The organism is Xanthobacter versatilis, assembly GCF_043193975.1.
In the GTDB taxonomy this organism is placed as follows: domain Bacteria; phylum Pseudomonadota; class Alphaproteobacteria; order Rhizobiales; family Xanthobacteraceae; genus Xanthobacter; species Xanthobacter autotrophicus_E.
Genome location: NZ_JBAFVB010000013.1, coordinates 1 through 57671, shown reverse-complemented (window position 1 = coordinate 57671; position 57671 = coordinate 1). Strand labels below are relative to the sequence as shown.

Genomic DNA, 57671 nt, shown 5'->3' with positions numbered 1-57671 from the left:
CGGCCGCTTCGATGACGATGCGGCGGTGCCGATGGTGGGGAAGGCGTTGGCCGGCACCTCCTGCACATGGGTTTGCGGGGGCGTCAGGCCCGGCAGGCCCTCGCTTCCGGCGCAGGCGGCGAGGGCGCAGGCCAGCGCCCCGGCCAGGGTGGTGCGCAGCAGGGCGCGGCCGCCGGCGAAGACGGTCGTGCGCGGGCGGTTGGGCGGCGTCAGGCGAGGGCCGGCCGGTGGGGTCGAAACCTGGATCATCTGTCCCTTATAGCGCTGCAGTGCACACTTGCCACGGGGAGGTTTCGCATTGAAGGACTTTGCATAAACGGGCCCGGCATGATCCTGTGGTTGCGCATCGGCTGCGCTCGCCTGAGGCTCGATCCCGTCATCCGGACGGAGTATGAAGGACAGGCGCGTAGCGATAAAGATGGACCGAGCTTTCCGTAACGGCCCGCTAAAAGGGAATGACCTATGTCCCGTGCAGAGGAAACGTCGAACATGGCAGGGAACGGCAAAGGCATGGCTCCGCCCGTGGAGATGCCTGCTCCGCACCTGACCGTGGTGCCTCCGGCACCGGCCGAGGCGCCCAAGCCGGCTGCCGGCAAGGCGTCGGAGACGAAGGTCGCGTCCGCAGAGGGCGCGTCCGCTGCCACCTCCAGGGCCCGTGCCCCGTCGCCCGCAGCCTCGCCCGCTGGCGGCGACGGCGCGCGCAGCGGCATGGACGTGGAGGTTCTCGCCCGCAACCTCGCCCAGATGATGGAGGAGGGCGGCAAGGCCATGGCGGCCTACCTGGCCCCGCGCCATCCGGGCAAGACCGACGACATGGCCGAGGACATCGCCGACGCGCTCAAGACCGTGGGCCATGTGGCCGAATACTGGATGGCCGATCCCCAGCGTACGGTGGAGGCGCAGTCGCGCCTGATGGCCGGCTATCTCTCGGTCTGGGCCAACACCATGAAGCGCCTTGCGGGAGAGGAGGTGGCGCCGGTCACCAAGCCCGACGCCAAGGACGCCCGCTTCAAGGACCAGGGCTGGAGCGACAGCCCCATCTTCGACGCTCTCAAGCAGGCCTATCTCGTCACCGCCAAATGGGCTGAGGACATGGTGGAGGAGGCCGAGGGCCTCGACCCGCACCTCAAGCACAAGGCCGAGTTCCTGGTACGCCAGGTGTCCAACGCCATCTCGCCTTCTAACTTCGTGATGACCAATCCCGAGCTGATCCGCGAGACCATGAGCTCGTCGGGCGAGAACCTCGTCAAGGGCATGCGGAACCTGACCGCCGACCTGATCGAGGGCAAGGGCACGCTCAAGATCCGCCAGACGGACATGAGCGCCTTCGAGGTGGGCCGCAACCTCGCCACCACCCCGGGCAAGGTGATCTATGAGAATGAGCTGATGCAGCTCATCCAGTATGAGGCCACGACAGCGAGCGTGAAGAAGACGCCGCTGTTGATCGTGCCGCCGTGGATCAACAAGTTTTATATTCTCGACCTGACGGCCGAGAAGTCTTTCATCAAGTGGCTGGTGGACCAGGGCGTCAGCGTCTTCGTCATTTCCTGGGTCAATCCGGATGCCCGGCTGGCCACCAAGGGCTTTGACGATTACATGCGCGAGGGCATCATGACCGCCCTCGACCAGGTGGCCATCGCCACCGGCGAGCGGCAGGCCCACGCCATGGGCTATTGCGTGGGGGGCACCCTGCTCGCCACCACGCTCGCCTACATGGCCGCCACCGGGGACGATCGCATCGCCTCCGCCACCTTCCTCACCACCCAGATCGACTTCACCCATGCGGGCGATCTCAAGGTCTTCGTGGACGAGGACCAGCTGGCCTCCATCGAGCGCAAGATGAAGGACATGGGGTATCTGGAGGGCAGCAAGATGGCCTCCGCCTTCAACCTGCTGCGCTCCAACGACCTGATCTGGCCCTATGTGGTGAACAACTACATGAAGGGCAAGGCGCCATTCCCGTTCGACCTGTTGTTCTGGAACGCGGATTCCACCCGCATGCCGGCGGCGAACCACTCCTTCTACCTGCGCAACTGCTACCTCACCAACAACATCGCCCGCGGCCTTGCCGAACTCGGCGGCGTGCGCATCGACGTGCACAAGATCTCGGTGCCGGTCTATTCGCTCGCCACCAAGGAAGACCATATCGCGCCGCCCAACTCGGTCTATATCGGCGCCAATCTCCTGTCCGGCCCGGTGCGCTACGTGCTCGCCGGCTCCGGCCACATCGCTGGCGTGGTCAATCCGCCGTCCAAGGGCAAGTACCAGTACTGGGCGGACGGCCCGACTGGGCCGAGCTTCGACCTGTGGCTGGAGGGCGCTCGGGAGAGTGCCGGCTCCTGGTGGCCGGACTGGATCTCCTGGTTCAGCGCCCAGCATCCCGACGAGGTCCCCGCCCGGACCATCGGCGGCGACCGCCTCACCCCCATCGAGGACGCGCCCGGCCGCTACGTGCGGGCGCGCAGCTGAGGCAGCGTTTCGCGCGGACGGTGCGGGCAGGCCCGTGCCATCCGCGCGGACGCTTTTTCCAGTGAAGGTCAGGCTCGATCCACACCTCGTGCGGCTCCGGCTGGCCAACGAACGCCGCAGTCCGCACCAACCGCCTTTCGCCCAAGGCCGCTTGCGGGTAGTTTAGCCGGTGGCCCGATATGCGGCCGAAGATCAGGTCGAGGCCCCGTGCGTTACGTTTCCACCCGTGGTGAAGCTCCCGTTCTCTCCTTTTCCGACGCGCTGCTCGCGGGGCTTGCGCGCGACGGCGGCCTCTATCTGCCCGAGGCCTGGCCGACCCTCTCCAGGGATGAGATCGCCGCGCTGGCGGGAAAACCCTACGCTGCCGTCGCCAAGGCCGTGATCGGCCCGTTCGTGGGCGACGCGCTGCCGCCGCGCGCCCTCGACCTGATGATCGACGACGCCTATGCGGGCTTCCGTCATCCGGCCGTGGCCCCGCTGACCCAGATCGGCGCCAACCGCTTCCTCCTTGAGCTATTCCACGGCCCGACCCTCGCCTTCAAGGACGTGGCGATGCAGCTGCTCGCCCGGCTGATGGACCATGTGCTGGCCTCGCGCGGCAGCCGGGCCACCATCGTCGGCGCCACCTCCGGCGACACCGGCAGCGCGGCCATCGAGGCGTTCCGGCGCTCGGACGCGGTGGATGTCTTCATCCTCTATCCGCACGGCCGGGTGTCCGAGGTGCAGCGCCGGCAGATGACCACGGTGAATTCGCCGAGCGTCCATGCCATTGCCGTGGAAGGCACGTTCGACGACTGCCAGAACCTGGTCAAGGCCATGTTCAACCACCACGCCTTCCGCGACTCCCTGGCGCTGGCAGGGGTGAATTCCATCAACTGGGCGCGGATCGTGGCCCAGGTCGTCTATTATTTCTATGCCGCCACCGCCCTGGGCGCGCCCCATCGGGACGTCTCCTTCGTGGTGCCCACCGGCAATTTCGGCGATATCCTTGCCGGCTGGGTGGCGAAGAAGATGGGCCTGCCGATCCGCGACCTCACCATCGCCACCAACGTCAACGACATCCTGGTGCGCACCCTGGACACCGGCCGCTATGAGGTGAAGGGGGTGCTGCCCTCCTCCTCGCCGTCCATGGATATCCAGATCTCGTCCAATTTCGAGCGCCTGCTGTTCGAGGCCCTGGACCGCGACAGCGCGGTGCTGCGCCAACTGATGGATCAGCTCGCCCAGTCGGGCTCCTTCAGCGTGCCGCGCGCTGCGCTCGCCGCCATCTGCGCCGACTTCTCCGCCGGCCGAGCCGACGAGCCGGAGACCGCTGCCACCATCGCCAGGCTCTACCAGTCCGCTGGCTATCTCTGCGATCCGCACACGGCGGTGGGCCTTGCGGTGGCGGACAAGGTGGAGCACGCGGCCAGGGTGCCGCAGGTGGTGCTCTCCACCGCCCACCCCGCCAAGTTCCCCGACGCGGTGGAAGCCGCCACCGGCCATCGTCCGGCCCTGCCGCCGCACATGGCGGACCTCATGACCCGCCGGGAGAGCGTCAGCGTGCTGCCCAACGACCTTGCCGCCATCGAGACCTTCATCCGCGCCCATGCGCGCATCGCCCGGGGCGCGGCGGCATGAGCGTGAAGATTTCGGTCCTCGACAACGGCGTCACCGTCATCACCGACGAGATGAGCCATCTCGGCACCGCCTCCCTCGGCATCTGGGTGGGCGCGGGGGCGCGGGACGAGCAGGAGGACGAGCACGGCATCTCCCACCTGCTGGAGCACATGGCCTTCAAGGGCACGCGCCGGCGCTCCGCCCGCCGCATCGCCGAGGAGATCGAGCAGGTGGGCGGCGACATCAATGCCGCCACCTCGGTGGAGCAGACCACCTACAATGTCCGCGTGCTGGGGGAGGATGTGGGCCTCGGCATCGACATCCTCGCCGACATCCTCACCGAGCCGGCCTTCGCCCCCGACGAGCTGGAGCGGGAGAAGAACGTGATTGTGCAGGAGATCGGCGCGGTCATGGACACGCCCGACGACCTGGTGTTCGACCTGTTCCAGGAGCAGGCCTTCCCCGGCCAGAGCGTGGGCCGCTCTATCCTCGGCACGCCGGACACGGTGCGCGCCTTCAGCCGGGACCAACTCGGCGCCTATCTCGGGCGCACCTATCGCGGCCCCCGCATGGTGGTGGCCGCCGCCGGCGCGGTGGAGCACGACCGGCTGGTGGAAGAGGCCGGCCAGCGGCTGAAGATCATCGCCCCCGCCACCAAGCCGGAGCTGCCCCAGGCCACCTATGGCGGCGGCACCCGACTGCTCGCCCGTGACCTGGAACAGGTGCATGTGTTGCTGGGGCTGGAGGGCTGCTCCTTCAAGGACCCCGAATATCACGCCGTGCAGGTGCTCGCGAACGTGCTGGGCGGCGGCATGTCCTCGCGCCTGTTCCAGGACGTGCGCGAGGATCGCGGCCTCTGCTATTCGATCTATGCTTTTCACTGGAGCTATCAGGATACCGGCCTGTTCGGCGTCTATGCCGGCACCGACACCGGCGACGTGGAGGAACTGTCCAACGCGGTCATCGACCAGATTCTCGACACGGCGGAAACCGTGACCGAGCTGGAGGTGGCCCGCGCCAAGGCGCAGATGAAGGTGGGGCTGCTCGCCGCGCTGGAAAGCTCCGGCGCGCGAGCGGACCAGCTCGCCCGGCAGATCCTCGGCTTCGGCCGGGTGATCCCGGTGGAGGAGATCGTGGCGCGGGTGGATGCGGTGGATGTGGCAGGGGTGCGCCGGGCGGCGCAGGGCCTCATCGGCCGTGGCCGGCCCACATTGACCGCCATCGGTCCGGGGGGCGGCCTTGAGCCTGCCGCACGGGCCGTGGAGCGTTTGAAGGTTCACTAGAGTCCGCGCCGGTCAGCCTGCGCTGCAGGCCGATCGGACACCGCGTTCTCTTTGTCGAGTTGAAGCGATCACCTGTTGGATCGCATCGCGTGCCAGCCGGCACGTGTTCATGTCCTGGGAGTGCCCGCCTGACCCGCCCCGGCCCGGGTGGACCACTCCCCGGGTCGATACGGATTTCGTTCGGGGCGTACCATGTGGCCGCTGAGTTCCGTCCTAATGATCGAGCCGCTTCCCGTCATCGAGGGAAAGGGCATCTATCTGCGCCTGCCCCAGATGAAGGATTTCGGACCGTGGCGGGATCTGCGGGAGGAAAGCCGGTCTTTCCTCACCCCGTGGGAGCCGCTGTGGCCGGCGGATGACCTGACCCGCGGCGCCTTCCGCCGCCGGCTGCGGCGCTACACCCGGGACATGGTCGCCGACGAGGCCTATCCGCTCTTCATCTTCCGCCAGTCCGACCACGCGCTGCTCGGCGGCCTGACCCTGTCCAACGTGCGCCGGGGCGTCTGCCAGGCGGCGAGCCTCGGCTACTGGATGGGCGCGCCTTTTGCCGGTCAGGGCTACATGAAGGCGGCGGTGACCGCGCTTCTGCCCGTGGCCTACGACATGCTGCACCTGCGCCGCATCGAGGCGGCCTGCATGCCCTCCAACCAGCCGTCCATCGGCCTTTTGGAAAGCTGTGGCTTCGTGCGGGAGGGCTACTCGCGGGAATATCTGTGCATCAACGGCACGTGGGAGGACCACATCCTGTTCGGCCGCCTGCGCCACGACATGCCGGCGCGCCAGAGCACGCGCAACGAGGCGCTGGAGCAGGTGCCGCCTGCGGCGCAGTAATACCATCAGCCTCGGTCTTTGACCGATGCCAGGTAGGTTACCCTCAAACGCCGCGCGCTTGACCAATCTGGTCCAGCTACCCCCGCGCCCGCAGCTCGCGCCGCAGGATCTTGCCGGTGGCGGTCATGGGCAGAGTGTCGGCGAAGGCCACGTGGCGCGGATATTCATGGGCGGAGAGGCGGGTCTTCACGAAGTCCTGGATCTCCTTCGCCAGAGCGTCTGAAGGGGTGGTGCCGGCTTTGAGCACCACCCAGGCCTTCACCGCCTCGGTGCGTAGCGGGTCGGGCACGCCCACCACCGCCACCAGCGCCACCGCCGGATGCTTGAGAATGCAGTCCTCGATCTCCCCCGGCCCGATCCGGTAGCCGGCCGAGGTGATGACATCGTCGCTGCGGCCCACGTACCAGAGATAGCCGTCTTCGTCCTGCCGTCCCATGTCGCCGGTGAGGAGGAAGTCGCCGGCATATTTCTGCGCCGTTGCCTGCGGGTTCTTCCAGTATTCCAGCATCATCACCGGATCGCCCCGGCGGATGCCGATATGGCCTTCTTCGCCCGTGGGCAGTTCGTGGCCTTCATCGTCCACAATGCGCACATCGTGGCCCGGAATGGCCTTGCCCATGGCACCGGGGCGGATGGGGAAGAAGCTGGAATTGGAGCCAACCACCAGGTTGCACTCGGTCTGGCCGTAGATCTCCCGCGCCTCCACTCCAAGCCGCTCTTGGACGAAGGCGCCCAGCTCCGCCCCCAGTGTCTCGCCGCCGGTGAGGAGCGAGCGCAGCTTCAGGCCGTCGTGCCGCACGTCCGCCTGTCGCAGCAGCTTGAGGGCGGTGGGCGGCAGGAAGACGTTACGGACCTGATGCCGTGCCATGAGGTCCATGGCGGCGTCCGGATCGAACTTCTTCGCCCGGTGGGCGAGCACGGGCACGCCCAGGTAGAGCGAGGGGAACAGCACGTCGAACAGCCCGCCGATCCAGGCCCAGTCCGCCGGAGTCCAGTGCAGGTCGCCGGGCTGCGGCATGTATTGATGGACGAACTGGATGCAGGGCAGGTGCCCGAGCAGCACCCGGTGCCCATGCAGCGCACCCTTCGGGTTCCCGGTGGTGCCCGAGGTGAAGATGATGATGCCGGGATCGTCCGGCCCCGTATCCACCGGGATGAAGCGGTCGGAGGCCGCTTCCAGCGCGGCGTCGAATGAGGATGCGCCGCCCGTGTCGGGCCCGATAACGAAGACATGCTCCAGCTCCGGCAGGTGGCCGCGCACCCGCTCAAGCTTGGCGAGGCCGGTAAGGTCCGTCACCAGCACCCGGGCGCCCGAGGCGGCGAGGCGGAATTCCAGCGCCTCGTCGCCGAACAGGGTGAAAAGCGGCACCGAGATCAGTCCCGCCTTGAAGGCGGCGATGTGAGCGATGGCGGTTTCCGGCGCCTGCGGCAGGAACACCGCCACCCGGTCGCCGCGCTTGAGGCCCCGCGCCACCAGGGCATTGGCGAAGCGGTTGGTGAGGGCTTTGAGTTCGTCGAAGCTGTAGGTGCGGACGGGGCCGCTCTCCTCGACGAAGATGAGGGCGGGCTTGCCGGTGCCGTCCGCATGGGCATCGGCGCAGGCGACGCCCATGTTGAAACGCCCGGGGATCTCCCAGGAAAAGGCGCGGATGAGGCCCTGATAATCGGCCGCCGGCACCAGCATTCTCGTCTCCCTCGTCGCCGCTCTCTGAAGGGGCGGCTTCATGCGCCGCGCGGGGGCGGTCGTTAGGAAACGATCGAACGTTTTTTTCTGGGTCAGGTCAAGGGGTGCCCTGAAGGGCCAAGGGTCACCTCATGCCCCGGCTTGTCCGGGGCATGAGGGATGAAAGCAACGGTCTACGCCGCTCAGTAATACGACGCGATCTTCTCCACCTCGGCCTTGGAGCCGAACACCAGCGGGATGCGCTGGTGGATGTGGTGGGGCTGGATGTCGAGGATGCGGGTCTTGCCGTCGGTGGCGGCGCCCTTGGCCTGCTCGGTGAGGAAGGCCACCGGGTTGGCCTCGTAGATCAGCCGCAGGCGGCCGTTCTCGTAGCCCTTGCGCTTGTCGCCGGGATACACGTAGACGCCGCCGCGGGTGAAAATGCGAAAGGCGTCGGCCACCATGGAGCCCACCCAGCGCATGTTGAAATCCTTGCCGCGGGGCCCGTCCTTGCCGGCGAGGCAGTGGGCGATATAGGCGCTCATGGGCTCCGCCCAGTGGCGCACGTTGGACTGGTTGACGCCGTATTCCTTGGTCTCGGCCGGGATCTCCACATTGGTGCGGGCCAGCACGAACTCGCCGGTCTGCCGGTCGTGGACGAACACCTGCGTGCCTTCCCCGAAGGTGGCGACGAGGATGGTGGCAGGGCCATAGGCCAGGAAGCCCGAGGCCACCTGGTTCACGCCCGGCCGCATCACCGCCGATACCGGATTGGTGTGCACGGCCGCGTCATAGGGCAGGATGGAATAGATGGTGCCCACCGACACGTTGGTGTCGATGTTGGAGGAGCCGTCCAGCGGGTCCACCGCGATCACGAGGCGGCCGTCCGGGTTCAGCGGGATCAGCTCCTCGCTCTCTTCGGAGGCGAGGAAGGCGGTGGGGGTGGGCAGGAGGGCGGCCTTGATGCGCTCCTCGGCCACCACGTCCAGTTCCTTCTGGGCGTCTCCGCCGGCGTTGGGATCGACGCCGCGAATGGAAGCGAGGCCCTCTTCGAGCGGCCCGCGGGCAACGAGATCGGCGATGCCGACGCCGGCCTCGGCGATGGCGGTCACGGCCTGCGCGACCGCCGTGCGGCCCGCGTCAGCGCCGGCCCAGGTCCCGAGGTAGGTCTTCAAGGTCACCAACTCGCTCACCGCGCACTCCCATGCTGGTCCGGCGGATGCCCCCGCCGGCTGCTTTATGACGCAATGCAGCGGAGCGCGAAAGCGGGGCGCGTCGTTCCGCCCCTTGCGCGGGAGCCGAAATCTAGCGGGAGCGGATGATCTCGATGCCCACGTCGCCGAACACGCCGGTGATCGGCGCGCCGGGCTTGTGCACCACCACCCGCACCTGCTCCACGGTCTCGAAATGGTCGAGGATGCGCGTGGCGATGCGTTCGGCCAGGGTCTCGATGAGGCGGACCGGATCGTCGGTCACCACCGCCGACACATGCTCGTAGACCTGCTGGTAGGAGACGGTGAGGGCGGCATCGTCGGCCCAGGCGGCGGGGCGGGTGTCGAGCCAGCAGTCCACGTCCACCACGAAGCGCTGGCCCAGTTCGCGCTCGGCCTCGAACAGGCCGTGCCGGGCATAGAAGGGCAGGGCACGCAGGAACAGCCGGTCCGTGTTGTGCGGGCGGGTGCGCGTCCCGGCTTCGGTTTCAGCCAGCGCTTCGGCGAGGGAAGGGGTGTCGTCGGACGTCATATGGGTCTCACGCGCCGGCGAGCCGCCAGCCTTGAACGATGTGCCTTCCTATTGGTTTCGGCCCCGCCTTTCAACGGAGCTTCACCTCCACCGGGATGGTTCGCGGCAGATGGGGCACCGCCGGAGGCTTGCCCTCGCGGATCAGCTCCGGCACAAACGCCAGCGGATTGACGCCGAGCGAGGCATGCAGGCCCGCATAGGCCGGAGTGACGCGCGGGTGGACCTCGGTGACCACCGCGCCCTGCGGCGTCAGGATCACATCGATGCCCAAAAGCCCGGACAGGCCGGGAAATGCCGCCACCACGTCGCGCGCCAGGGCGGCCAGGCTGCCGTCCTCATCGATGATGGCGCCCACCGTCACCCCCTCGAAGCCGAACACGCCCACGAGGTGGGAAATGTTGAGCCGGTGGACGGCGAGCAGGGTCACACCATCCTCGCGGGCCAGCACGCCGAGGCTGGCGAACGTGCCGTGCACATAGGGCTGCACCACCAGGCCGGCGCCGCGCGGCAGGGCGGCGCGGTTGGGCCAGGCGCGGGCGCTCGCCCAGCCCGATCCATCGTCGGGCCGGGTGACCAGATCGCCGTCGAGGCCGCGCGGCAGGGCATCGATGGGATAGGTCGGCACATGGGGAATGCCGAACTCGGCGAGGCGCTTGGCCGTCTTCAGCCGGCTGTTCAGTAGCGTGACCGTGTCGGAGGCGGAGGCGATGATTCGGGCGTTTGCCTCCCGCATCAGGCGCACCATGCGGCTGTGCTGGCCGCCGGCCTCGGGGGCGATGGGCCACACCACGTCGCATTCCTGCGCAAGGCCGGACCAGGTGATCCAGGGGTCCTCGCCCTTGCGCACCGGCACGGCGTCATGCTTCGGCCGGGGCAGGCGGTCGTCGTAGGCGAGGACCGCGCTGATTCCCGGCAGTTCCTCGAGATCCATGACCAGAGCGTCGCGAACCAGGCGTGCTTCCGCGAGGGTCGCTTCGGGCAAGGGCTTGTCGCGCAATCCTCCGGATGTCACGTACTCGCAGATGAAAACGCGCATAGGGCACCTTTCGGGGGGCAGACAGGTTCATTCTCAAGATGCAGCTTATCCCTGTCGTTGACCTGAAGGGAGGGTACGTCGTTCACGCCCGGCGTGGCGAACGCGATTCATATCGTCCCATCCACACCCCGCTGGCCGCCACCAGCGCCCCGCTCGACGTGGTGGCCGGCCTCCTAGCCTTGGCCCCGTTCCGCACGCTCTATGTGGCGGACCTCGACGCCATCGCAGGTAAAGGCAGCCATGGCGCAGTCATTGATGGGCTGAGAGCTGCATTTCCCCGGCTCGACCTGTGGGTCGATGCCGGCGAGGCGCGTGCGGACCAGGTGCATGCACGCGCGGCGCAGGGGCGCGGATGCAGCGTCATCGGCACCGAAACGCTTCCAGATGTCGCAGCGGCAAAAGATGTGCTGGCCGCCGGGAACGTCATTCTTTCCCTCGACCACGATGCGGCAGGTCCGCGTGGACCTGTCTCGGTGCACGAGGATCCGGCCTTGTGGCCCGAGCGGGTGATCGTGATGACGCTGGCGCGCGTGGGCAGTGGGGAGGGGCCGGACCTCGCAGCCCTGGAGCGGACCGCGGCTCGCGCCGCCAGCATCGGCCGGCACCCGTCCCTCTATGCCGCCGGGGGCGTCAGGGGGCCTGAGGACCTCGATCGGCTGGCGGCCATGGGCACCGCCGGCGTGCTGGTGGCGAGCGCCCTGCACGACGGCCGAATCGGGCCGGACACTGCTCGCCGGTGGGCCTGAAACCCGGCTCCGGCTGAACGCGGGTAGCACCTGCGCATGTCATCCAACTGTAACGGAAGGCCCCTAGGAGCCTCACGATACCTTTGGGGAACATCATGCCCGCGCTGTACGCCTCGTCGAGCCGCCTCGTCCTCTCCCTGTTCCTGGTCGGCATGGCGGCGCCCGCGCTCGCGGCCTCCTTCACCGTGCCGCCCGCCGCTGGGCAGCAGAGCGTGTCCGGCAGCGACACCGGCACCATCGACGAGGGCGCGACGCTCGCGGGCGGAGGCTCCTCGGCCATTCAGTGGAGCGCGGCGGCCACCGCCAACCCCGGTGTTGTCATCACCAACAACGGCACCGTCACTTCGAACACCCGTACCATCGATACGGCGAGCAACGTCACCGGCGCCTTCACGCTGACGAACAACGGCAGCATAACCTCGAAGGACGATGCCTTCCGCATCAACGGCGCGCTGGCGAACGGCACGGTGACCATCACCAATTCCGGCACCATCAGCTCCCAGACCGGGCAGGGGTTCGATTTCGACAAGGCGACGGCGACCACCGCCAAGGTGTCGGTGGACAATTCCGGCACCATCTCCTCTGCCGGCTCCGATGCGATCCGGCTCGGCGGCGGCACCATCGACATCACCAATTCCGGCACCATCGAGACCACGTCGAGCGGCAAGCGCGCCATCAAGTTCGACACCGCGGCCAATTTCGACACGCTCCAGTCGTTCACCCTGACCAACAAACTGGGTGGCGTGGTTGCGGGCACGGACGACGGCATCAAGATAAGCTCGACGGTCGGCAGCACCGCCGCGCCGGTCATCAAGATCGACAATGCCGGCACCATCAAGTCGACCATCGATGGCCAGGGCATCGACCTGGGCGGCATCTATTCCACCGCCGCCACCATCACCATCACCAACCGGTCCACCGGCCTGATCACCGCCGCCGACAATGACGGCATCCAGGGCACGAACGGCCTCACCATCGACAATTACGGGACCATCTCGTCCTATTACGCGGCCGGGACGGCGGACACCCAGAACAACTCGGCCATCAAGGTCGATGGCGACGACATCGCCAAGGCGATTACCATCACGGTGAACAATTACGAGGGCGGCCTGATCTCCGGCGCCTATCACGGCATCAAGGGGTCGGGCGCCAGCGACACGCTCATCGTCACCAATTCGGGGACCATCGAGGGCCGCAACGGCTCGGGCGTGAATTCCAACGGCACCGGCACCCTCACCAATTATGGCACCATCACCGGGACCTATGATCCCGCCGCGAGCTTCGGCGACGGCGACGGCGTGGATTTCGACCATGCCGGGACGGTCTACAACTACGGCACCATCAAGGGCCTCGGCTCCAAGGGCACCAAGCCGGGCGAGGAGAAGCCCAGCACCAGCGAAGGCATCGCCATCGGCGGCGGCACCATCGTCAACGGCGATGCGACCCACACCTCGGCGCTGATCTCCGGCGCCAACAACGGCATCCTCGCCGACGACAGCAACAGCGGCGACGCCTATGCCGCCATGAGCGTCACCAATTACGGCACCATCCAGGGCCTCGACGGCTACGGCATCCGCTATGTGAATTCCGGCCTCGACAGCTCGAAAAACCTCACCATCGTCAATTACGGCACCATCTCCGGCACCACCTATGCGGTTGAGATGGGCGGCGGCAACGACCTGTTCGTCTACCATACCGGCAGCAAGGTGACCGGCATCGTGGACGCGGAGGGCGGGACGGATACCCTCCAGCTCGGCGCGCTCGGCGACAACGTCACCTTCGACGCCAGCCTCATCGGCGATGCCGCCACCTATCGCAATTTCGAGCGTGTCACCGCCGAGGCGCAGACCCGGACCACCCTCACCGGTACCTCGACTTTCGCCGGGGACCTGGTGTTCGACCAGTCGGCGCTCGCCCTCGACAACGCGTCGCTTGCCAAGGCGAGCCTGATCCTGTCGGGCAATGAGACCAACGCCGGCGTGCTCACCGGTAACGGCACCCTCGGCAGCCTTGCGGCCTCAGGCACGGTCTTCCTCTCCCCCGGCACCAGCGCCGCGCCCTACGGCACCCTCGCGGTGACCGGCAATGCGACGCTGGCCGGCACCTACCTGGTGGACGTGGCGCAGACCGGCAAGACCGACCTCATCACCGTGGGCGGCACTGCCACCATCGCCGAAGGCGCACAGGTGGAGATGTATGGCGCCCTCGCCTGGAGCCGCATCTACACCATCGTCTCGTCCGACACCGCCGTCTCCGGCACCTTCGCCGGGCTGACCGTGGCGAACCCCATCAACTATCTCTTCGTCACCCCGGAGCTGAGCTACGACGATACCCGCGTCACCCTGGCGCTGGAGCGCACCGGCGTGGCCTTCGCCAGCTACGCTTTGACCCGCAACCAGCTCTCGGTAGCCGGCGCGCTGGAGCGCATCGGCGGCAGCGACAAGGCGCGCTCCTCCACCCTCTACGGCGACTTCGCCACCCAGGTCGCGGGTGACAACCCGACCCTCGCTCTGGCCCAGCTCTCCGGCGACATCCACGCCACCCTGCCGGGACAGATCGCCACCGAGAACATGCTGGTCAACGACCTCATCCTTGGCCGGCTGCGGCAGGCGGATTATGCGGGCGCCAAGGGCAGCGCCGCGGCGCTCGGGGCCGGCGGGCCGGCGCGGGCCTATGCCGAGCCGTCGTCTCCCGGGGCCAACGCCTTCAAGGCCATCAAGGCGCCGGCCGACGCGCCGGTATGGACCGGCTGGGCTCAGGGCTACGGCCAGTGGCTCTCCACCGATTCCAACGGCAATGCCGCTGCCGCCGACACCAATCTGGGCGGCGTGCTGCTCGGCGGCGACGTGAGCCTTGCCAACACCGTGTTCGGCCTCGCGGCAGGCTATTCCTCTGCCTCTACCAGCACCGACTTCGCCTCGGCGGACACCGAGACCTGGCGCATCGCCGCCTATGGCGGAGCGCGCTTCGACGCCATCAAGCTGCGGGCCGGGGCGTCCTATGGCTGGAGCAGCATCGACACCAGCCGCTTCGTCGCCCTCACCGGCGAGGCGCCCAGGGCGAGCTATGACGGCACCGCTGGCAACCTGTTCGCGGAAGCGGGCTATACGGTCGCGCTGGGCGGGGTGGCGTTCGAGCCCTTCGCCGGGATCGGCTGGACCAGCGTGAACCTCGGCAGCTTCGCCGAGACCAACGCCCCCGTGGCGGGCCTTGCCTCCCAGGGCACGTCGTTCGACACCGCCTACACCACGCTGGGCCTGCGCCTCGCCACCACCTTCGCGGCGGGCAGCGGCATCGCCGTGACCCCTCACGCCTCGGCCGGCTGGCGCCATGCGTTCGGCGACGTGGTGCCCGAGGCGGCTGTGGCCTTCGTGAACACCGGCACTGTGTTCGGCGTCGAGGGCCTGCCCATCGCGCAGGACAGCCTGGTGGGGAGCCTCGGCATCGACCTCTCCTTCGCCACCGGCGTCACGCTGACCCTCGCCTATGACGGCATGGCCGGCGACGGCGCCAGCTACAACGCCGGCAAGGCCGCGCTGGCGGTGAAGTTCTGAGCCGAGGCCACGGCGCGCTCATCCTGAGGCGCCGTGGTTCGCGTTCGTTTAGGTTGCCCGCAGGGGGCGGAGCCGTTCAGTCCGCGTCCTGCGGCCGGGCCAGCAAAGCCGCGAAGATGCTCGCTACCGTCAGGTCGGCGGTGGTGCCGGGATTGAGGCCGCGCGCCTTCAGCCGGCTGTCGAAGGCCAGAAGCAGGTCGTGCCGCCTCCCGCCGTCGAGCCCCTCCACCTGCGCCCGCACCGCCTGCGCTTCCGCCTGCACGGTCTCGGCCGTGGCGATGCCGAACTTGCGGGCGAGGTGGCTGTCGGGAAAGGTGGCGAGGAAGGCGAGATAGGCTGCCTCCACGCGCTCGCGTGCCAGCGGGCTGTCCCCGAGCGCCGGCACGCCGAGGCTGAAGATGTCCTCGAATGCCGTCACATATTGCCGGGAAATGCTGTCACGCCCTGCCGCCATCGCCATGGCCGACTTGAGCGTGATGGTTGCGGACACCCGCACATCCGCATCCGGCACGGCGCCCAGTCCGCCCGGATTGGCGGCGACGATAGCCCGGAACGCCGCCTGCGCATCCGCCACGTCGAGGGTGTCCAGCACCGCACCCAGCGCGGCTCGGAGATCGCCCTGACCCTGCTCTGCCGCGGCGGCCAGCGGCACGCAGAGCAGGATGATGCCGAGATTGGTGTTGCAGCCCGCCACCGCGAGCGAAGCTGCAACCGCCGCCTCGATGCGTGCGCCCACCGTGAGGTCGGCACGGGCGACGGCCGGTGCGGCGGCAGCGGCGGCGTGCTCGAACTGGGCCACCTCCATGCCATGGCCGGCGGCGAAGATGTGCACATTGCCCGGCTTCAGGGCCGAAAGCTCGGCACGGCAGGCGGTCTCGAAGGCGCGGGCGATTCCGGTCGGCGACATGGGGAGCACCATGGCGGTCAAGCCGTCTTGGGCGCGCGCCGAACCTTCACGGCACCACGCTGGGTTCGGGCTCGAGCCCGAGTTCGCGCTTGAGGGCGCGGATCAGTTCCATAAGGCGCGCCTCGGCGATTTCCACAGAAGGGCCGGTGGCGCGCACCGTGCACAGGGGCGAGCCCTTGGCCACGGCAGCGCCGGCGGGCGGGCGGTCCGCCACATGCGCCGGCCAGGCCTCCTGCGGCACCACCATGTCGCGGTCGGCATAGATGACGCCGGCGGCATGGGCTTCCGACGGCAGGGGCAGGACATCGGGGAGCCGGCCGCCGCATGCCGCCAGATGCAGACCCATCAGCGGGGGCAGCGGGTCCACGTCGAAAATGTCGAGGGTGGCGCCGAGCCGCGGGTTCACCTCCACCAGGAACCAGCCCTCGTCGGACACCATGAAGTCCACCGAGACGAGGCCCACCAGCCCGCAGGCCAGGGCCACGTTGAGCGCGCCCTGCTGCATCTGGGCGGCGAACGCCTCCGGCAGCACGATGGGGCCGGCAGCGCCGCCATAGCGGAAGGGATGCTCGGGATCCTCCGCCCGCCACTGGCGGGAGGCGCCGACGAGGCGGGCCGAACTGCCGTTGGCCAGCAGCAGCACTGAGAGGGACTGGCCCTCCACCTCCCGCTGGAGAAAATAGCCGGGTGCGGGCGGCGACAGGTCGCCGGCCGCGCGTCGGCGGATATGGGCGCCGCCCGCACCGCCGATCTTCTTTTCCAGCACGCTCGCGCCGGCGAAGGCCTCGGCGGTGGGGGATTCCAGCGTGATCGGCGGATGGGGGATGCCCAGATGCGCGCACAGCGCCGCGAGGGCGATGGGATCCTTCAGCACCCGCACCGTCTGCGGGGCGTTGCCGAGGATGGGGTTGCGCTCGGCGATGCGCGCCATGAGGGCGGGGTCATGCTCCAGACCGCCGCCGAGCACGACGGGCAGGCCGGCCGGCGCCAGCGAATGCAGCGCCTGGACCAGGTCGTCGCCGTCGAAGGCGCAGCCGTTCTTCTTGTGCACGCGCACGCAGCGCGCCGAATGGGCGCAGGTGTCGAGGTCGGCGAACAGGTCGAATGAAAGCGCGGCAAAGCCCGCCCGGGCTGCACTGGCGGCCAGCGGCCGGGCGGAAAGGGCGATGAGGGCAAGATCCATGTTTCCCAGCCTGTTCTCCCGCGACGCAGCCGGGCGCAAAGCGTCCGTTTTACCCTCTTGAACCGGAGCCGATCAGGCTGACCCGAGCCGACCGGCCGGTCCGTCCCTGCCGCTTGGGCAGAGCATGCACCATCCGATGCGCTTGCGGGGCAAGCCAATCGGCGGGTGCTCCAGGGCGCCGCGCCGTCCTCCTTGTGTTTTTCGTTTTTGGCCCGCAGCAGAGAACCCTACAGGGCGACGAGACCGGCGCCCTGATTGTTACCGCGCACGCAATCAAAGAAGAGGTTTGTGGACGATGCGAAGCGCCGGCGCAAGGTGTCGAGCCGAACCTCGGCCTCGGCCGGGTCGCCCACGATGGCGAAACCCGTGGGTCCCCAAGAGCTTTGGCCGACGCCCGGAACGCCTTCCTCCTCCAATAGCGTGATGGCGGCGGCCACGTCGGCGCTGAGGAATCGGGCACCGCCCTGCGCTGCGGCATAATGGTCGCCCAGCGCCCGCTGCCATTCGCCGATCACCGTGCCGAACGAAGTTGCATCACCCTCCGCGAGGGCGGGCAGGGCCTTCAGCAGCATCAAGTGGCAGAAATGGGCGGCGCGCTCCGGTGGAAACGGCGGCAGCGTCGCCATGGCCTTCATTTCGGCCTCGCCCGAGAGGCCCTCCCGCGCCCGGTCGTAGACGAGGATGATGCGCCAGCTGTCCGGCACGGGCAGGCGGGCGAGGAGGGGCGGGGGCGCGCCCGGCCCGGTGGGTGCCGGACCGGCTCCATTGGCCATGGCCTTGCCGCCGTCGAGGATGACCCCGCCGGCCTCGAACGCTTCCATGCCGATGGCCGAGCGCCGGCCGCGCCCGAGCAGGGTCGCGACTTCGCGGGCGGACAGATCACGGCCGGAGAGGCGCGCCACCGCCACGCCCACGGCCAGCGCCAGCTGGGTGCCGGAACCGAGCCCGTTATGGGCGGGCAGGGCGGAATCCACCGCCACGCCGAAGGCCTGGCTGATGCCGAGGGCGGCGCGCGCCGCGTCACGGGCGCGGGCGGCGCGAGCCGCATCCGGGCCGCTTTCGGCATCCGAGGCTGCGCGAGTGACCGTGACTTCCGTCACCGGCCGCTCGATGGCCATGCCGAGGCTGCCGAAGCGCCGCCCCACGGCGCCGCCCAGATCGAGAAAGCCAAGATGAAGCCGCGCGGGGGCACGCACCGTGACCCCCGCCGCGTGTGTCAGGTCCAAGGGGGAAAGCGTCACGCGCCGCGCTCAGCCGGCCAGGGCGGCTTTCAGCCGCGCTGCATGCTCGGCCAGCACCTCGGGCTTCTCCATGACGCTCGCGGCCGGCTTCATGGCTTGCCCAGCGTGGCGCGGGATGACGTGGACATGGAGGTGGAACACCACCTGGCCGCCAGCTTCCTCGTTGAATTGCTGCACGGTGACGCCATCGGCCGCAAACACCGCCTTGGCGGCGATGGCCACCTTCTTGGCGATCTTCGCCACATAGGCGAGGTCCTCGGGGTCGATATCGAGGATGTTGCGGGCAGGATTCTTGGGAATGACGAGGGTATGGCCCGGCGCGCGGGGCATGATGTCGAGGAAGGCGACGGCCTTGTCGTCCTCATAGACCTTGTGCGCCGGCAACTCGCCCCGCAGGATTTTGGCGAAGATGTTGCTAGGGTCGTAAGCCGGCGTTGCGGTCATGGGTTTCCTCCGTATCCGGGGGAGGAGATTGCAGGGCGAGGGCAGGGGGTCAAGGGGGCGTGGTGCCGCCGGGCGGACCGTCCCCTTACCCGAAGCGGCCGGTGACGTAGTCCTGGGTGCGTCTGTCGCGCGGGCGGGTGAACAGGTCGCCGGTGGGGCCAAATTCCACCAGCTCGCCCAGATACATGAAGCCGGTGACATCGGACACGCGGGCCGCCTGCTGCAGATTGTGGGTGACGATGGCGATGGTGTAGCGCGCCTTCAGCTCTTCCATCGTCTCCTCGATCTTCGCCGTGGTGATGGGGTCGAGCGCCGAGCACGGCTCGTCGAACAGGATCACCTCCGGATGCGGCGCGATGGTGCGGGCAATGCACAGGCGCTGCTGCTGGCCGCCGGAAAGGCGCAGCCCGCTTTGGGGAAGAATGTCCTTCACCTCGTCCCACAAGGCGGCCTGGCGCAGGGCGTCCTCCACCCGTGCCTCGCAGTCCGCGGGGGTCAGTTCCTCGTTCAGCCGCAGGCCGATGGCCACATTGTCGTAGATCGACATGGGGAAGGGCGTGGGTTTCTGGAACACCATGCCGATGCGCGCCCTGAGCGGCACCGGATCCACCGACGGGTCGAGGATGTTCACCCCGTCGAGCAGCACTTCGCCTTCCACATGCTGGTCCGGATAGAGATCGTACATCCGGTTGAACACGCGCAGCAGCGTGGACTTGCCGCAGCCGGAGGGGCCGATGAGGGCGGTCACCCGGTGCTCTGGAAGGCCGAGGCTGACATCCTTCAGCGCAACGGTTTCGCCATAGCGGAACGTGACGTACCGGGCCTCAAGCTTGACCGGAAGCGAAGCCGCCGGATCGCGCGCAATCAGGGAGCGGGGCGCCGGCAAGGCCGCCTCCGCCGTGGCGTGCTCCGAAGCCCGCGGCGACAGGTCGGGCGGCTGATCGGTCGGCGTGTGGATCGACATGGCGATGCATCCCCTCAGGATCCGTCCATGTCGCACGTTATGCGCGCGTACCGATGACGTCGTTGAGCCAAGTCACGCGAGACGCCGGTTCCGGCCTCGCGTGCTTCTGGTCCGGCTAGCTCTGAACCTGGCTCTGGGCCTGCGCCAGCTTCTGGGGAGCCCGGCTGTCGAGGGCGCTCACCTCTTCCTCGACCTCGAGGCCCGTGCTGCGCAGCGGCGCGACGCCCATGGCATCGAGCGCCACGGCAAGGCGCACATAATGCTCCGTGCCGCACAGGTTCCGCCCGGCGTCGAAGGAGATCCAGCCGATCTTGGGCGTATAGGCCTCCGCCCAGTGCCGCGCGGCGCCCACACCCACACCCGCGCTCTCGCTTTCGCCCTCTTCCGGGTCTTCCGGAGCGAGATAGCCGGAGATGTGCCGCGCCGGCAGCCCCAGATGCCGCGCCGCGGCTGTAAACAGGTGGGCGATGCCACCGGAGCAGGCCTTGCCGGCCTCCAGGGCCGCAGCAGCGCTCAGGGGGCCGCTCAATGCCGGTCCGTCCTGCTCTTCCACTTTTTCGTGCAGGGCCACCATGAGGGCGTGGAGCTGGCCCAGGGGATCATCCTCGGTCAGCCGCACGCTCTCGGCGAAGGCGACCACCTCAGGCGTCGCCTCGGTGAGATCGGTCTGGCGCAGGAACAGGGACGGGGGGAAGCGCTCCACCGTGCCGTGCATGACGCCGGTGGTGTCCTGGGTCTCCACCTCGCCTTCCGCGACGACGCTCAGGTGGTCGGTCGGCCCGTCCACCGAGAAAGTGTGGCAGAGGTTGCCGAAAGCGTCCTCCTGCGCGGCGAGCCGACAGTCGGAATTGAGGTCCAGCGTCCAGCGCAGGATGAACTGGCCCTCGTGGGAGCGGGGCGTCAGGCGCACCGTCACCGCCATGTTGCGGCTGCCGGGCTCGAAACGCTGGGTGATCTCGTGGCGGATGCGGATGCGCATTGGCGGTCCTTGGGGGCGTTTCTCGGGGGCGTTTCCCGGGGGCTTGCCTCGGCGCAGGCGGGCCTGCGCGTGACGCTGTCCTGGAGACGGATCGACCGATCGGGCGGCGCAGCCCCATCGGCACCCTGGTCAGGGGCCGCGCCTGGCGGCCCCTGTTTCACTCGGATGGGGCCTCAGGTCAGATATTGCTCGGTGATCTCGGCGCCGAGCTTGTTGTTGTCCGAGATGAACCCGGAAATGAACTCGTGCAGGCCATGCTGGAAGATGTCGTCGATGGTGCGGTTGGTGAGCCGCGCCTGCATGGAGCGGGCGAGGCGCTGGGAGGGACCCTGCCTTCCATAGGCGCTGGCGATGTCGTCCAGATTGCGCGCCAGCTGCTCGTAGCAGGCCGCCAGCGAGCGCGGCATCTGCCGGTTCAGGATCAGAAGGTCCGCTACCAGCCACGGCTTCACGCTGTCGCGATAGACCCAGTGGAAGGCGGTGAGCGCGGACACCGAGCGCAGGATGGAGGCCCACTGGAAATAGTCCAGCGGCCCGCCCACGTGCTCCTTCTCCGGCAGCAGCACATGATATTTCACGTCGAGGATGCGCGCGGTGTTGTCGGCGCGCTCCAGCTGGGCGCCGGACCTTGCAAACCAGTAGGCGTCGTTGCGCAGCATGGTTCGGAAGGTGGCGCCGTCGAAGCGCAGCGAGGTCTCCTTCACGAAGGCCAGGAAGCGCGAAAGCTCGTCGCGGGTGAGCGCCCGGTTGGGGAAGCTCTGCAGCTCGATCCAGGCCGAGTTGATCACGTCCCACATTTCCGAGGTGAGCGCTGTGCGCACCGAGCGCGCATTGGTGCGCGCCACCTCGAAGCAGTTGCGGATGGAGGAGGAATTCTCCGGCGAGAAGGCGAGGAAGGACACCACGTCCTCCTCCTTGGCGTCCTCCAGCGGGCCGTAGCGGGCGACGAAATCATCCTCGCAGCCGGCGGTTAGCACCGCCGAGGCCCATTCGTTGGTGGAGCCGCCGTAGGTGACGGGGGTGTAGGAGAGGCGCTGGGAGACATCGAGGATGCGCGCGAGGCAATCGGCGCGTTCCACGTAGCGGGTCAGCCAGTAGAGGTTGTCGGCGGTGCGCGAAAGCATGGGGAGCCCGTTGGGAAGGAGGCAAATCGAGGCGCGGGAACCCGCGCTCAGGCGTCCGAAAGGTGAAGGCCGCGGTGGGCCGCGGCCTAGAAGTGCTCAGGCGTCGAGAACCCAGGTGTCCTTGGTGCCGCCGCCCTGGCTGGAGTTCACCACCAGCGAACCCTCCTTCATGGCGACGCGGGTGAGGCCGCCGGGCACGATGCGCACCTTGTCCGAGCCGGAGAGGATGAAGGGCCGCAGGTCCACGTGGCGGGGGGCGACGCCCTTTTCCACCATGGTGGGGCAGGTGGACAAAGCCAGCGTCGGCTGGGCGATGAAGTTGGCCGGGTCCGCCACCAGCTTGGCGCGGAACTTCTCGATCTGCGCCTTGTCCGAGGCCGGGCCCACCAGCATGCCGTAGCCGCCGGAGCCGTGCACTTCCTTCACCACCAGCTCGGGCAGGTGCTCCAGCACATACTTGAGGTGGTCGGGCTCGCGGCAGCGCCAGGTGGGGACGTTCGGCAGCAGGGGTTCCTCGCCGAGATAAAAGCGGATGATGTCCGGCATGTAGGAATAGACCGCCTTGTCGTCGGCGACGCCGGTTCCCACCGCATTGGTGAGGGTGACGTTGCCGGCGTGGTAGGCGCTCATGAGGCCGGGCACGCCGAGCTGGCTGTCGCGCCGGAACATCAGGGGGTCGAGGAAATCGTCGTCGAGGCGGCGGTAGATCACGTCCACGCGCTTGGGCCCCTCGGTGGTGCGCATGTAGACCACCGCGTCCTTCACGAACAGGTCGCGGCCCTCTACGAGGTCCACGCCCAGCTTGTCGGCCAGGAACGAGTGCTCGTAATAGGCCGAGTTGTAGATGCCGGGGGTGAGGATGGCCACGTTCGGCTCGTGCCCGCCATGGGGCGCCAGCGAGCGGAGCGTGGCGAGCAGGTCGTCGCCGTATTTGTCGACCGGCGCCACCTTGTGCAGGGAGAACAGTTCCGGGAACAGGCGGAGCATGATCTCCCGGTTCTCCAGCATGTAGGAGACGCCGGAGGGGGTGCGGGCGTTGTCCTCGAGCACGTAGAAGGTGTCGGGGTCGGTGCGCACGATGTCGATGCCGGCGATGTGCACGTAGAGATCGTGCGGCACGCGCTGGCCGTTCATCTCCGGGCGAAACGCCGGGTTCTGGTAGACGAGGTTTTCCGGCACCACCCCGGCCTTGAGCACCTCCCGCTTGGTGTACACGTCGCGGATGTACATGTTCAGCGCCTTGACGCGCTGTTCCAGGCCCTTGGACAGGGTGGCCCATTCATCCTTGGTGATGATGCGCGGGACCATGTCGAACGGGATCAGGCGCTCCTGGGAATTCTGCTCGCCGTAGACGGCGAAGGTGATGCCGATTCGGCGGAAAATGAACTCCGCCTCCTTGCGACGGTGGTCCAGAACCTCCTGGGGAACGCTGGCGAGCCAGCGCTGCAGGGTCTCGTAGGCCGGCCTGACCGAGCCGTCGGCACTGGACATTTCATCAAACGCATGCGGCATTGGAACCGTCACTCCGCGCCCCTGGAAGCTGACTTCGAGCGTACAAACATCGTGCCAAAGAAGTGCTAAAGGGGGAAGGCTCGCGAAGAGCGACGCTTACGCTTTTTAGTTGGTCATTATTTGGGCAAATGCGCCGGCACTGCTGTCGGCAGCGGCAGGGGTTTTCCACATGGGCGAGGCAGACGGCGCGCAATCGGTCACGGCGGCTCTGGTGGTCATTGGCGACGAGGTCCTCTCGGGACGGACCAAGGACAAGAACATCGGCCACATCGCCGAACGATTGACCGACGTGGGCATCGACCTGCGCGAGGTGCGCATCGTGGCCGATGTGGAGGACGACATCGTCGCGGCCATTAACGTCCTGCGGCAGCGCTTTACCTACGTCTTCACCACCGGCGGCATCGGCCCGACCCACGACGACATCACCGCCGATTCGGTGGCCAAGGCGTTCGGCGTCGGTATCGACGTGGACCCCCGCGCCCGCGCCATGCTGCTGGAATACATCGCCGAGAAGGATCTCAACGAGGCGCGCCTGCGCATGGCGCGCATCCCCGATGGCGCCAGCCTGGTGGTGAACGAGGTGTCCAAGGCGCCGGGATTCCGCATCGGCAATGTCATCGTCATGGCCGGCGTGCCGCGCATCATGCAGGCCATGCTCGAGGCGGTGCTGCCGGAACTGGAGAAGGGGCGGCCCATGCTGTCCCGCACCATCCTGGCCGAGGCCAAGGAAGGCGACATCGCCGCGCCCCTGCGCGCCATCGCCGAGCGGTTTCCGGCGGCGGTCATCGGTTCCTATCCCTTCCGCGACGAGGCGGACGGGCGCTTCAAGACCAATCTGGTGGTCCGCGCCCGCGATGTCGATCTGCTCGAGGCGGCGGGGGATGCGGTGGCGCAGATGGTGGACGAGGCGGCGCGGGGCTGACCGGGCGGCGCCGGACCGGACGCGGCGCCAAGGCTGCGGTGTCAGTCGTGGCCGGCCGTGATCACCTCGCCCACCCGCCGCGGGCCGGCGAGCGATCTGCCGGGCTCGCGGCTGAGGCAATCCCGAGCCGCAGCGCCGGGCACTTTAAGGCCGACCGCCCGGATGATGCCGCCTTGAGCGGCGTCGCGCGCAACAAGATGGGTTGTGATCGGTGATCGACTGCCGGCGCGCTTTGGACAGTGCGGGGTCGGCATGCGGCGGCGCCGCGCGCGGCCGGATGCAGGTCGCCCCGGGAGCTCCGGCAATGCCATGCGGCGCTCGCATGGGAGGGGCTCACGGTCGCGGCTATCCGCCGGTTTGATGCCGCCCGCAGGGCTGGGCGGACGCATCAGGATGCCGAGGCCAGAATCAGAAGAGCCGGGGGAGGCCCCCGGCTCTTTCGCATTGAACGGTCTGAGTATGAGTCGGTCTCAGTAGGCGTCGTTGCGGAAGACCTCGATGAAGGTCTTCAGGATGATCTTGATGTCGAGCCAGATCGACCAGTTGTTGACATACCAGAGGTCCATCTCGATCCGCCGTTCCATGAGCGAGATCTCGGAGGTCTCGCCGCGCAGGCCGTTGGCCTGGGCCCAACCGGTGATACCGGGCTTCACATGGTGGCGGAAGGCGTAGCCGGCGATCAGCTTGGAATACTCGTCGTCGTGGGCCATGGCGTGGGGCCGGGGGCCGACGATGGACATGTGCCCGAACAGCACGTTCAGCACCTGCGGCAGCTCATCGAGGCTGGTGGCGCGCAGGAAGCGGCCGACCCGGGTCACGCGCTTGTCGTTGCGCTGGGCCTGCGTCACCTTCGCGCCGTCCTCCATCACCGTCATGGAGCGGAACTTGTAGATGGTGAACTCGCGCCCGCCGAAGCCGTTGCGGCGCTGGCGGAAGATCACCGGCCCCTTGCTGTCCGACTTGATGCAGATGGCGATGATGGCGAACAGCGGCAGCAGCAGCGTCATGGCAACGCCGGACACCGCGATGTCGAGCACCCGCTTCTGGGCCAGCTCGATCCGCGAGAGGGGCGCGCGCTGCACCTCGATGGCGACCGAGGAGCCGAAATCCACCCGCGGGGCGTCGAGCAGCTCGTGAACCGCCTCGTCGGGCAGCAGCTTGACCGGTACCGGGAGCGCCCGCAGCCGCGCCCGCACCGCGTCGAGGCGCTCCAGGCTGCTCCAGGGCATGGCGATAACGATTTCCTCGATCCGCTGCTGGCGGGCGAACTGGATGGCGCTCTTGAGCGTATCGAGTTCATCCGTGCTGAGCGAACCGGACGCACCGGCCGGGGCGCCAGAGAAGCTGAACCGGCGCATCTCCCGCAGGCCGAGGCGCTCGAGGATTTCGGCGGGTACGACCTGGTCGAGCTGGGACACGTCGCCGATGAGGATGGAAGGCCGGCCACGCACCGCACCGGTTTCGACCGCGCGGCGCAGCCACACGCCCATGGCCCAATGGGACGCAGGCACCGCCACGAAGCCGAGCGCGGCGAAGATGCCGGTGGAGAGGCGCGAGGTGTCGTCGCCCACCTTGAGGCAGAAGATCACGGTCGCCACGAACAGGATGGTGAAGGTCCAGTTCACGAACGCCGCCCGCACCTGCTCCGTGGTCCGAGCCATCTGCCAGGGCTTGTACAGCCCCCGCGACGTGGTGATGAGCACGAACGTCACCGCCGCGAGGATGCCGATGCCCAGCGGACGCGTGAAGTCGAAGCTCGACAGGGCGCCCGTCGAGGTCTGGCTCGTGGAAATGAGGTCCACCAGCATGCTCAGGGCGAGCATGAGGGCCGCATCGCACAAGATGAAGAGGGGCGGCATGGAGGCGTAGTCGATCACAGCCCGCTGGACCGACCCCTGCACCTCGCCGACGCGCTCGACCCGCATATTGTCCGTGGATATCGACATCTGGCCTTTGATCCCTCGGATTGGAGTCGCACCGAATATCAAATGATATGGTGACAATAGCATCCCGAATGCTGCGATGCAAGCTAGTATAAAAATGCATACCTTTCGATTTAATATGTAATAAATTTGTTAAGATGCCATCTTGTGGCCTGTTATATCGAAACATAACGTTGGAGTGTCGGTCGACTGGTTCGGAATTTGGAAGAATAGGTCAAGAACAATTGGATTTTGCCTTCATGTCATCGACCTGATTTCGCATATTGCGACGCACTTTTCCTTGATAAAGTCACGGTATCAAAGGACGGTGCTCAAGGCATGGGCAATGCTGCATTGCGACAAAATTTACCTGCTGCATATCGCAGCACCTGCGATCTGCGACAAAATGCCAGGGAATATGTGCGGCGCGGTATGATTTACCCGCTTGCGCAGCTTGGGCATGCTGCAATACGGCAATTTAGGCGGCAAAGCAGGCCGGTCGCCTGCTCGTCGCGCATGGTGGCCGAAGAATTGTTATCCGGCGACGGTATTAAATTGCCGCGACATTCGGCCCGTCACGCCCCGTTCCGGCTACCGGGAGTAGGCGACCTAGCCGGGTGTGCGGAGAAGGGGCCGTGCCGGATCGGCGGGCGAGACGCCGGCGAGACTCGGGCTTCGCATCAGGCCATCGACAAGGGCAGCGCGAGCCGTCTAGGAACATGCCGGGCCGGTCGTAACGGAAGCCGGGCCTGGCGCGATCCTCGGCAGCACCGGTGGCGACTTATGGATAAAAGCTACAAGATCCCGCTTCTGGCCTCGCTCAAATGGTCGTTCCAGTGGGCCGTCGCGGTGGTCCTTCGGCATCAGAAGACAACCGCCGCCTATGTCGCGGCAGGCGTGGTGGCGGGGCTGTTGGCCTCGTCCGGCTTGGGCGGGCTGCTGCTGCTGGTCTACTCGCTGGCGAGCATCCCGCTGGCGCTCCTCACCCACGCCGAGGTGCTGCGCGGTCCGTCGGCCCTTGATGCCCAGACCCTGGGGCAGGGGCCGGGACGGATGGTCGGCTATCTCATCGACACCATTCTCATCGGCCTGGCGGCGGGCTTGAGCGCGCTGGTGCCGATCTTCGCCATCGCCATGCTCAGCGGGCCGGCGTCGATGGGCAGTGGAGTGGATCTGGTGCTGGCCTTGCTGGTCGTCACCGTTGTGGCGGTGGTCGCGTCCCGGCCGGCGCTGCGTCTGCCGTCGCGGGTCCTGGGCGATCCGATCTCCTGGTCGCAGGCCTGGCGCCTTGGTCAGGGCAACACGCTTGCGCTGGTCCTGGGCCCATTCCTGATCTCAGTGCCGGTCCTGATCGTCGAGCAGATCGTGCAGATCCTGGTACCGGAGATGCTGTCCGACGTGGTGAGCATGGTGCTGCTGCCGGCCCAGATCGTGCTCACCTGCGCCTTCCTCTCTGTTGCCTACGGCCAGCTGCGGCGGGCGAATCCGGAACTTTGAGACAGGACCCGGTCGCGGGCCGAGCCCGGCGCGGAACTAAAGTCTAAGCCCTGCGGCAGATGCATGCCGCGCGCCTTCGGACCGCGCTATAGGGATGGAGCCGCCTTGTTCGGATCTGCCCCAGATGAATGTCCCGGCCGGAATCGGCCTGCAAATCGCCGCCACCTTCTTCTTCGCCGTCATGTCCGCGCTCGTGCGGATGGTGGCCGACGAGGTGCCGAGTGGCGAGATCGTCTTCGCCCGCAGCTTCATCGGGCTCCTGCCCGTGGTGGTCTGGCTCGCCTGGAGCGGGCGAATGACCGGCGCCCTCGTCACCCGCCAGCCGTTCGGCCACGTGGTACGGGGCCTCGTGGGCGTGAGCGCCATGTGGCTCAGCTTTGCCGCGCTGGCCTTCATCCCGCTGGCGGAGGCGGTTGCCTTTTCCTATGCCACGCCCCTGGTGGCGGTGGTGCTGGCGGCAGTGCTGCTGGGCGAGCGGGTGCCGGCCTATCGCTGGCTCGTTCTTGCCATTGGCATGGGTGGCATCGTGCTCATGCTGTGGCCGTCGTTTTCCCACGCCTCGGTGGGGTCGGGGCCGGGGCCGCTGATCGGGGCGGGGCTGGCGCTGGCCGGCGCGGTGGGGGCGGGCTTCGCCATTACCCAGGTGCGTCATCTCACCCGGACCGAGACCAGTGAGGCCATTGTCTTCTACTTCTCGCTGGTGGCTTCCGTGGCGGGCCTCGCCACGCTGCCGCTCGGCTGGGTGATGCCGGACGGGCGGGTCGCGCTCATCCTCGCCGGCATGGGGCTGGCGGGCGGCATCGGGCAGATCTGCGTGACATCGGCCATCCGCCATGCTCCGGCGTCGGTGGTCGCACCGCTCAATTATGCCACGCTGATATGGGCCACCGTGCTCGGCATCATCCTGTTCGGGGAATGGCCGGAGCCCCTTGTGATCGCGGGCGCGATGGTGGTGATCATGGCCGGGCTGGTCCTGATCTGGCGCGAGCGCAGGCCGGCTCCGCGCATCGTGGCGTCGCGGCCTGAACCTCCGGCCGGGGGCTGCGCTTCTGCAGACGACCCCGGGGAGGCGCCCCCCGTGCAGGACGATGCGGCGTGAATTGGCGGCGTGAGCTTCAGGCCGGTGAAAAGAAGCGGGAGCGCGGTCAGCGCTCCACGAATGCCTTTTCGATGACGTAGTGGCCGGGTGCCGACTGGCTGCCCTCGGCGAAGCCGCGCGATTCCAGCAGGTCCACCACATCCTTCAGCATCTGCGGGCTGCCGCAGAGCATCAGCCGGTCCTCCTCCGGGGAGATGACAGGCAGTCCGAGATCGGCGAACAGCTTGCCGGAGGTGATGAGGTCGGTGATGCGGCCCTGATTGCGGAACGGCTCGCGGGTCACGGTGGGGTAGTAGATGAGCTTGTTGCGCACCTCGTCGCCGAGGAACTCATGGTTCGGCAGTTCCTTGGTGAGGAATTCGTCATAGGCAAGCTCGGCCACCGTGCGGGTGCCGTGGATCAGGATCACCTTCTCGAAGCGCTCATAGGCCTCCGGGTCCTTCACCACCGAGAGGAACGGGGCAAGGCCGGTGCCGGTGGAGAGGAGGTAAAGCCGCTTGCCGGGCAACAGGCTGTCCTGCACCAGGGTGCCCGTGGGCTTGCGGCCGACCAGAAGCTTGTCGCCCACCTTCAGGTGCTGGAGCCGGGAGGTGAGGGGCCCGTTCTGCACCTTGATGGAGAAGAACTGCAGGTCCGGCTCGTAATTGGCGCTGGCCATGGAATAGGCGCGCAGCAGCGGCTTGCCGTCCACCTTGAGGCCGATCATGGTGAACTGGCCGTTGAGGAACCGCAGGCCCGGATCGCGGGTGCAGGTGAAGGAGAAGAGGGTGTCGGTCCAGTGGTGAACGCTGGTGACGGTCTCTTCGTTGAAATTGCTCATCTTCAAAATCCGGTCACGGCACGCCCCGGAGCGCGCCCGAAACGGCGACGGCCACATGAGGCTTTAGGGAGACCGCATCACCCTACAGGATGTGGCGAGGCTTCAAAAGTGCGACGGCATGTCCTCCGTGGCGGCCCCGATCCGGTTTCCGGAGCGAGGTGCCCCCGCAGGGGAGGCGCCGCTTCAGGTTGCTTCCACGGGGGCTTGGTGCGCCAGCAGCGCGTCCACCACCTCGCCCACGCGCTGTTCCCACGGCGCGGCCCGGACGCCGAAGGTGCGCTCGAACAGGTCGCTGGCCAGTTCGGAGTTCTTCGGCCGCTGCGCCGGCGTGGGATACTCGGCGGTGGTGATGGGTGCGACTTCCGGCGTCTTGCCGGTGTGCACGGCCGCTGCCGCCACGATGGCGCTGGCGAAGCCGTGCCAGGTGGTCGCGCCGGTTCCGGCGAAATGATAGGTGCCCCAGCGGGCGTCGCCTCGTGCCGCGGCTTGTGCCGCCGCCAGCACCGCCTCGGCGAGGTCGCGCGTCGCGGTGGGGCAGCCGCGCTGGTCGCTCACCACCTTCAGCAGGTCCCGCTCGGCGGCGAGCCGCAGCATGGTCTTCAGAAAGTTGTTGCCGTGGGCGCCGTAGACCCACGAGGTGCGCACGATGACGTGCCGCTCGCTGGCCGCGCGCACCGCTGCCTCGCCGGCGGCCTTGGTGCGGCCGTAGACGCCCAGCGGGGCGATGGGGTCCGCCTCCACATAGGCGCCGGCCTTGGTGCCGTCGAACACATAGTCGGTGGAGACGTGGATGAGGGGGGTGCGGTAGCGTGCGCAGCGCTCGGCGATCAGGCCGGGGGCGAAGGCATTGATGCGTGCCGCCATCTTCTGTTCGGTCTCGGCCTTGTCCACGGCGGTATAGGCGGCGGCGTTGATCAGCGCATCGGGCCGCGCCGCCTCGATCGCGCGGGCCACCGCCACCGGATCAGCGATGTCCAAAGCGTCGTGGCCAAGCCCGACCATATCAAGGCCGCGCTCGGCGGCGAGCGCCGTTACCTCGCGCCCGAGCTGGCCGCCGGCGCCAAACAGGAGGATGCGGGTCACGATACAACCCCCAGCTTGGAGGAGGCCGGATTTTCGAGCCCGAGGCGCTGGCCCTGGTCGCGCTGGCGCCAGGGCGCCCGCCCTGCGCGGTTGTCGAGGGGAGCAGGGGCGGCGAGGCCGCCCGCATAGGTCAGCTTGTCGAAGGCGAGGACGTGGTGGCCTTCACCGGTCAGGTGCCGCACCACCGCCGAGCCGATGAAGCCCGCTCCTCCGGTCACCAGAACCCGCATGCCGTTCCCTTCACAATTGCCTCTGCCCCTGCTTCAGGCGCGCGGCTATCCGTTCGAATGCACGAAGGGACTGTCGAAATCCTTGAGGCGGGGCAATATCCGGTCCTTGTCGGAGAGGATGGTCTCGCCGGTGAAGCGCCAGTCGATGGCGAGGTCGGGATCGTTCCAGATGATCCCGCATTCGCTCGCCCGATCATAAAACGCGTCCACCTTATAGGCGACGCGCGTGTCGGGGGCGAGGGTGCAGAAGCCGTGGGCGAAACCCTGCGGCACAAACAGCTGTTCGCCGCCCTCGGCGGTGAGGCGGGCGCCGGCCCAGCGGCCGTAGGTGGGCGAGCCCTTCCGCACATCCACCGCCACGTCGAAGATGGCGCCGCTCAGCACCCGCACCAGCTTGGCCTGCGCGAAGGGGGGCGCCTGCATGTGGAGGCCGCGCACCGTGCCCGGCAGCGCCGACAGCGATTCGTTGTCCTGCACGAAATCGGCGACGATCCCGTTCGCCGCATAGAGCGGCTTGACGTAGGTTTCGCAGAAATAGCCGCGCGCGTCGCCGAAGCGGCGCGGCGTCACGAGGATGACCTCTGGCAGGTCGAGCGCTTGAAAGGCCGTCATGGCGCGCTTCTAGGGCTGCCGCACGGCGAAGGCAACGGTGCGGTGCGGCGGAGACCGGCGCCGGCCCGGACCAGCCCGGTGTGGCGCCCGCCGCAGGTCGCCGCTTGCGGCACATTGTCGGCCGGCATCTCCTTTGGCCGAACCGCCTTCGCGTTGTGATGGGCGCCGGGCTAATGTGCCCCCACCATTGAGGTATGGGGTAATGGCGATGGCCCTTTTGGAAGCGCAGGCCCGGTGGGCGCGTGAGTGGCTGCTTGATGCGGCGTTGCCGCTGTGGTGGACCGTGGGGGCTGATCCGGCCGGTGGGTTTCACGAGAAGATTGCGCTCGATGGCACGCCGGTAGCCGCGTCCCGCCGCCTGCGGGTCCAGGCGCGGCAGGCTTATGCCTTCATCGAGGGCGGCCGGCTTGGCTGGGATGGGCCGTGGCGGGAGGCGGCGCGGCACGGGCTCGACTTCCTGCTCGCCCATTACCGGCGGCCCGACGGCCTGTTCCGCACTCTGGTCGCACCCGATGGCCGGCCCCTCGACGAGACGGCGGACCTCTACGACCAGGCCTTTGTGCTGTTCGCGCTGGCTCAAGCCCACACCGCCGGCCTTGGTGGCGATGAACTCATCGCGACCGCGCGGGCCTTGGCGACGCAGCTTCAGGCCGAGCGCGGCAATCCCGTCGGCGGTTTCGAGGAGGCGAGCCCCCGCGTGCTGCCGCTGCGCTCCAACCCGCACATGCATCTGCTGGAGGCCAACCTCGCCTGGGTGGAGGCCGGCGTCGCGGAGCCCTTCGCGGACGTGGCGCGCGGCATCGTCGCCCTGGCAGCGACGCGACTGATCGACCCGCAGACCGGCGCCATCGGCGAATATTATGACGGCGAGTGGCGCTTCGCCGCCGGCGAATCGGGCGGGGTGCGCGAGCCGGGGCACCAGTTCGAATGGGCCTACCTGCTCGATCATGTCGGCCCGGTGCTGGGGCTGGACCATCGGGCGGCAAGCCGGCGCATGTACGGGTTTGGCGCGCGCTTCGGCATCGATCCGGTGCGGAAGGCCGCTGTGTTCGCACTCGATGCGTCTGGTCAGGTGAGCGACCCGAGGGCGCGGCTCTGGGCGCAGACGGAGCGCCTGCGCACCGCCCTGATCTTCGCCGCGGCCGAGAGCGATGTTGCGGTCCGCGCCGACTACGTGGCCGCGGCCGAAGAGGCCTTCACCGCGCTGCAGGCCTATCTGGATGTTCCGGTGCGGGGCCTGTGGCACGACCAGTGGCTGGTCGACGGCAGTTTCGTGGAGGAGGCCGCGCCTGCCTCCTCCTTCTACCACATCCTCTCCGCCCTGGCGGTGCTGCTGAAGGCGGGCGGGGCGGCCTGAGTGGGGCGGGCCCGCGCCCGTCGTAATCCTGCCGGCGCGCCGCTCAGGCGCGCTGGTAGATGTCCTCGAAGCGGTGGATATCGTCCTCGCCGAGATAGGAGCCGGTCTGCACCTCGATCAGCTCCAGCGGAATGCGGCCAGGATTGCCGAGCCGGTGCACGCTGCCGATGGGGATGTAGGTGGATTCGTTCTCGTGCACCATGTAGCTGCGATCCGCCACCGTCACCTCGGCGGTGCCGCGCACCACCACCCAGTGCTCGGCCCGGTGATGGTGCTTTTGCAGGGACAGGATGCCGCCCGGCTCCACCACGATCTTCTTCACCTGGAAGCGGTCTCCCTTGCAAACGGTCTGGTAGGTACCCCAGGGCCGGTGAATGGTGAGGTGCTCCTCCACTTCCTTGCGGTTGGAGTCCTTGAGCGCCGAGACCAGCGCCTTCACGTCCTGGCTGCGGTTCGAGGGCATCACCAGCACTGCATCCTCGGTGGCGATCACCGAGACGCCGTCGAGGCCGATGGCCGTCACCAGCGGGCCGTCCGAACGCACGAAGGAATTGCTGCTGTCGAGAAGCTGCACCGTGCCGACGGTGACATTGCCCCGCTCGTCCTGGTTCCCGATCTCGTGCAGGGCGTCCCAGGAGCCCACGTCCGACCAGCCGAAGCTGCCGCGCACCACCGCGGCGTGGCGGGTGCGCTCCAGCACTGCGAAGTCGATGGACTTCGACGGCGAGGACTTGAAGGCGGCGGGGTCGAGGCGCAGGAAGCCGAGGTCGGACTTGGCCTCGGCGACGGCCGCGCGGGCGGCATCGGCGATGGCCGGCTCGAACACGTCCGCCTCCTTCAGCAGCAGGCCTGCCGGGAACAGGAAGTTGCCCGAGTTCCAGAGGTAGCCGGCAGCTACATAGCGCTCGGCCGTGGCGCGATCCGGCTTCTCCACGAAGGAATCCACCTCATAGGACCCGCGTTCGTCGATCTGGGCGCCGAGGCGGATGTAGCCGTAGCTCGTACGCGGCTCGGTGGGCTCGATGCCGAAGGTGACGATGCGGCCGAGGCGGGCGGCCTCCGCGCCGATCTCCACGGTCTTCACGAAGCCGGCCGGGTCGAGCACCACATGGTCGGAGGCGAGCGCCAGCACCAGCGTTTCCGGACCGTAGGTCTCGGCCACCCAGACCGCCGCCGCGATGAGGGCGGGCGCGCTGTCGCGGCGGGCCGGCTCGAGCATGACGGTGGCGTCGATGCCGATGGCCCGGGCCTGCCGCTGGGCGAAGAAGCGGAATTCCTCGTTGGCCACCACCACCGGATCGGCGAACACGGCGCCGGGCGCCGCGCGCAGCAGCGTGTCCTGGAACATGGTGTTTTCGGTGGCCAGCGGCAGGAACTGCTTCGGCAGGCTGTTGCGCGAGAGCGGCCACAGCCGCGTTCCGGAACCGCCGGCCAGAATGACCGGGACGATCTTTCCGCTGGCCGACTTCGAGGTGACGGTGGACGAAGTGGTCATGGCGGGCCTCAAGCTGGGTTCAGGTCACGTTGCTCCAAGCAACGGGCGTGGTCCACAAAGAAGTCCTCCGAGGCCGTCGTCGGGCAGCAGCAAAAGTCGCTGTCCGGACTGGAGCGAAATCTGGCTGGGCTGCTACAGCCTGAGCCTCAAGTCCGCCGTCAGGCCTGGGTGGAAGCACGGTCAACCGACCGGATTGCGGTACAATCCGGTCGGAGTGTCTTCCGGCATCCGCGACCTCAGTCTCAGAGGTCGGCGAGGCCGCGCCCGACGCTGCTGTACCTGAAGCCGAGGCTCGCCATCTCCTCGGGGCGGTAGATGTTGCGCAGGTCCACCACCACCGGCTGGGCCATCATCGACTGGATGCGCTTGAGATCGAGGGCGCGGAAGGCATCCCATTCGGTGACGATGACCAGGGCGTCGGCCCCGTCCGCCGCCTGATAGGGGCTATCCACATAGTCGACGTTGCTCAGCACCATCTTGGCCTGCTCAACGCCTTCGGGATCGTGCGCCCGGATGGTGGCGCCGGCATCCTGAAGGGCGGTGATGATGGCGATGGACGGCGCGTCGCGCATGTCGTCGGTGTTCGGCTTGAAGGTGAGGCCCAGCACGCCGACGGTCTTGCCGCGCACCGATCCGCCGAGCGCGGTGATGACCTTGCGGGCCATGGCGCGCTTGCGCTGGTCGTTCACCGACACCACCGTCTCCACGATGCGGATGGGCGCATCATAGTCCTGGGCGGTCTTGATGAGGGCCAGAGTGTCCTTCGGGAAGCAGGATCCGCCGTAGCCGGGACCCGCGTGCAGGAACTTGGAGCCGATGCGGTTGTCGAGGCCGATGCCGCGGGCCACATCCTGGACGTTGCCGCCCACCTTCTCGCACAGGTCCGAGATCTCGTTGATGAAGGTGATCTTGGTGGCGAGGAAGGCGTTGGCCGCATACTTGATCAGTTCGGCGGTGCGGCGCGAGGTGAACAGCAGCGGCGACTGGTTGAGGAACAGCGGGCGGTAGAGGTTGGTCATGACCTCCTTGGCGCGCTCCTCGTCGGTGCCCACCACGATGCGGTCGGGCCGCTTGAAATCGATGATGGCGGCGCCTTCGCGCAGGAACTCGGGGTTGGAGACGACGGAGAATTCGGCGTCCGGCCGGGTCTCGCGGATGATGCGCTCCACCTCGTCGCCGGTGCCGACGGGCACGGTGGATTTGGTCACGATCACCGTATAGCCCGTCATCGCGCTGGCGATGTCGCGGGCGGCCTGATGCACGTAGGAGAGGTCGGCATGGCCGTCGCCGCGCCGCGACGGCGTGCCCACCGCGATGAACACGGCTTCCGCATCGGCGACGCCTTCGGCGAGGCTAGTGGTGAAGAACAGCCTCTCGGCTTTCACGTTCGAGGCCACGAGATCGTCGAGGCCGGGCTCGAAGATCGGGATTTCACCGCGCTTCAGCGCCGCAATCTTGCCCTCGTGCGTGTCGACGCACGTAACCGTATGGCCGAAATCCGCAAAGCACGCGCCGGAGACCAAGCCCACATAGCCCGCTCCGATCATGGTCACACGCATGGCCCAGCCCTGTTTTGTGCAACTTTCGCCCTAAGGCTTCGGTCGCATGTTGCATCGCAGCAGGGATTAGCCCCCCGTGGCCAAAATCTCAATGGATTTTTGCCCTTCAGCCCCTATTGGGACCTGACCTCAGCGACGCACCCCGCACCCTCGCCCGCCGTGCGTGTGCTCGATGCGAACGCGCGTGAAAGTCGCTCCCGCAGCGCAAACAGGAGCTTACGGCCGACGGACGCCCGCGCCGGCGGCCAAAATCCCAAATTTAGTGCAAGTGCCTAAAAATACGACAGGATTTGCGGTCCCTTGGAAGATCTGATTCTCATTTTGCAACGCGATGCCATCGTGAGGGGCCGGCCACTGTGGCGGGACTGCTCGGTACGCGGCGCGTATTGCCGGCGGCAACGCGAAAAAGGGCTGCGAAAGCGAACTTTTTTGGATGAATCGTACCAAGATGCGTTCTGTGTGCGCCGCAGCACTGGCCTTCGCGGCAGGCTCGCGCTAACGTGCGGCGCGAGAGTTTATTTCAAGTGTAGCCACGAGGGGTCGTATCCGTGCTGCAGTCTCCGAAACGGTCGAGCGGGGGGCTTCGCTACGAAGGTAGCTCTCAAGGCGAGAGTTCCATTCCTTCCATCGATTTCTCTGGCATGCTGGCGGCCGTCCGCAGGCAGATGCGGCCCGTACTGATCGGGACCTGCATCGGCGCCGCGCTCGGACTGGCGTATTTCATCGCCAAGACTCCCGTTTATTTCGCCGGCACACAGTTGCTTCTCGACAGCAAGTCGAAGGTCAACGACGAAGTGGCCGTGACCGCCCTGTCGGAGCTGGGCCTCGACACCGGCGCCGTCGACAGCCAGGTCGAAGTGCTGAAGTCCATGAACATCGCCAATTCGGTGATCGCCAAGGTCGGCCTCGACCGGGTGCTGGACGATGACAACGTGCAGTCGGCCGTCGCCAGCGGCATCTCCGCGGTGAAGTCCGGCATCCGTGCGGTCAAGGAGGCCATCATTCCCCCCCGCAAGCTGACACCGGCGGAGGAGGAGGCGGGGAAGCGCGAGGCGGCGCTGCTCTACCTGAACAACAATCTGTCGCTCAAGCGCGTCGGCCGGACCTACGTGATCGAGATCGGATTCACGTCGACCCAGGCCGACAAGGCGGCGCAGATCGCGAATGCCTATACCCAGGCCTATGTGGACGACCAGTTCTCCGCCAATTTCGACGCGACGCGCCGGGCCAGCGACTGGCTCCTGCCGCGCATCCAGGAATTGCGCCAGAAGGCAATCGAGACCGATCTCGCGGTCCAGAGCTTCCGCGGCGAGAAGGGGCTGATCACCACCTCCACGGGCTCCCTGGTCAATGAGCAGCAGGTCGGTGAAATCAACACCCAGCTGGTGCTCGCCCGATCGGACGTGGCGCGGGCGGGCGCGAAATATGACCGCATCCAGTCCATCATCTCGTCCGGCCAGATGGATGCCGCGGTGTCCGAGGCCATCGACAATCCCATCATTGTGGAATTGCGGAACAAGGCGACCGCCGCCGCCAAGACCGAATCGGAGCTCGCCAGCAAGCTCGGCCCCACCCATTATCAGGTGCAGCGGCTGCGGTCCGATATCGCCGAATATCAGCGGCTGATCTTCAGCGAGCTCGGTCGTATCGCCGAAAGCTACCGGAGCGAGCGGGACATCTCGCTGGCCCGCGAGCGGGCTCTCGAAGCCCAGCTGAAGAGCCAGGTCGGCCTGTCCGACGTGGCCAACAAGGACAAGGTGGCGCTTCGCGAACTGGAGCGCGAGGCTGATACCTACAAGAACCTCTATGAGACCATGCTGCAGCGGTACCAGGAATCCCTGCAGAAGCAGTCCTTCCCGGTCTCCGAGGCGCGGGTGATTTCGGTTGCGGTGACACCTTCGCTGCCGGCCGCTCCGAAGCTGGTTCTGTCCCTCATCCTCGGTTCGATCGTCGGCTTCATTGGTGGCGCCGGATATGGCGCCGTGCGCGAGCTCAGGGACCTTGGGTTCCGTTCCGCGTCGCAAATCCGCGATCTGCTCAGGCTCGAGTGCATCGGCGTCATGCCGCGGATCTCGGCCCGGCAGTTGGCCATGGTGCCGCCCCTCTCCAGCACCGGTCCGAACCAGGTGGGTGGATCGGCCATGATGCGCTATGGCACCAACCACATCCTTTCGCCGTTCGCGGAGACGTTGCGCAGCGCCAAAGTCGCGGTGGACTTCGCCGTGGGTGAGAAAGCGCCCAAGATCATCGCCCTTGCATCGGTCCTGCCGACCGAGGGCAAATCGACCATCAGCAAGAATTTTGCCTCCATGCTCGCGCAGCTGGGCACGCGCACGGTGCTGATCGACGCGGACCTGCGCTTTCGCGGGCTGAGCGACGATGTCACCCCGCACGCGCAAAAGGGCCTGTTCCACATCCTCAGTGAGGGCGAGCCGGTTTCCTCCGTGATGAAGGTGGAGCCGGAGACGGGGCTGTTCTTCATTCCCGCGGGCTCTGATATCGGCAGCGCTCACACGAGCAATCTCGTGTCTTCGCCGGCCATGGGGCAGCTTCTCGCGGAAATCGGGACGACCGCCGACTATATCATCATCGATCTCCCGCCCCTGGGGCCGGTGGTGGATGTGCGCGCCGCCGTCAAGTATTTCGATGGTGTCCTGTTCGTTCTCGAATGGGGTGCGACATCCCGCGATCTGGTGGTGGATTCCTTCGAGGCCAATCCGCAGGTCTATGAGAAGTGCATCGGCGTGATCCTGAACAAGGTGGATACGCATCGGCTGCATTTCTACACCAGCAAGGTGCCGCAGGACGGGCTGCACAAGAAGTACGCCGCCTATTACGGCTGATTGGTCTTCCGCCGGGATGTCCGACGAACGTGAGGCTCTGCCTGCGGCTGGTCTGTGGGCAGGGGCGCCTGTCGCTCCTTCCCGACCCCGCAGTGCGGTTCACCGCGTTGGACGGACGTTGGTTGGCGTCCGTCGGCGTACTCGCTATGCGGTTCGCGGGCGCGGGGTTGGCTGGTTGGCTGGTGCATCACCGGGCGCGGGTCTGTGACCAACGCAGGTCGGTTGTTGGCGAGGCTGCGGTAGCCAGTTGACGCCCGGCGGCGACCTCAACTCCTGCGCACCCTCATCCAAAGCTACTTTGGGTGGTCTAGGTCTATACTGGATGGTGTATCGCGCCGCTTTACACGACTTGGTCGAACTTCCCGCTCCGGCCTGCGCGCGCACGTCGCACCGGCATCATGGTGCGCTGCAGAGCGTCGGGGTTTAGACGGTTTTTGCACTGCGAAACGCGCTTCAAGTGGGCCGGAACGCACCGCATTCTGTTCCGTGAGCACGGTTCGTAGATTGCATAGGTGGGCGTTATCCTCTAGTCTTATGTGCACTGCACACTGACCAAGGTGCGGTTTCGCATTTTGAGATAATCATGGCGCGGGCTGGTAAACATGAAGCTCGAAAGGCTGGCGATTCCCGAGATCGTCAAGATTACTCCGGCGCGCTTCGGCGACGCTCGCGGCTATTTCTCTGAAGTTTTTAAGGATGAATGGTTCCGGAAGAATGTTTCCGACTCGACCTTCATCCAGGACAACCAATCCCTTTCTTCAACGGTGGGCACGGTGCGGGGGCTGCATTTCCAGCTCGACCCATTCGCCCAGGGCAAGCTGGTGCGCTGCACGGCCGGCGCCATCTTCGACGTGGCGGTGGACATCCGGGTGGGTTCGCCCACGTTCGGCCGCTGGGTCGGCGTGGAATTGACCCCGGAAAATGGCGACCAGCTCTGGATTCCTCCGGGCTTCGCACACGGTTTCGCGACGCTGGTTCCTGATTCCGTCATCTTCTACAAGGTGACCGCTCCCTACAGCGCAGCCCATGACCGCGGCCTGCTGTGGAACGACCACGAGATCGGCATCGACTGGCCCCTTAAGACGGGGCAGGCGGTGCTTTCGGAAAAAGACAAGGTTCAACCGCGGCTGGCGGATCTGCCGCCCAGCTTCGCTTACTGAGTTGCGGAGAGATCTCCATGCGCATTCTAGTCACAGGCGGGGCGGGCTTCATCGGTTCCGCTCTCGTGCGTTACCTTGTGTCGGAGGTGGGCGCTGAGGTCCTCAACGTCGATAAGCTGACTTATGCGGGCAACCTTGCGTCGCTCAAAGTCATCGAGAACGCGCCCAACTATCGCTTCCTCCAGGCCGACATCACCGATCGCGCAGCCATGTCGGAGGCGCTCGCCTCCTTCAAGCCCGATCGCATCATGCATCTGGCGGCCGAGAGCCATGTGGATCGCTCCATCACCGGCGCCGGCGAGTTCGTGCACACCAACGTGGTCGGCACCTTCACGCTGCTGGAAGCTGCGCGCCACTACTGGAGCGAGCTGCCGGCGGCGGAGAAGGAGGCCTTCCGTTTCCTGCACGTCTCCACCGACGAGGTCTACGGCTCCCTCGGCGAGGACGGGCTGTTCGAGGAAGTGACGCCCTACGATCCCTCCTCGCCCTATTCGGCGTCGAAGGCCGCCAGCGACCATCTGGTCGTCGCCTGGCACCGCACCTACGGCCTGCCGGTGGTGGTTTCCAACTGCTCCAACAATTACGGCCCCTACCACTTCCCCGAGAAGCTCATTCCGCTGACCATCCTGAATGCGCTGGAGGGGCGGACCCTGCCGGTTTACGGCAACGGCGCGAATATTCGCGACTGGCTCTATGTGGAAGACCACGCGCGCGCTCTGCACCTCATCGCCTCCAACGGACGGCTGGGCGAGAAGTACAATGTGGGTGGGCGCAACGAGCGGCGGAACATCGAGGTGGTTCGCCGCATCTGCGACCTGATGGATGAGCTGGCGCCTAAGGCAACCTCCCACCACGACCTCATCACTTTCGTGACCGACCGGCCGGGGCATGATGCGCGCTACGCCATCGACGCCACCAAGCTTGAGACCGAGCTGGGCTGGAAGGCCCGCGAGACCTTCGATACCGGCATCGCCAATACGGTGAAGTGGTATCTCGACAATGCGTGGTGGTGGCAGCCGCTGCGCGAGAAGGTCTATGTGGGCGAGCGCCTCGGCATCATCGAGAAGGCCGAAAAATGCGCCTGATCGTCACCGGCAAGCAGGGTCAGGTCGTCTCTTCGTTGCTGGAGCGCGGCCCTGCCGCCTCCGTCGAGGTGATCGCGCTCGGCCGGCCGGAACTCGATCTGGCCGACGCGGCCTCCGTGCGCTCCGCCATCGCCGCGGCGGCGCCCGACGCGATCGTGTCGGCTGCGGCCTACACGGCGGTGGACAAGGCGGAGAGCGAGCCGGACCTCGCCTTCGCCGTCAACGAGACCGGTGCGGGTGCGGTGGCGGAGGCTGCGGGCGCCCTTGGCGTCCCGGTGATCCATCTCTCAACCGATTATGTCTTCGCCGGCGACAAGGCCGATCCCTATGTGGAGACCGATCCGACAGGGCCGGTCTCCGTCTATGGCGCCTCGAAGCTTGCCGGTGAAAAGAAGGTCGCCGCGGCGACGGACAATCACGCCATCCTACGCACCGCCTGGGTCTATTCCCCGTTCGGCGCGAACTTCCTGAAGACCATGCTGCGCCTCGGCGAAAGCCGCGACGTGCTGCGGGTGGTGGCGGACCAGCGCGGCACGCCGACCAGTGCCCTCGACATCGCCGACGCGGTGATCGCGGTCGCCCGGCGCCTGAAGGCGGATCCGGATCCGGCCCTGCGCGGCGTGTTCCACCTGACCGGAGGCGGGGAGGGGACCTGGGCGGACTTCGCCGAGGCTATCTTCGGCGGCCTGAAGGAGAAGACCGGGCGCGAGGTGAAGGTGGAGCGGATCACCACCGCCGACTATCCGACGCCGGCGCGCCGGCCCGCGAATTCGCGGCTTTCGACTAAAAAACTGCAATCATCCTATGGAATTGTGCTCGCCGACTGGGACGCGTCCACGCGTGGCGTGGTCGACCGGCTGCTCGCCGCCGGCCCGGCGACTTGAAGGAAGGCAGGGGTATGAAGGGGATCATTCTCGCCGGCGGATCGGGCACTCGGCTCTATCCGATCACCAAGGCTGTCTCGAAGCAGCTTATGCCGGTCTACGACAAGCCGATGATCTACTACCCGCTGACCACGCTGATGCTGGCGGGAATCCGGGAGATCCTCATCATCACCACGCCGCATGATGCGGAAGCCTTCGCCCGCCTCCTGGGGGACGGCACGCAGTGGGGCATCCAGATCAGCTACGCGGTGCAGCCGAGCCCGGACGGGCTGGCGCAGGCCTTCATCATTGGCGCGGACTTCGTTGCCGGCGGGCCGTCGGCGCTGATCCTCGGCGACAATATCTATTACGGCCACGGCCTGCCGGAATTGCTGCGCGCCGGCAGCGCGCAGGGCAAGGGCGCCCGTGTGTTCGCCTATCATGTGACCGATCCCGAGCGCTACGGCGTGGTCGAGTTCGACCCCTCGATGCGGGCGATCTCCATCGAGGAAAAGCCGGCGCAGCCCAAGAGCAACTGGGCGGTGACCGGGCTTTATTTCTACGACGAGCAGGTGGTGGACATCGCCGCCAACCTGAAGCCGTCCCCCCGGGGCGAGCTGGAGATCACCGATCTCAACCGCGTGTACCTGGAAAAGGGCGAGCTCTCGGTGGAGCTCATGGGCCGCGGCTATGCTTGGCTCGACACCGGCACGCCGGACAGCCTGCTCGACGCGGCCGACTTCGTCGCGACCCTTGAGAAGCGCCAGGGTTTCAAGATCGCCTGCCCTGAAGAGGTGGCGTATCGCATGGGGTTCATCGACGTGAACCAGCTTGGCGAACTTGCTGTTGCCCTAGGCAAGAGCAATTACGGCAAGTATCTCGCGCAGATCGTCAAGCAGAAGGGGAGCGTGGGCGTCTGACGCCCACGCAAGACAGCCTAGCGATTTCGACGCCACAACCCCGGGGGCGGTATGCGTATTCTTGTTGTGTCAGCGATGTTCCCCCCCAACGTTCTCGGCGGTGCGGAAATCTCTGCTTTCAATCTCACGTCCTGGTTGTTGAAGCAGGGGCATGAAATCGGCGTCCTCATGGCCGCCAAAGCCAAGGACGAGGTGAAGTACGGCGAGATGGTCGACGACATGAAGGTGTGGAGCCTATTCATGCCGCGGCCCTATCCGATCTTCAAGCAGGGCCGGGATGTGAACCCGCTGCTCAAGCCGCTGTGGCATCTGCAGGACCATTACGATCCCCGCAACCCGAAGCTGGTCGGCGAGGTGCTGGACGCCTTCAAGCCGGACTTCTGCAACGTGCATTACATGACCGGGCTCGGTCACAATGCGCTCGGGGAGATCGGCAAGCGCGGCATTCCCATGATGTACGTGATGCCGGACATGGCGCTGTCCTGCTTCCGCTCGACCATGTTCGTGAACGGCAAGACGTGCGAGACGCAGTGTAATCCCTGCAAGCTGTCCGCTGCGGTCAAGCGCCAGGGCATCCGTGCGGTGAAGCGCATCGGCTTCAGTTCGCCTTCGCTCGCCAACCTGGAGCAGAACGCGCGCTTCCAGCCGCTTATGGAATATCCCCACGCCCACATCCTGAACGCCAACAAATATCCCAAGCCCACCGCGCCGCGCGCGCCCTCCGACAAGGTGCGCTTCGTCTATGCCGGGCGGCTGCACCAGTCCAAGGGCGTCGATGTGCTGCTAAAGGCTGCCGAGCAGCTGCGCGAGCGCTGGGACTTCACCTTCACGGTGGTGGGCGGTGGCGGCTACGAGGGTGAACTGCGGCAACGGTTCGACCACCATGATTGGGTCACCTTCACCGGCCATGTTCCCCTGCAGGACGCCATCAACCACATCGGCGCTGCGGACATGCTCTGCATCCCCTCGATCTGGTTCGAGAATTCGCCCGGCGTGGTGATCCAGGCGCTGGGCATGAGCGTGCCGGTCATCGGCAGCGAAGTGGGCGGCATTCCCGAACTGGTGAAGCATGACGAGAACGGCCTGCTGGTGCCGCCGGGCGACCAGGAGGCCTGGCGCACTGCCCTTGAGCTGATCCTGAGCGATCCCGCCCGGCTGAAGCGCTACCAGGACCAGGCGGCGTCGCGGGCCGGCGAGTTTGAACAAGACTACCTCGGACAGCGTTATCTGAAGTTCATCGACGAGATCCGGAACTTCGAGGGCGCCACGCCCGGGAAGATCTACCACTCGCCTGCGGCGGTGTAGTCCCGGCCGGTCCTCGCACCGCGCCGGGAGACCACGGCACGGGGCGGGCGAAACCGGACCGGTGCGGTGGAAACACCAGCCGGCGTCCGAATGTCTTGGGTCAGTACCTCGGGTCGGTACCTCAGGTCAGAGTCTTGGAAAAGCGTCGAGGATTAGTGGCAGGAGATCGATTTGGCCAACGGTTTGCGGCGGGACGGCAAGGGGGGCGGGGCGGCTGTGCGCGCCCCTGCTCCCGTGCGTCCGCGCGCTGATTGGCTGAAGTTCTGGCGCGGGCTAAGGGCCGGACCGTCGCGGCGCCGGGTGCCGCGGTGGGTGGTGCCGCTGACGGGCGTCGTTCTTGCCGCGAGCCTGCTGTCGCGCTCCTACGGCACAGAGGTCAAGGCGCTCCGTTTCGACCCCGCCGATCCGGTGGTGGCGCGGGCGGAGCCGCTCATCATCGGCGCGAACGTGCATTTCGGCCTGCGCCGCGTGCTCGGCTTCACCTCGGACGAGGTCGGCCTCGACGGGCTGGCGGCCCTCGGCGCGGATTCCTTCCGTGATTTCCTGCCGTGGCCCTCGTTCGTGCCCGATGGCGAAGGGCAGCGGCTGGTCTATTCGCAGCGGCTGATGCGCTTCCTGGGCCGGACCAAGCTGTTGCCGGTGCTGAATGTTGGCCAGCCCAACAGCAACGTTCCCGGCGGCGTTCCCCCGGTGTCAGACCAGGGCCTCGTGACCTTCGCAGCCTATCTGCGTGAAGCGGTGCGGCTCACCGAGGCGCATCGGCCCATCTATGAGATCTGGAACGAGTGGAACATCCATTCGGGCTCGGGACCGGTGCTGCCGCGCCTGACCGGCGAGGGTGAGGCAAGCGATCCGCGCGCCGCGGTTCATTACGCGCGGGTTGCCCAGGCGGGCGTGCGCGCGATCCGGGAGGTGGCCCCCCACGCGCGGATTATCGTGGGTGCGGTCGGCGACGATGCGGGATGGGCCTGGACCAAGTCCATCGTGCGACGCGGCGCGCTTCAGGGCGCGGATGGGCTTTCGGTGCACGTCTACAACCACTGCCTCAACGCCCGCGATCGCACGGCGCGCGAACTGATCCAGCGCGTGGAAGCCCTGCAGCAGGCGCTGAAAAGCACGGCCGGCGGCGCGGAGACGCCCATCTACATCACCGAATTCGGATGGCCGGTCTTTCCGCAGCGCTGCACGCTGGACGAGACGCAGGCCGCGCATAACGTGGCGCAATTCATCCTGCTCGCCGCGCCGGTGCCGTGGATCAAGGGCATCTGGGTGCACAGCATGAAGGATGGCGGGAACAATCCCGACGACATCGAGGATCATTTCGGGCTGTTCCGCTTCGATAACACGCCGAAACCGGCGGTCTGCTTCTTCCGGGAGGCCGCAAAGATCGTGCGTTCGGCTCGATCGATCGAGGTGGCGGAACCGTTCGATGGCGTGTTTGCCGCGCGTGCGCGCGGACAAGATGGGCGCCAGCGGCTCGTGCTTTGGACATCCAACCGGTTTGTCGAGGCCCGTTACCGTCTGGACAAGGGACAAGGACAAGGGCGGCTGATGTGTGGAGGAACGATCCAGGTGGCGAGCGAGAATGAGGCTGCATTGTCGTCGCAGCCGCTGATCATCGATTTTGATGGTGATGCTGTGGTCAAGATCGAAATCTCGATTTAGCTAGGAGCCGTTCGATCATGACACAGCTTGACGTTACGGTGCCGTTGTTTGCAATTCATCATCACAAGATTGGTGGAACGGAATCGGCGGTCTACAATCTGGTGCACGGCCTGGCGCGAACCGACGCGCGGCTCACCATCGCCTTTGCCGAGGCCGGACGCTTTTCGCCTGAGTTCCAGCAGTGGATGGTGGACAATCCGCACGTCGCCCAGGCGATCCTGCCGGCCATTCGTGGCTCGAAGAACACCCGCTTTCTCGAGGAAACGCTTTTCGAGCTGAAGCGTGGCAAAGAGGGATGGGTCGTTTACCCAAACTATTTCCTGCCGCCGCGCCTGGGTTCAAGAAAATCTGCCGTTATTCTTCATGATATCCAGTACAAGGTTCTGCCGCAGTACCACAGCGCCAAGCGCAAGGCCTGGTTGAACTTTTACCTGAAGGGGCTGTTCAAGCGGGCTGACGTGGTCCTGTCCATCTCGAACTCCGAGAAAAACCTGGTCGCCGAGCATTTCGGCGCCGAGGCGGCGAGCCGCTGCCAGGTCATTTACAACGCCATCGACTGGCATCGCTTCGAGGGCGGGCCGATCAGCCAGCGCATCGTCGATCTGGCGCAGCGCCCCTATATCCTCACGGTCAGCCATCCCTTCCCGCACAAGAACATCTCGACGCTCATCAAGGCCTTCAACGCCATCAGCCAGACGGACAAGGAGATCCGCCTGTACCTGGTGGGCAAAGACTCCCCCGAGCGGCGTCAGCTGATCACCGAGAACGCGGATCCGGCGGCTGTGGACCGCATCGAGCTGACCGGCGTGGTCAGCGATGCGGAACTGGGCGAGCTGTACCGTCGGGCGCGGGTGTTTGCCCTGCCGTCCCTCTACGAAGGGTTCGGGATGCCGGCCGTGGAAGCCATGGGCCTCGGTGTGCCGACGGTCGCCAGCGGCGTGACTTCGCTGCCCGAGGTGACGCTGGGCCAGGCCAGCTATGTCGACGATCCGTTGAGTGTCGGCGGCTGGATCGACGCCATATCGGCCCTTCTTGAGCGCGGAGGGCGTGTCGCTCCCGAAGTGGTCGAGCAGATTCGCCAGAAATATGAACCCAAACACGTTGCGGAAAACCTGCTCGACGTTTTGGCGTCGGCAGACGCCGCTGGAACATCAAGGTGATGAACATGGATCGCGCCGTCGTCGTCATCCCCACCTATAATGCCAGTCGTCATTTGGGAGACCTGCTGCCTGCGCTGCAGCAGCAGGGGCTGCGTCCGGATCAGTATTTCGTCATCGACAGTTCGTCGGGCGACGATACGCTCGCGCGTGTCGGGGCGTTCGGGGCACGCACCCACCGCATCGACAAGAAGGAGTTCAACCACGGCGGAACGCGGCGCCTCGCCGCCAACCTCAATCCGGAGGCGGAATTCCTGATCTACATGACTCAGGATGCCATTCCCGAGCCGGGCGCCATCAAGCGCCTTCTCGAGGCGTTTGCGGACGACAAGGTGGGTGTCGCCTACGGGCGGCAGCTGCCCCGTGCCAAGTCCTCGGCCATCGAGCGGCACGCCCGGCTTGCGAACTATCCCGCGATCAACGAGGTTCGCAGCATCGAGGACGCCAGCCGGCTCGGGATCAAGACCGTGTTCTGCTCCAACTCCTTCGCTGCCTATCGGCGCACCGCCCTTGAAGGCGTCGGCAACTTTCCGGAAGACAACTACTTCGCTGAAGATCAGGTGGTCTCGGGCCGCATGTTGCTGAGCGGATGGCGCATTGCCTATGTCGGGGATGCCGCAGTCGTGCACAGCCACGACTACACCATCAAGGAGGACTTCCGGCGCTATTTCGACGTGGGCGTGTTCCACGGCCGAAACCCGTGGCTGCTGGAGAAGCTTGGCAAGGCCGAGGGCGCGGGCATGGCCTTCATCAAGTCCGAGACCGCGTATCTGCTGAAGCACGACCCGCTGGCTCTGCCGTCGGCGGGCGTGCGCACGCTGGCGAAGTATGTCGCCTATAAGCTCGGGCAGAGGGAAGCCAAGCTCTCGCCGAAGACCAAGGCATTCCTGAGCATGCAGCCGGGCTATTGGCGCAATCAGATCAGGTGACATGGCTGCCTGAGGCAGAGTTAGGCGCGGTTCGATGCGGCGGCCGGCACGTTGGGGTCGCAAAACCACCGGGTTCCGGGGGTGCAGGAGATTGAGATGAGTGGAAAGATTATCGTTTTCGGCGGTTCTGGATTTGTCGGCACCCATCTTATTCGATCGCTCGTAGCGCAGGGCGAGCAGATCGTCAGCGTGGACATCCGTCCGCAGCGCGAAACCCTTCCGCAGGTGGACTATCGGATCGGAGACGTCCGGGACCTGTCGGCCTTCGAGGTCGATGGCCCGGTCGCGACGATCTACAATTTCGCCGCGGTCCACACCACGCCCGGCCATCCCTTCTGGGAATATTACGACACCAACATCAACGGCGCGATCGAGATCACCGCCTGGGCGCGGCGCTATGGTGTGAACGACATCGTGTTCACCAGCTCCATCTCGGTCTACGGCCCGTCGGAAGAGACCAAGTCGGAAGTCTCGACGCCGGCGCCGCAGTCTGCCTACGGCTATTCCAAGCTGATGGCCGAGCGCATTCACCGCATCTGGTTCGACGAGGCGCCGGGCCGACGGCTGACCGTGGTGCGTCCGGCGGTGGTGTTCGGCCGCGGCGAGAGGGGCAACTTTACCCGCCTCGCGCGGCTGCTCCAGAAGGGCTTCTTTGTCTATCCGGGGCGCCGCGACACCATCAAGGCCTGCGTCTATGTGGAAGACCTGCTGGATTCCATCGCCTTCGCCAAAAACAGCCCCGAACCGTTCAAGTTCTACAACGCGGCCTATCCGGAGCGTTACACGCTGGAGCAGGTAGTCTCGCTCTTCATCGCGGACCACTTTCCCAATGGGAAGACCTACACAATTCCCCGCGGCGTCATGATGACGGGCGCCTCGATCCTTGAGAAAACCAGCTTTCTCAAGATCGGCATTCACCCCGAACGGGTGATGAAGCTGGTGCGCTCAACCGACATTTTCCCGGGGTGGCTCACATCGAAAGGATACGTGTTTCCTTACAATCTCAAGGCGGGCCTCCAGCGCTGGTCCGACCAGGGCAACAAGGCCTTCGACTGAGCGGGGGGTGGATCCGGCCGGAGCGGAGAGGTCCCGAACGAGCCTCTAAATTTGTTTGGTGGGGATCGCCGGCTGGATTTGGGCTTTGCATTCAAAGTTGCATATTGCGAAACTAAGCGCTGTGGTAATGTAGCTGAGTTGTTCGGAAAGCCGTCCGATCGGCGATATGGCTTAGGCTGGGACTTTTGGAAAAATCCAGCAGAGGAAGGGTAATTTGTCGTATCGGTTCGACGGAGCAGCCGATGCGGTGTTTCGTCGATTTTCACTCACTGGTTCAATGTGGCAAGTTGAGCTGGCCGATCCACGCCTGAAGCGCAGTCAAAAGTAAGACATATGAAACTGCTTCATGTTTGTGAGAGTGTGATCGGTGGGACTGGTTCCTATATCTCCGAACTCATTCCGAAGCAGGTAGAATTATACGGGGCAGAGAATGTTGTTTTATTGATCCCCGGAAATCAAATGCACTATTTGGATGCCGAGGTCGTAGCATCTGGCGTCAAGATGATACCGTTTTCAAGGAAGTCGCGATTCTGGGGGATTTCCAGCTTCCTATCGACTTACCTAAAGGTGCTCAGGGACTTCAACCCTGATGTCGTGCATGCCCACTCCTCCATCGCGGGCTTCGTGGTTCGCTTGATCGGCGTCCGGAGAAAATACTCCATCGTCTTCTGCCCCCATGGCTGGTCCGTGGACATAAAGGGCGCAAGGATCATGCGGGCCATCGCAGAGTGCGTGGAGCGCGTGCTCGCCCATAATACCGACCGGGTTGTTCTGATCTCGCAGCACGAATATCGCCGGGCTGGCGACCTTGGTTTTCCTGAGGAAAAGCTAAGCCTGGTGATCAGCGGCATCATGCCGGATCCGCCGCATGTGGCGGCTGCGAAGTGGGAGGACTCCCGCTTGAAGGTGCTGTTCGCGGGCCGTTTCGATTTCCAGAAGGGTGTCGACGTTCTCCTTCATGCTGTGGAGGGCCAGGGGGCTCGCATGAGCCTGAGGCTGGTGGGCGGGGGGGTCGTCAACAGTTTGAACCTGCCGGAGAGCCTACCGCTGCATGTGGCTAATCTCGGCTGGCTCGACCGGCTGGATGTCTGCGCCCAGATGAAAAGCTGTGACGTGCTCGTGGTGCCGTCACGCTGGGAGGGCTTCGGCCTTGTTGCGATCGAGGCCATGCGGCTCGGTGTGCCGGTGGTCGCTTCGGCGGTTGGTGGCCTGAGGGAGATCCTGGGCGAAGGCCAGTACGGCGTCATCGTGCCGCCAGAGGATCCCGAAGCGTTGCGCGCCGCCTTGCTCAGCCTGACGCCAGCGCGCCTCAAGGAACTGTCGGAGCTTGGCCGCGCTCGCTTTCTCGCGGCCTATTCATCCGAACGCATGGTGCGGGAGATCGACGCCGTATATGCTGCAGCGCGGAAATGATGATACGCTTCTGACTGTCGTTTGCCCGCGCCAGACATCCCGGCGGCAGGGCGGCGATGTTGGAGTGGAGATCTTCCGGCATCGGCAGGGGTGGTGCTCTGTTCCTCCTGCGTGCGATGGGGTGGTGACGTTTTGGGTGCGGCAGGGTGAGCGGCGCGCGGTCAGATTTGGAAGCGAGGGATCGTTATGAGAGGTGTCGCATCGGCAAGGAAGGAGTCGGACCTTCTCTATCTGTTCATGGTCATCGCATTCCTGTTGTTTGCGACGCGCGATGGTTTGACCGGGGCCGTTCGCTATTTTCTCTCCCTCGTGCATCTCGATATGCTCTGGTTCGTTCCGGACCTGATGGCGTTTGCGTTGGTCGTTGTTTTTGCCTATCAGCAGATCTTTGTAAAACGAAACCCGATTGGGATTATGTTCGTTTTCGCCTTCATATTTTCTCTCGGTGTCAGTGTCTATTTTATGAAGAGTGACGTGTTGGCCTTTGTGTCGACGATCAAAAGTTTTACGCCGATGTTTATCGGATTTTGTTTTTACAATCGATCGATCACCGAACGGCGCTGGGTCAGGTGGTTCCTGATAGCTCTGCTCGCCGCATCTATTGTGGGCCTGATCCTCAACCGCTTTGTTGAGTATCCGTGGGCCGGTCAGACCATCACCGCCTTTGGCGTGGAAAAGCAGGCGAGCAAACTCTGGTGGCAGGGGGGCGAAGTCCGCTACGGCGGGTTTGCCGGTGACAGCACCATGGCCGCCTATATGGTGGTGTTCATCTACGCGCTGCTGTCGCCCTACATGAGCCTTGCCGTCAATGTCGCCCTGTGGCCGTTCATGGGGTGGGCCATTCAGACGTCAACGAGCAAGACCGCGCTTGGTATCTTTGTTATCTATGTGATGATGTTCATCTTTGCCAGGTTGCTGAAGTATCCTGAGCGGATCAAAACCTTCCTTCGGCGCACGGCCTTGTGGTCATTCCTAGCCCTGCTTCTTCCTCCCGTGCTCATGCTGGCCCTGTCTGGGGTTAGCCTGGAGGATTTGTCTCCGACCCTTATGAGTATGGCTGACCGCATCAACAACACATGGCAGCAGCCGTTCGAGACGGTCGCGGAATTGTTCCCTGTGGGATTGGTGTTGGGTTGTGGCATCGGCTGTTTTGCTTATCCTATGCAATATACGCCTATGGCGGACTATCATGTTCCGCTCGACAATTTTTACATGACGACATTTATAATGATGGGGTTTCCGTTTCTTGTAACCGTTTTGTATCAAATTTATAGCGTTCGTTACATCAAGGATCCCGTTCGTTTGTCTTTGATCACTCTGTTCAATTTGTACAGCATTACGGTCCAATGCTACGGTCCGTCGTTCGCGACGCTGATGTACGGCTATATTTTCAGCGAGATGTTCGGCATGGCTTGGCGGCTTGAACGAAGGATCCAGCCCATGCCAACGATCGCTTCCAACCTAGGCATCGCGACCTCCTGGAGTGGAGGCGGCGACGTGGGGCTCAAGGCCGGGCGGCAGCCTGCGCGGTAAGGGCATCGGTCGGCGTGGCGATGCGGATCACCCGGCCTGGGTTGCCCACGACCACGCCACCGTCCGGGACATCCTTGATCACGACCGAACTCGCGCCGATGGTGGCACTCCTGCCGATGGTGACCGGGCCGATGACGACTGCGCCGGTGTAAAGCACGGCTCCGTCTTCGACCGCCGGATAGATCGGTGAACTTGCCACGCGCCCGAGCGTCACGCTCTGGTAGATGGTGACGTTGGTGCCGATGCGCACTCCGGAGCCGATGACGATGGCCGCCGGGTGGGGCAGGAGCAGTCCGGGGCCGATCTCTGCCTCAAGGTTGATGTGGCAGCTGGTGCGCGTGACGTTCCAGCCCCAGATGGCGATGCCCAGGCGCCGCAACCGCGAGCGGTAGAGATGCGCCGCGACCCGGTGGAGAAATACAGCGGCGAACGGCGGGTTGAAGAGGAATACGGTGGGGAGCCGACCCAGGCGGCTGTGCCCGGTGGCTGCCTTCATGTCCGCTTTCACGGTCTGCCAGAAACCCATTGTTGCATCCCTGTGTGTGGTTCGTCGTTCGCGGCCCAAGTGAGCCTGTTGCGAAAATTGGGTGTCAGTCCGCGCGCAATGTCAGCTGTTTCCCTGCGCGGGCGGCCCGCCCTGAGTCTGCCGGCGAATGAAAACGATGAGGAAGCCTGCCCTCACCGTCGCCACGATCAGTGCCGTTGCCAGCGTGGCGATGCCCGTGCCGAGGAAACCGAACTCGGAGATCATGACGTAGGCCATGGCGCCGGTCAGGAACAGGCCGGCCAGATTGATGGTGGCGTAGTGGTTGTCCTTGCGCATGCTGGTCAGGCCGACATTGAAGAGGTCGGAGCAGCACCTCACGATGGCGGCGACGAGCATCAGTACGAACACATCACGGTGCTGGGCCAGCTCTGGCATGTTGAGATAACCCATGAAGGCCTCGCACGTGATGAACAGCGCCACCGCGATGGCAGTGGAGAAGGAGGCCGTCTTGATGAGCTGCTGGCGCATGGAGCGGCGCCACTGGTCGATCTTGCCGCTGTTATGGGCCTTGAACAGCATGGGCAGCGCGAGTTGAACCACGGCTGTCGCCATCAGCGTCTGCAGGGAATTGGCGAGTGACCAGTAGAAGGTATAGAGGCCGGTCAGCTTCAGCCCCAGCAGGAAGGACACGATGTAGCGGTCCATATAGACAAGGCCGACGAGGCCGAGATCGGCCACATAGATGTACCACGAGCCCTTCAGCCGTTCGGTGACCCAGGCCTTCTCCAGCGGCAACGAGAGGGTCTCCCGTAGCGGCAGGTCGCGGATCACGTAGAGCAGGTACCCGAGCGCCACCACATAGCTCGCGATCCAGCCGACGAAGACCGTCTCGAGGGTGCGCATCTGCGGAAACATGATGCCCGCCACCATGACGAACGGCACCCACGCGGCCAGGCGGATAAACACCAGAACGTTGGCTTCGACGGACTTTTCCATGGCGATGAGCGGGATGTGAATATCCATCCCGTACACTTCGAGCCAGATGAGGATCGTAATGAAAATTTCGATGTGGCCGATCCTGTATCCCGTGACGAGGGCCAGGACGAGGCCGAGCAGTGTGGCTGCCGTCAGCGAGAGCGTCGTGACGAGCAGGCGCGTCTTCACCCGCGGCACAGCCTCGATGAGGCCGAGGCCGACGATATCGCGGGCGACGAAATAATTCAGGCCCCAGCCCAGCAGGGCCGGCGCGATGCCCACCGCGCCCAGGGCCAGGCCGTAGATGCCCGAGGCTTCCAGGCCGAGATACTTGATGATGTAGAAGGACAGGAGAAAGCGGAAGACCAGGCTGGAGCCGCGCAAGCCCAGATTGAACAGGCTGTTGAAGCGCTTCAAAAATCGCATGGGCGATGTCCTTCAGGCAAAAGTCGTCCGCGCCGGCCCGCGGGCTTCATCCGCTCGCGGCGCAGGTGGGGCGGCCTCACCGGCCACCGGCGTGTTCGGGAGAAAGGGGGGCGGCTTCAAGCGGGCGCAGTGCGTCGAGCAGCCGGCGCGCACTGTCCTCCCAGGAGAATGCGCGCGTCCTGAGGTAGCCGGCCTCGCGCAGTGCGGCGCCGTCGAACGCAGGGTTCGCGCACCGGCGCATGGCATCGGCCATGGATGCCTCGTCGAGGGGATCGAAATAGAGCGCGGCGTCGGCGCAGACTTCCCGGACGGGAGGGATATCGGCAGCCAGGACCGGGCAGCCGGCCGTCATCGCCTCCAGCGGCGGGATGCCGAAGCCCTCATAGATGCTGGGAAAGACCAGCGCGACGGCGCTGCGATAGAGCGCCTGCACCTCGCCGTCGCTCAGTCGCCCGGTCGCCACGACGTTCGGGTGGGTGGTGCCGACATCGGAGCGGGCGAATGCGGCGGCGGCCTTTCCCACCAGGACAAAGGAGATGTCGTCGCAGTCCAGCGCCAGAAACGCGCGGACCGCACGGGCGAGGTTCTTGTTGGGCGCCGGCGAGCCCACGGCCAGCAGGAAGCGCTTGCCCTGAAGTCCGAAGCGGTCCAGCACCGAGACATCGGGCTCGATCTCCGCCATGTGGTCCACCGCGTTGGGGATGACCGCGATGGATCCGGCGGGCACGCCGAGCAGAGCCGACAGTTCCCGCCGCGAGAACTCGGAAACCGTCGCCAGCCGGGCGCGCCGCGCCAGCAAGCGCCCGAGCTGCCGGTGCACGGTGCCGTAGCGGCGGGAGAAGTTCTCCGGATGACGATAGACCAGCGCGTCGTGGATGACCGTCAACTGGCGGCCGTGGAGCACGGGCCCCGAATTGCACAGATTGACGAGGGTGCCATTCCTGCTTGCCCAGAACAGCTCCGTCTGCTCCCAGGGATGCCCGGACAGTCGGCCGACCGTGCGGAAGGGCAGGGGGCCGAGCCACTCGGGCCGTTCCACACCGGTTGGGGCAAGGACAGTCCAGCGCAGTGCGGGCTCCGTCCGGGCGCGCGCGACGATTTCCTTCAGGACGAGGGTCGCAAACCGTTCGACGCCGGTCACGGGCCGGCCGATGAAGCGGCCGTTGACGAAGATTGTGGGCATGACGGTCATGCGCGCTAGCGTGGAAAAAGCACGTTTACCGGGTCTACCGGCCTGGCGGAAAGGCATGCTGCAATGCGGTAACGAGGGTGGCGCAGTTTTATCGAGGTGCTCGGGCGCACGCCGCCTGTGTTGCGGTAGACGCTGGCAGTGGATGCGTTTGCATGCGCCATGCTCTCACCTGTTCGTTGCGGGTCGGCCGAAGGCCATCGTCAATTTCGTCCCTACAGGCTCTAAGCTATCTTCGCATGTGCGAGAAGGGGGCGGGAAGCGGTCGTGTCGAGTGGATCGCCGGCTCGAGGCGGCCTCGGGAAGCGTCCCCGGCGATGGGCCTTGCGTCGGTCCGTGGCGGCCGCGTCAACACGCCTCAGGTGGGCACCCGCCCCCGGCTGTCGGCGGATCTTCCCTTGGGGTTGCTGGCTGTCGCGCACCGGGCGTTCGCCGGAAGAGTTGTTTCGCCGCAGCGCCCTCGCGTTTGTCATTGTGATCGTGAGCCCGTCCGAGGTCGGCCAGAGCGTCAGGCATCATGGCGACGCTGCAGCCCCGCCTCGGATGTGAATCCCAAATTTTTGACCCATGCCAAAGCGGCCGGCGGGGATTGCTGGCAGATTTCCAAAGGTTGCAATGCAGCAGCTCCGACGACCGCAATCTGGTGGTGCCAGGCGCGTTACACGATCTCAAACGTTGGTGCCCGGCAAAATACTGTCTGGTGCTTCACGTTGGTCTTGTCTGGCGACCATGGTTTGACATCGAGCATGCCGGCGCGATGGCGCGGTGTGTCGCATTGATGTCTTTAGTGGTCATGATCTTCATGTGACGCATCACGTAAGGCGTGACGTTAATTTATTTGACGCTGCGAAAGCTCGCGCTCCCAAATACAAATCAGAGTTTTAGCATTCGCAAGAATGCGAAGAAAAAGCACGTCTATTGCAGTGCGGTCTACCGGCGGTTGCGGACAAAATTGTTATTTCGCATTTTGCAAAATACTGCCTGATAATTCGTGGGCTTTGCTATTTTTATTTGTTGCAATGGTTGGGGTCTAAAACTAACGTAAAAAATGAAGTCGCTTCCCTGTGGGAAGGAGTGCAAGTGATGGCCCAGGGTGTCACCGTAACCCAAACCACGGCTGAAGATTTCGTCTCATCTCTTGGCGTAAACACGAAGGCTGGGACGTATTCAGACGCCTACACAAACGCCAGTCTTGTCATCAATAGCCTCGACTATCTTGGAATATCGACTGTCAGAGATTCTTATAGTGAATACGGGCAAGCGAATCCGGTTCTTGATGCCTTGGCCAATGCCGGTATTCAGTTTGATTTTCGTGTTTCTTACTCGCTTCCTGCCACCGGAAGCGCCGGATTGTCTGATTATATCGACGCGCTCAAGGCGTTTGTCGCCGAGCATCCCGGTAGTGTCATTGCCGTCGAAGGTATAAATGAGGCAAATGCAAATAGTTTTAGTTATAATGGTGACTCTTCCGTCGCGGGTGCGGCAGCGTTCCAGCGGGATTTGTATCTGGCGATAAGGGCGGAGCCAGAGCTTTCGTCGGTCCTCGTCTACAATCTCTCGATTGCCTATAATGACCCGAGCGTATTCGCGGCTGTCGGCGATCTTGGTGCCTATTCCGATGCGGCGAACGCGCATGCCTATCCCAACACGGGTAAGGGGGCGGATGCTCAGGTCGAGTCCATCATCGCGCTGGCTCGGTCCAACTCGCAGGGCGATCCTCTGGTCGTCACGGAGACTGGCTACACCACTTTGGAAAGCGCGTCGGGCGTTGGCGTCAACGAGGATGCCCAGGCCAAGCTGGTCCTGCAGAACCTGCTGGCGGCGTATGAGGACGGCTCCACCAAGACCTATCTCTACACGCTGTTCGACGAGCCGAGTGTTGCTGCGACGCGCGGCGACAAGGAAGTCAGCTTCGGGCTTTTCAACGCCGATGGTTCCCCCAAGGAAGCCGCCGTCGCGATCCATAACCTGACGACCATCCTGAACTTCGGCAATGACGGCAGCGCATCCACCGCGACGGATACGGCCTTCACCCTGTCGGGCGCGACGTCCGATACGCACTCGATGATTATGACCAAGTCCGGCGGCGTCTATGACATCGTCCTTTGGCAGAACGTGACGGTGTGGAATGACGTTACCGATACGGAAATCGTCAATTCGACCACTCCGGTCACCGTGGACCTGGGCGAGACGGTCTCGAGCGTGCGGATCTATGATCCGCTCAGCGGTCTCGATCCCATCGCCACCTACACCAACGTCAGCTCCTTCACGGTTCCGCTGAGCGACCATCCGCTGGTCATCGAGATCGGCGCCAGCGAGGCCGTGCACGAGGATGTGGTGACGAGTGCGGCAAACCTCACCTTGACGTCGGCTGAGTTCGTCGCGCAGATCGACACGCTTGCGACTGCGACCGGACTTCAATCGGTTACGCTTTCGGACAGTCACGAGCTCGCAGTTGCATCAGTTGAGACGATGCAATACATCATCGCCAATTATGGCAGTCTGCTGAGCAAGATCGATGGCGGCTATACATTTTCGGTCACCTACGGGCAGTCAACCTGGCGCAAGGAGCAGATTTTCGACGCGAATGGAAATCTTCAGACGCGCATTGATTATGGCGTGAGCAACGACGTTGTAGTCAGCAAGGTTGCTTATAACAATGACGGCTCGGTCGACTATTACAATTATAACATCACCGGTCAGACCTACACGACGCAGCACCTGACGGTGAATGCGGCGGGCGTCACCGTGCTCACCGAGCGGTTCCACGCCGATGGTACCTGGGACTATC

The 57671-nt window shown here is 65.6% G+C and carries 45 protein-coding genes and 2 pseudogenes (1 of these 47 running past the window's edge); 24 read left to right on the top strand and 23 right to left on the bottom strand.

All coding sequences use genetic code 11. The features are described from left to right. Positions 1 to 249, bottom strand: partial view of a hypothetical protein gene (locus V5F66_RS20205; protein WP_394049847.1) — the 5' portion only. It extends 72 nt beyond the left edge of the window; the window shows 249 of its 321 coding nt (coding positions 1–249); its start codon is at positions 247 to 249; its stop codon lies off the left edge, out of view. 261 nt (positions 250 to 510) lie between these two features. Here V5F66_RS20205 and phaC point away from each other — a divergent pair, with 261 nt between their 5' ends. The 4 genes from phaC (at position 511) to V5F66_RS20185 (ending at position 6182) form a co-directional block, all read left to right on the top strand. Next, positions 511 to 2469, top strand: coding sequence for a class I poly(R)-hydroxyalkanoic acid synthase (gene phaC, locus V5F66_RS20200; RefSeq protein ID WP_394094601.1), 1959 nt, complete (start codon positions 511 to 513; stop codon positions 2467 to 2469). Positions 2470 to 2676: 207 nt separating this feature from the next. Then, the gene (thrC, locus tag V5F66_RS20195) at positions 2677 to 4089 is read left to right on the top strand and encodes a threonine synthase (RefSeq protein ID WP_012115499.1); all 1413 of its coding nucleotides are present in this window, start codon (positions 2677 to 2679) and stop codon (positions 4087 to 4089) included. After that, positions 4086 to 5351: a M16 family metallopeptidase gene (locus V5F66_RS20190; RefSeq protein ID WP_012115500.1), complete on the top strand. Its 1266-nt coding sequence runs from the start codon at positions 4086 to 4088 to the stop codon at positions 5349 to 5351. Before thrC ends, V5F66_RS20190 begins: the two co-directional genes overlap by 4 nt. Positions 5352 to 5543: 192 nt before the next feature. Then, the gene (locus tag V5F66_RS20185; protein ID WP_012115501.1) at positions 5544 to 6182 is read left to right on the top strand and encodes a GNAT family N-acetyltransferase; all 639 of its coding nucleotides are present in this window, start codon (positions 5544 to 5546) and stop codon (positions 6180 to 6182) included. Between the two features lie 76 nt (positions 6183 to 6258). Here the strand turns inward: V5F66_RS20185 and V5F66_RS20180 are convergent, their stop codons facing one another. The 4 genes from V5F66_RS20180 to V5F66_RS20165 form a co-directional block, all read right to left on the bottom strand. Continuing rightward, entirely contained in the window at positions 6259 to 7866 is a 1608-nt protein-coding gene (locus tag V5F66_RS20180; RefSeq protein WP_394094600.1) for an AMP-binding protein, read from the bottom strand. A 182-nt stretch (positions 7867 to 8048) separates the two neighbouring features. Further along, a complete protein-coding gene (locus V5F66_RS20175; RefSeq protein WP_394094599.1) occupies positions 8049 to 9038 on the bottom strand; it encodes a class 1 fructose-bisphosphatase in 990 nt (329 codons plus the stop codon). A 112-nt stretch (positions 9039 to 9150) separates the two neighbouring features. After that, on the bottom strand, positions 9151 to 9588 hold the full coding sequence (gene folB, locus V5F66_RS20170; protein WP_012115504.1) for a dihydroneopterin aldolase: 438 nt from the start codon (positions 9586 to 9588) through the stop codon (positions 9151 to 9153). A gap of 70 nt (positions 9589 to 9658) precedes the next feature. Further along, entirely contained in the window at positions 9659 to 10570 is a 912-nt protein-coding gene (locus V5F66_RS20165) for an ATP-grasp domain-containing protein (RefSeq protein ID WP_394006883.1), read from the bottom strand. A gap of 92 nt (positions 10571 to 10662) precedes the next feature. Between V5F66_RS20165 and V5F66_RS20160 the strand changes: the two genes are divergently transcribed. Both V5F66_RS20160 and V5F66_RS20155 read left to right on the top strand, forming a co-directional pair. Beyond that, entirely contained in the window at positions 10663 to 11370 is a 708-nt protein-coding gene (locus V5F66_RS20160) for a HisA/HisF-related TIM barrel protein (protein ID WP_394094598.1), read from the top strand. 95 nt (positions 11371 to 11465) lie between these two features. Next, positions 11466 to 14924 carry an autotransporter domain-containing protein gene (locus V5F66_RS20155; RefSeq protein WP_394094597.1) on the top strand — a complete coding sequence of 1153 codons (3459 nt, stop codon included), beginning with the start codon at positions 11466 to 11468 and terminating at the stop codon, positions 14922 to 14924. A 76-nt stretch (positions 14925 to 15000) separates the two neighbouring features. Here the strand turns inward: V5F66_RS20155 and V5F66_RS20150 are convergent, their stop codons facing one another. The 8 genes from V5F66_RS20150 to V5F66_RS20115 form a co-directional block, all read right to left on the bottom strand. Continuing rightward, positions 15001 to 15831, bottom strand: coding sequence for a triphosphoribosyl-dephospho-CoA synthase (locus V5F66_RS20150; protein ID WP_394049841.1), 831 nt, complete (start codon positions 15829 to 15831; stop codon positions 15001 to 15003). 46 nt (positions 15832 to 15877) lie between these two features. Continuing rightward, positions 15878 to 17014: an ATP-grasp domain-containing protein gene (locus V5F66_RS20145; RefSeq protein ID WP_394049839.1), complete on the bottom strand. Its 1137-nt coding sequence runs from the start codon at positions 17012 to 17014 to the stop codon at positions 15878 to 15880. Between the two features lie 227 nt (positions 17015 to 17241). Beyond that, on the bottom strand, positions 17242 to 18255 hold the full coding sequence (locus V5F66_RS20140) for a beta-ribofuranosylaminobenzene 5'-phosphate synthase family protein (RefSeq protein ID WP_394094596.1): 1014 nt from the start codon (positions 18253 to 18255) through the stop codon (positions 17242 to 17244). Between the two features lie 9 nt (positions 18256 to 18264). Then, a complete protein-coding gene (locus V5F66_RS20135) occupies positions 18265 to 18699 on the bottom strand; it encodes an HIT family protein (protein WP_012115511.1) in 435 nt (144 codons plus the stop codon). An 85-nt stretch (positions 18700 to 18784) separates the two neighbouring features. Beyond that, positions 18785 to 19663, bottom strand: a complete 879-nt coding sequence (pstB, locus tag V5F66_RS20130) for a phosphate ABC transporter ATP-binding protein PstB (protein WP_394094595.1) — start codon at positions 19661 to 19663, stop codon at positions 18785 to 18787. 115 nt (positions 19664 to 19778) lie between these two features. After that, a complete protein-coding gene (locus tag V5F66_RS20125) occupies positions 19779 to 20642 on the bottom strand; it encodes a transglutaminase domain-containing protein (protein WP_394006894.1) in 864 nt (287 codons plus the stop codon). A 173-nt stretch (positions 20643 to 20815) separates the two neighbouring features. Further along, positions 20816 to 21766, bottom strand: a complete 951-nt coding sequence (locus tag V5F66_RS20120; RefSeq protein ID WP_012115514.1) for an alpha-E domain-containing protein — start codon at positions 21764 to 21766, stop codon at positions 20816 to 20818. A gap of 96 nt (positions 21767 to 21862) precedes the next feature. Then, positions 21863 to 23278: a circularly permuted type 2 ATP-grasp protein gene (locus V5F66_RS20115; RefSeq protein ID WP_012115515.1), complete on the bottom strand. Its 1416-nt coding sequence runs from the start codon at positions 23276 to 23278 to the stop codon at positions 21863 to 21865. Positions 23279 to 23447: 169 nt separating this feature from the next. Between V5F66_RS20115 and V5F66_RS20110 the strand changes: the two genes are divergently transcribed. Next, the gene (locus tag V5F66_RS20110) at positions 23448 to 24200 is read left to right on the top strand and encodes a competence/damage-inducible protein A (RefSeq protein ID WP_394002757.1); all 753 of its coding nucleotides are present in this window, start codon (positions 23448 to 23450) and stop codon (positions 24198 to 24200) included. Between the two features lie 470 nt (positions 24201 to 24670). On the opposite strand, the gene V5F66_RS20105 is transcribed toward V5F66_RS20110, so the two are convergent. After that, positions 24671 to 26146 (bottom strand): undecaprenyl-phosphate glucose phosphotransferase, encoded by a 1476-nt coding sequence (locus tag V5F66_RS20105; protein ID WP_394094594.1) that lies wholly within the window; start codon positions 26144 to 26146, stop codon positions 24671 to 24673. A gap of 759 nt (positions 26147 to 26905) precedes the next feature. On the opposite strand from V5F66_RS20105, the gene V5F66_RS20100 reads away from it, so the two are divergent. Together V5F66_RS20100 and V5F66_RS20095 are read left to right on the top strand one after the other, a co-directional pair. Then, positions 26906 to 27619, top strand: a complete 714-nt coding sequence (locus V5F66_RS20100) for a hypothetical protein (RefSeq protein WP_394094593.1) — start codon at positions 26906 to 26908, stop codon at positions 27617 to 27619. Between the two features lie 124 nt (positions 27620 to 27743). Further along, the gene (locus tag V5F66_RS20095) at positions 27744 to 28718 is read left to right on the top strand and encodes a DMT family transporter (RefSeq protein WP_394094592.1); all 975 of its coding nucleotides are present in this window, start codon (positions 27744 to 27746) and stop codon (positions 28716 to 28718) included. Between the two features lie 46 nt (positions 28719 to 28764). On the opposite strand, the gene V5F66_RS20090 is transcribed toward V5F66_RS20095, so the two are convergent. The 4 genes and pseudogenes from V5F66_RS20090 to rfbC (V5F66_RS20075) form a co-directional block, all read right to left on the bottom strand. Then, the gene (locus V5F66_RS20090; protein WP_041575794.1) at positions 28765 to 29538 is read right to left on the bottom strand and encodes a ferredoxin--NADP reductase; all 774 of its coding nucleotides are present in this window, start codon (positions 29536 to 29538) and stop codon (positions 28765 to 28767) included. Positions 29539 to 29721: 183 nt separating this feature from the next. After that, positions 29722 to 30621: a dTDP-4-dehydrorhamnose reductase gene (gene rfbD, locus V5F66_RS20085; protein ID WP_394094591.1), complete on the bottom strand. Its 900-nt coding sequence runs from the start codon at positions 30619 to 30621 to the stop codon at positions 29722 to 29724. Positions 30622 to 30730: 109 nt separating this feature from the next. Beyond that, a pseudogene (locus V5F66_RS20080) lies at positions 30731 to 30851 on the bottom strand (NAD-dependent epimerase/dehydratase family protein); the annotation flags it as partial. A 45-nt stretch (positions 30852 to 30896) separates the two neighbouring features. Further along, positions 30897 to 31463 (bottom strand): dTDP-4-dehydrorhamnose 3,5-epimerase, encoded by a 567-nt coding sequence (gene rfbC / locus V5F66_RS20075; protein WP_012115522.1) that lies wholly within the window; start codon positions 31461 to 31463, stop codon positions 30897 to 30899. Between the two features lie 208 nt (positions 31464 to 31671). Between rfbC (V5F66_RS20075) and V5F66_RS20070 the strand changes: the two genes are divergently transcribed. Then, positions 31672 to 32820 carry an AGE family epimerase/isomerase gene (locus V5F66_RS20070; protein ID WP_394049823.1) on the top strand — a complete coding sequence of 383 codons (1149 nt, stop codon included), beginning with the start codon at positions 31672 to 31674 and terminating at the stop codon, positions 32818 to 32820. A gap of 43 nt (positions 32821 to 32863) precedes the next feature. On the opposite strand, the gene V5F66_RS20065 is transcribed toward V5F66_RS20070, so the two are convergent. Beyond that, positions 32864 to 34315 carry a mannose-1-phosphate guanylyltransferase/mannose-6-phosphate isomerase gene (locus tag V5F66_RS20065; protein WP_394006907.1) on the bottom strand — a complete coding sequence of 484 codons (1452 nt, stop codon included), beginning with the start codon at positions 34313 to 34315 and terminating at the stop codon, positions 32864 to 32866. 242 nt (positions 34316 to 34557) lie between these two features. After that, on the bottom strand, positions 34558 to 35874 hold the full coding sequence (locus V5F66_RS20060) for a UDP-glucose dehydrogenase family protein (protein WP_012115525.1): 1317 nt from the start codon (positions 35872 to 35874) through the stop codon (positions 34558 to 34560). A gap of 548 nt (positions 35875 to 36422) precedes the next feature. On the opposite strand from V5F66_RS20060, the gene V5F66_RS20055 reads away from it, so the two are divergent. The 12 genes from V5F66_RS20055 (at position 36423) to V5F66_RS20000 (ending at position 51803) form a co-directional block, all read left to right on the top strand. Continuing rightward, the gene (locus V5F66_RS20055; RefSeq protein WP_394094590.1) at positions 36423 to 38717 is read left to right on the top strand and encodes a GNVR domain-containing protein; all 2295 of its coding nucleotides are present in this window, start codon (positions 36423 to 36425) and stop codon (positions 38715 to 38717) included. A 602-nt stretch (positions 38718 to 39319) separates the two neighbouring features. Next, positions 39320 to 39877 carry a dTDP-4-dehydrorhamnose 3,5-epimerase gene (rfbC, locus tag V5F66_RS20050; RefSeq protein ID WP_394094589.1) on the top strand — a complete coding sequence of 186 codons (558 nt, stop codon included), beginning with the start codon at positions 39320 to 39322 and terminating at the stop codon, positions 39875 to 39877. Between the two features lie 17 nt (positions 39878 to 39894). Then, a complete protein-coding gene (gene rfbB, locus V5F66_RS20045) occupies positions 39895 to 40962 on the top strand; it encodes a dTDP-glucose 4,6-dehydratase (protein WP_012115529.1) in 1068 nt (355 codons plus the stop codon). Beyond that, positions 40953 to 41846, top strand: coding sequence for a dTDP-4-dehydrorhamnose reductase (gene rfbD / locus V5F66_RS20040; RefSeq protein WP_394094588.1), 894 nt, complete (start codon positions 40953 to 40955; stop codon positions 41844 to 41846). Before rfbB ends, rfbD (V5F66_RS20040) begins: the two co-directional genes overlap by 10 nt. A gap of 14 nt (positions 41847 to 41860) precedes the next feature. Continuing rightward, positions 41861 to 42745 carry a glucose-1-phosphate thymidylyltransferase RfbA gene (rfbA, locus tag V5F66_RS20035; RefSeq protein ID WP_012115531.1) on the top strand — a complete coding sequence of 295 codons (885 nt, stop codon included), beginning with the start codon at positions 41861 to 41863 and terminating at the stop codon, positions 42743 to 42745. 168 nt (positions 42746 to 42913) lie between these two features. After that, positions 42914 to 44050, top strand: coding sequence for a glycosyltransferase (locus V5F66_RS20030; RefSeq protein WP_394094587.1), 1137 nt, complete (start codon positions 42914 to 42916; stop codon positions 44048 to 44050). A 171-nt stretch (positions 44051 to 44221) separates the two neighbouring features. Next, on the top strand, positions 44222 to 45715 hold the full coding sequence (locus tag V5F66_RS20025; protein ID WP_394006915.1) for a glycoside hydrolase 5 family protein: 1494 nt from the start codon (positions 44222 to 44224) through the stop codon (positions 45713 to 45715). Positions 45716 to 45732: 17 nt separating this feature from the next. Continuing rightward, the gene (locus V5F66_RS20020; protein ID WP_012115534.1) at positions 45733 to 46875 is read left to right on the top strand and encodes a glycosyltransferase family 4 protein; all 1143 of its coding nucleotides are present in this window, start codon (positions 45733 to 45735) and stop codon (positions 46873 to 46875) included. Positions 46876 to 46880: 5 nt separating this feature from the next. After that, entirely contained in the window at positions 46881 to 47801 is a 921-nt protein-coding gene (locus V5F66_RS20015) for a glycosyltransferase family 2 protein (protein ID WP_012115535.1), read from the top strand. Between the two features lie 81 nt (positions 47802 to 47882). After that, complete coding sequence (locus V5F66_RS20010; RefSeq protein WP_394002787.1) at positions 47883 to 48857, top strand: NAD-dependent epimerase/dehydratase family protein; 975 nt, start codon at positions 47883 to 47885, stop codon at positions 48855 to 48857. A gap of 333 nt (positions 48858 to 49190) precedes the next feature. Beyond that, the gene (locus V5F66_RS20005; protein ID WP_394049812.1) at positions 49191 to 50270 is read left to right on the top strand and encodes a glycosyltransferase; all 1080 of its coding nucleotides are present in this window, start codon (positions 49191 to 49193) and stop codon (positions 50268 to 50270) included. A gap of 237 nt (positions 50271 to 50507) precedes the next feature. Further along, positions 50508 to 51803: a hypothetical protein gene (locus V5F66_RS20000; RefSeq protein ID WP_394094586.1), complete on the top strand. Its 1296-nt coding sequence runs from the start codon at positions 50508 to 50510 to the stop codon at positions 51801 to 51803. On the opposite strand, the gene V5F66_RS19995 is transcribed toward V5F66_RS20000, so the two are convergent. The 3 genes from V5F66_RS19995 to V5F66_RS19985 form a co-directional block, all read right to left on the bottom strand. After that, the gene (locus V5F66_RS19995) at positions 51775 to 52329 is read right to left on the bottom strand and encodes a serine O-acetyltransferase (protein ID WP_012115539.1); all 555 of its coding nucleotides are present in this window, start codon (positions 52327 to 52329) and stop codon (positions 51775 to 51777) included. The two genes, V5F66_RS20000 and V5F66_RS19995, sit on opposite strands and share 29 nt — an antisense overlap. 81 nt (positions 52330 to 52410) lie before the next feature. Further along, positions 52411 to 53691 (bottom strand): lipopolysaccharide biosynthesis protein, encoded by a 1281-nt coding sequence (locus V5F66_RS19990; protein ID WP_012115540.1) that lies wholly within the window; start codon positions 53689 to 53691, stop codon positions 52411 to 52413. 76 nt (positions 53692 to 53767) lie between these two features. After that, the gene (locus V5F66_RS19985; RefSeq protein ID WP_394094585.1) at positions 53768 to 54883 is read right to left on the bottom strand and encodes a glycosyltransferase family 4 protein; all 1116 of its coding nucleotides are present in this window, start codon (positions 54881 to 54883) and stop codon (positions 53768 to 53770) included. A gap of 514 nt (positions 54884 to 55397) precedes the next feature. Here V5F66_RS19985 and V5F66_RS19980 point away from each other — a divergent pair. Then, positions 55398 to 55688 carry a hypothetical protein gene (locus tag V5F66_RS19980; RefSeq protein WP_394094584.1) on the top strand — a complete coding sequence of 97 codons (291 nt, stop codon included), beginning with the start codon at positions 55398 to 55400 and terminating at the stop codon, positions 55686 to 55688. 275 nt (positions 55689 to 55963) lie between these two features. Next, a pseudogene (locus tag V5F66_RS19975) lies at positions 55964 to 57671 on the top strand (RHS repeat protein); the annotation flags it as partial.

Excerpts from the sequence above, each read along its gene's own strand:
- V5F66_RS19995 (WP_012115539.1), bottom strand. The coding sequence starts at position 52,329 with ATGGGTTTCTGGCAGACCGTGAAAGCGGACATGAAGGCAGCCACCGGG.
- V5F66_RS20015 (WP_012115535.1), top strand. The coding sequence starts at position 46,881 with ATGGATCGCGCCGTCGTCGTCATCCCCACCTATAATGCCAGTCGTCAT.
- V5F66_RS20190 (WP_012115500.1), top strand. The coding sequence starts at position 4,086 with ATGAGCGTGAAGATTTCGGTCCTCGACAACGGCGTCACCGTCATCACC.
- folB (WP_012115504.1), bottom strand. The coding sequence starts at position 9,588 with ATGACGTCCGACGACACCCCTTCCCTCGCCGAAGCGCTGGCTGAAACC.
- V5F66_RS20160 (WP_394094598.1), top strand. The coding sequence starts at position 10,663 with ATGCAGCTTATCCCTGTCGTTGACCTGAAGGGAGGGTACGTCGTTCAC.
- V5F66_RS20030 (WP_394094587.1), top strand. The coding sequence starts at position 42,914 with ATGGCCGCCAAAGCCAAGGACGAGGTGAAGTACGGCGAGATGGTCGAC.
- V5F66_RS19980 (WP_394094584.1), top strand. The coding sequence starts at position 55,398 with ATGGCGACGCTGCAGCCCCGCCTCGGATGTGAATCCCAAATTTTTGAC.
- rfbD (WP_394094588.1), top strand. The coding sequence starts at position 40,953 with ATGCGCCTGATCGTCACCGGCAAGCAGGGTCAGGTCGTCTCTTCGTTG.
- V5F66_RS20065 (WP_394006907.1), bottom strand. The coding sequence starts at position 34,315 with ATGACCACTTCGTCCACCGTCACCTCGAAGTCGGCCAGCGGAAAGATC.
- phaC (WP_394094601.1), top strand. The coding sequence starts at position 511 with ATGGCTCCGCCCGTGGAGATGCCTGCTCCGCACCTGACCGTGGTGCCT.
- V5F66_RS20100 (WP_394094593.1), top strand. The coding sequence starts at position 26,906 with ATGGATAAAAGCTACAAGATCCCGCTTCTGGCCTCGCTCAAATGGTCG.
- rfbC (WP_012115522.1), bottom strand. The coding sequence starts at position 31,463 with ATGACGGCCTTTCAAGCGCTCGACCTGCCAGAGGTCATCCTCGTGACG.
- V5F66_RS20090 (WP_041575794.1), bottom strand. The coding sequence starts at position 29,538 with ATGAGCAATTTCAACGAAGAGACCGTCACCAGCGTTCACCACTGGACC.
- V5F66_RS20155 (WP_394094597.1), top strand. The coding sequence starts at position 11,466 with ATGCCCGCGCTGTACGCCTCGTCGAGCCGCCTCGTCCTCTCCCTGTTC.
- V5F66_RS20070 (WP_394049823.1), top strand. The coding sequence starts at position 31,672 with ATGGCCCTTTTGGAAGCGCAGGCCCGGTGGGCGCGTGAGTGGCTGCTT.
- V5F66_RS20125 (WP_394006894.1), bottom strand. The coding sequence starts at position 20,642 with ATGCGCATCCGCATCCGCCACGAGATCACCCAGCGTTTCGAGCCCGGC.
- rfbC (WP_394094589.1), top strand. The coding sequence starts at position 39,320 with ATGAAGCTCGAAAGGCTGGCGATTCCCGAGATCGTCAAGATTACTCCG.
- V5F66_RS19990 (WP_012115540.1), bottom strand. The coding sequence starts at position 53,691 with ATGCGATTTTTGAAGCGCTTCAACAGCCTGTTCAATCTGGGCTTGCGC.
- V5F66_RS19985 (WP_394094585.1), bottom strand. The coding sequence starts at position 54,883 with ATGACCGTCATGCCCACAATCTTCGTCAACGGCCGCTTCATCGGCCGG.
- V5F66_RS20095 (WP_394094592.1), top strand. The coding sequence starts at position 27,744 with ATGAATGTCCCGGCCGGAATCGGCCTGCAAATCGCCGCCACCTTCTTC.
- V5F66_RS20185 (WP_012115501.1), top strand. The coding sequence starts at position 5,544 with ATGTGGCCGCTGAGTTCCGTCCTAATGATCGAGCCGCTTCCCGTCATC.
- rfbB (WP_012115529.1), top strand. The coding sequence starts at position 39,895 with ATGCGCATTCTAGTCACAGGCGGGGCGGGCTTCATCGGTTCCGCTCTC.
- V5F66_RS20180 (WP_394094600.1), bottom strand. The coding sequence starts at position 7,866 with ATGCTGGTGCCGGCGGCCGATTATCAGGGCCTCATCCGCGCCTTTTCC.
- V5F66_RS20145 (WP_394049839.1), bottom strand. The coding sequence starts at position 17,014 with ATGGATCTTGCCCTCATCGCCCTTTCCGCCCGGCCGCTGGCCGCCAGT.
- V5F66_RS20000 (WP_394094586.1), top strand. The coding sequence starts at position 50,508 with ATGGTCATCGCATTCCTGTTGTTTGCGACGCGCGATGGTTTGACCGGG.
- V5F66_RS20105 (WP_394094594.1), bottom strand. The coding sequence starts at position 26,146 with ATGTCGATATCCACGGACAATATGCGGGTCGAGCGCGTCGGCGAGGTG.
- V5F66_RS20150 (WP_394049841.1), bottom strand. The coding sequence starts at position 15,831 with ATGTCGCCGACCGGAATCGCCCGCGCCTTCGAGACCGCCTGCCGTGCC.
- V5F66_RS20135 (WP_012115511.1), bottom strand. The coding sequence starts at position 18,699 with ATGACCGCAACGCCGGCTTACGACCCTAGCAACATCTTCGCCAAAATC.
- V5F66_RS20020 (WP_012115534.1), top strand. The coding sequence starts at position 45,733 with ATGACACAGCTTGACGTTACGGTGCCGTTGTTTGCAATTCATCATCAC.
- V5F66_RS20060 (WP_012115525.1), bottom strand. The coding sequence starts at position 35,874 with ATGCGTGTGACCATGATCGGAGCGGGCTATGTGGGCTTGGTCTCCGGC.
- rfbA (WP_012115531.1), top strand. The coding sequence starts at position 41,861 with ATGAAGGGGATCATTCTCGCCGGCGGATCGGGCACTCGGCTCTATCCG.
- V5F66_RS20005 (WP_394049812.1), top strand. The coding sequence starts at position 49,191 with ATGAAACTGCTTCATGTTTGTGAGAGTGTGATCGGTGGGACTGGTTCC.
- V5F66_RS20115 (WP_012115515.1), bottom strand. The coding sequence starts at position 23,278 with ATGCCGCATGCGTTTGATGAAATGTCCAGTGCCGACGGCTCGGTCAGG.
- pstB (WP_394094595.1), bottom strand. The coding sequence starts at position 19,663 with ATGTCGATCCACACGCCGACCGATCAGCCGCCCGACCTGTCGCCGCGG.
- V5F66_RS20110 (WP_394002757.1), top strand. The coding sequence starts at position 23,448 with ATGGGCGAGGCAGACGGCGCGCAATCGGTCACGGCGGCTCTGGTGGTC.
- V5F66_RS20120 (WP_012115514.1), bottom strand. The coding sequence starts at position 21,766 with ATGCTTTCGCGCACCGCCGACAACCTCTACTGGCTGACCCGCTACGTG.